Annotated in this window: 59 protein-coding genes (1 of these 59 running past the window's edge); 33 read left to right on the forward strand and 26 right to left on the reverse strand. The window is 75.3% G+C overall.

Annotated elements, in window-relative coordinates; translation table 11 throughout:
- On the reverse strand, window positions 1-526 hold a 526-nt coding region (locus ACFPK1_RS31750), incomplete at its 3' end, for a hypothetical protein (RefSeq protein ID WP_378024928.1).
- Window positions 527-654: 128 nt separating this feature from the next.
- Between ACFPK1_RS31750 and ACFPK1_RS31755 the strand changes: the two genes are divergently transcribed.
- Window positions 655-1,434, forward strand: a complete 780-nt coding sequence (locus ACFPK1_RS31755) for an SIR2 family NAD-dependent protein deacylase (RefSeq protein WP_378024929.1) — start codon at window positions 655-657, stop codon at window positions 1,432-1,434.
- A 6-nt stretch (window positions 1,435-1,440) separates the two neighbouring features.
- Here ACFPK1_RS31755 and ACFPK1_RS31760 read toward each other — a convergent pair whose 3' ends face one another.
- Window positions 1,441-2,634: an FAD binding domain-containing protein gene (locus tag ACFPK1_RS31760; protein ID WP_378024930.1), complete on the reverse strand. Its 1,194-nt coding sequence runs from the start codon at window positions 2,632-2,634 to the stop codon at window positions 1,441-1,443.
- A complete protein-coding gene (locus tag ACFPK1_RS31765; RefSeq protein WP_378024931.1) occupies window positions 2,631-3,158 on the reverse strand; it encodes a pyridoxamine 5'-phosphate oxidase family protein in 528 nt (175 codons plus the stop codon). Before ACFPK1_RS31765 ends, ACFPK1_RS31760 begins: the two co-directional genes overlap by 4 nt.
- 100 nt (window positions 3,159-3,258) lie before the next feature.
- Here ACFPK1_RS31765 and ACFPK1_RS31770 point away from each other — a divergent pair, with 100 nt between their 5' ends.
- Entirely contained in the window at window positions 3,259-4,812 is a 1,554-nt protein-coding gene (locus tag ACFPK1_RS31770) for a thiamine pyrophosphate-binding protein (protein WP_378024932.1), read from the forward strand.
- Window positions 4,813-4,815: 3 nt separating this feature from the next.
- On the opposite strand, the gene ACFPK1_RS31775 is transcribed toward ACFPK1_RS31770, so the two are convergent.
- On the reverse strand, window positions 4,816-5,580 hold the full coding sequence (locus ACFPK1_RS31775) for a bestrophin-like domain (RefSeq protein WP_378024988.1): 765 nt from the start codon (window positions 5,578-5,580) through the stop codon (window positions 4,816-4,818).
- Window positions 5,581-5,684: 104 nt separating this feature from the next.
- Here ACFPK1_RS31775 and ACFPK1_RS31780 point away from each other — a divergent pair, with 104 nt between their 5' ends.
- From ACFPK1_RS31780 to larC, 4 genes are read left to right on the forward strand one after another with little or no spacing between them, the layout of a single operon-like run.
- Window positions 5,685-6,200, forward strand: coding sequence for a hypothetical protein (locus ACFPK1_RS31780; RefSeq protein WP_378024933.1), 516 nt, complete (start codon window positions 5,685-5,687; stop codon window positions 6,198-6,200).
- Between the two features lie 56 nt (window positions 6,201-6,256).
- Window positions 6,257-7,078, forward strand: a complete 822-nt coding sequence (larE, locus tag ACFPK1_RS31785; RefSeq protein ID WP_378024934.1) for an ATP-dependent sacrificial sulfur transferase LarE — start codon at window positions 6,257-6,259, stop codon at window positions 7,076-7,078.
- Window positions 7,075-7,740, forward strand: coding sequence for a nickel pincer cofactor biosynthesis protein LarB (larB, locus tag ACFPK1_RS31790; RefSeq protein WP_378024935.1), 666 nt, complete (start codon window positions 7,075-7,077; stop codon window positions 7,738-7,740). Before larE ends, larB begins: the two co-directional genes overlap by 4 nt.
- The gene (gene larC, locus ACFPK1_RS31795) at window positions 7,733-8,926 is read left to right on the forward strand and encodes a nickel pincer cofactor biosynthesis protein LarC (RefSeq protein WP_378024936.1); all 1,194 of its coding nucleotides are present in this window, start codon (window positions 7,733-7,735) and stop codon (window positions 8,924-8,926) included. The genes larB and larC overlap by 8 nt, the downstream gene beginning before the upstream one ends.
- Here larC and ACFPK1_RS31800 read toward each other — a convergent pair.
- The gene (locus ACFPK1_RS31800) at window positions 8,913-9,305 is read right to left on the reverse strand and encodes an OsmC family protein (RefSeq protein WP_378024937.1); all 393 of its coding nucleotides are present in this window, start codon (window positions 9,303-9,305) and stop codon (window positions 8,913-8,915) included. The genes larC and ACFPK1_RS31800 overlap by 14 nt on opposite strands.
- A gap of 86 nt (window positions 9,306-9,391) precedes the next feature.
- On the opposite strand from ACFPK1_RS31800, the gene ACFPK1_RS31805 reads away from it, so the two are divergent.
- Window positions 9,392-9,730: a hypothetical protein gene (locus ACFPK1_RS31805; RefSeq protein WP_378024938.1), complete on the forward strand. Its 339-nt coding sequence runs from the start codon at window positions 9,392-9,394 to the stop codon at window positions 9,728-9,730.
- Between the two features lie 5 nt (window positions 9,731-9,735).
- Here the strand turns inward: ACFPK1_RS31805 and ACFPK1_RS31810 are convergent, their stop codons facing one another.
- Window positions 9,736-10,713, reverse strand: a complete 978-nt coding sequence (locus ACFPK1_RS31810) for an AIR synthase related protein (RefSeq protein ID WP_378024939.1) — start codon at window positions 10,711-10,713, stop codon at window positions 9,736-9,738.
- Window positions 10,714-10,777: 64 nt separating this feature from the next.
- On the opposite strand from ACFPK1_RS31810, the gene ACFPK1_RS31815 reads away from it, so the two are divergent.
- The 7 genes from ACFPK1_RS31815 to ACFPK1_RS31845 are packed head-to-tail and all read left to right on the forward strand — an operon-like array spanning window position 10,778 to window position 18,463.
- Complete coding sequence (locus ACFPK1_RS31815) at window positions 10,778-11,566, forward strand: phosphosulfolactate synthase (RefSeq protein ID WP_378024940.1); 789 nt, start codon at window positions 10,778-10,780, stop codon at window positions 11,564-11,566.
- Window positions 11,563-12,480, forward strand: a complete 918-nt coding sequence (locus ACFPK1_RS31820; RefSeq protein WP_378024941.1) for a DUF7714 family protein — start codon at window positions 11,563-11,565, stop codon at window positions 12,478-12,480. The genes ACFPK1_RS31815 and ACFPK1_RS31820 overlap by 4 nt, the downstream gene beginning before the upstream one ends.
- Window positions 12,465-13,805, forward strand: a complete 1,341-nt coding sequence (locus tag ACFPK1_RS31825; protein WP_378024942.1) for a class-II fumarase/aspartase family protein — start codon at window positions 12,465-12,467, stop codon at window positions 13,803-13,805. The genes ACFPK1_RS31820 and ACFPK1_RS31825 overlap by 16 nt, the downstream gene beginning before the upstream one ends.
- Window positions 13,802-14,782, forward strand: coding sequence for a 1-aminocyclopropane-1-carboxylate deaminase/D-cysteine desulfhydrase (locus ACFPK1_RS31830; RefSeq protein ID WP_378024943.1), 981 nt, complete (start codon window positions 13,802-13,804; stop codon window positions 14,780-14,782). The genes ACFPK1_RS31825 and ACFPK1_RS31830 overlap by 4 nt, the downstream gene beginning before the upstream one ends.
- On the forward strand, window positions 14,779-16,287 hold the full coding sequence (gene argH, locus ACFPK1_RS31835) for an argininosuccinate lyase (RefSeq protein ID WP_378024944.1): 1,509 nt from the start codon (window positions 14,779-14,781) through the stop codon (window positions 16,285-16,287). Before ACFPK1_RS31830 ends, argH begins: the two co-directional genes overlap by 4 nt.
- Window positions 16,284-17,684: a YlbE family protein gene (locus ACFPK1_RS31840; RefSeq protein ID WP_378024945.1), complete on the forward strand. Its 1,401-nt coding sequence runs from the start codon at window positions 16,284-16,286 to the stop codon at window positions 17,682-17,684. The genes argH and ACFPK1_RS31840 overlap by 4 nt, the downstream gene beginning before the upstream one ends.
- The gene (locus tag ACFPK1_RS31845; protein ID WP_378024946.1) at window positions 17,681-18,463 is read left to right on the forward strand and encodes an oxamate carbamoyltransferase subunit AllH family protein; all 783 of its coding nucleotides are present in this window, start codon (window positions 17,681-17,683) and stop codon (window positions 18,461-18,463) included. Before ACFPK1_RS31840 ends, ACFPK1_RS31845 begins: the two co-directional genes overlap by 4 nt.
- Here ACFPK1_RS31845 and ACFPK1_RS31850 read toward each other — a convergent pair.
- Window positions 18,394-18,996 (reverse strand): helix-turn-helix domain-containing protein, encoded by a 603-nt coding sequence (locus tag ACFPK1_RS31850; protein WP_378024947.1) that lies wholly within the window; start codon window positions 18,994-18,996, stop codon window positions 18,394-18,396. The genes ACFPK1_RS31845 and ACFPK1_RS31850 overlap by 70 nt on opposite strands.
- A 138-nt stretch (window positions 18,997-19,134) precedes the next feature.
- On the opposite strand from ACFPK1_RS31850, the gene ACFPK1_RS31855 reads away from it, so the two are divergent.
- The 6 genes from ACFPK1_RS31855 to ACFPK1_RS31880 all read left to right on the forward strand — a co-directional run bounded on the left by ACFPK1_RS31855 (window position 19,135) and on the right by ACFPK1_RS31880 (window position 23,018).
- The gene (locus ACFPK1_RS31855) at window positions 19,135-20,481 is read left to right on the forward strand and encodes an FAD-dependent oxidoreductase (protein WP_378024948.1); all 1,347 of its coding nucleotides are present in this window, start codon (window positions 19,135-19,137) and stop codon (window positions 20,479-20,481) included.
- 1 nt (window position 20,482) lies between these two features.
- Entirely contained in the window at window positions 20,483-20,752 is a 270-nt protein-coding gene (locus ACFPK1_RS31860) for a hypothetical protein (RefSeq protein WP_378024949.1), read from the forward strand.
- A gap of 80 nt (window positions 20,753-20,832) precedes the next feature.
- Window positions 20,833-21,306 (forward strand): MSMEG_0572/Sll0783 family nitrogen starvation response protein, encoded by a 474-nt coding sequence (locus tag ACFPK1_RS31865; protein WP_274280377.1) that lies wholly within the window; start codon window positions 20,833-20,835, stop codon window positions 21,304-21,306.
- Window positions 21,307-21,388: 82 nt separating this feature from the next.
- Entirely contained in the window at window positions 21,389-22,060 is a 672-nt protein-coding gene (nthB, locus tag ACFPK1_RS31870; RefSeq protein WP_378024950.1) for a nitrile hydratase subunit beta, read from the forward strand.
- Window positions 22,057-22,647 (forward strand): nitrile hydratase subunit alpha, encoded by a 591-nt coding sequence (gene nthA / locus ACFPK1_RS31875; protein ID WP_378024951.1) that lies wholly within the window; start codon window positions 22,057-22,059, stop codon window positions 22,645-22,647. The genes nthB and nthA overlap by 4 nt, the downstream gene beginning before the upstream one ends.
- A complete protein-coding gene (locus ACFPK1_RS31880; RefSeq protein ID WP_378024952.1) occupies window positions 22,644-23,018 on the forward strand; it encodes a nitrile hydratase accessory protein in 375 nt (124 codons plus the stop codon). The genes nthA and ACFPK1_RS31880 overlap by 4 nt, the downstream gene beginning before the upstream one ends.
- A 119-nt stretch (window positions 23,019-23,137) precedes the next feature.
- Here the strand turns inward: ACFPK1_RS31880 and ACFPK1_RS31885 are convergent, their stop codons facing one another.
- From ACFPK1_RS31885 to ACFPK1_RS31895, 3 genes are read right to left on the reverse strand one after another with little or no spacing between them, the layout of a single operon-like run.
- Complete coding sequence (locus ACFPK1_RS31885; protein ID WP_378024953.1) at window positions 23,138-24,304, reverse strand: MSMEG_0565 family glycosyltransferase; 1,167 nt, start codon at window positions 24,302-24,304, stop codon at window positions 23,138-23,140.
- Window positions 24,301-25,848 (reverse strand): protein FdrA, encoded by a 1,548-nt coding sequence (locus ACFPK1_RS31890; RefSeq protein ID WP_378024954.1) that lies wholly within the window; start codon window positions 25,846-25,848, stop codon window positions 24,301-24,303. Before ACFPK1_RS31890 ends, ACFPK1_RS31885 begins: the two co-directional genes overlap by 4 nt.
- A complete protein-coding gene (locus ACFPK1_RS31895; protein ID WP_378024955.1) occupies window positions 25,845-26,807 on the reverse strand; it encodes a carbamate kinase in 963 nt (320 codons plus the stop codon). Before ACFPK1_RS31895 ends, ACFPK1_RS31890 begins: the two co-directional genes overlap by 4 nt.
- Before the next feature lie 57 nt (window positions 26,808-26,864).
- On the opposite strand from ACFPK1_RS31895, the gene ACFPK1_RS31900 reads away from it, so the two are divergent.
- From ACFPK1_RS31900 to ACFPK1_RS31910, 3 genes are read left to right on the forward strand one after another with little or no spacing between them, the layout of a single operon-like run.
- Window positions 26,865-27,488 (forward strand): hypothetical protein, encoded by a 624-nt coding sequence (locus ACFPK1_RS31900; RefSeq protein WP_378024956.1) that lies wholly within the window; start codon window positions 26,865-26,867, stop codon window positions 27,486-27,488.
- Window positions 27,489-27,525: 37 nt separating this feature from the next.
- Window positions 27,526-28,683: an MSMEG_0568 family radical SAM protein gene (locus ACFPK1_RS31905; protein WP_378024957.1), complete on the forward strand. Its 1,158-nt coding sequence runs from the start codon at window positions 27,526-27,528 to the stop codon at window positions 28,681-28,683.
- A complete protein-coding gene (locus tag ACFPK1_RS31910) occupies window positions 28,680-29,186 on the forward strand; it encodes an MSMEG_0567/Sll0786 family nitrogen starvation N-acetyltransferase (RefSeq protein ID WP_378024958.1) in 507 nt (168 codons plus the stop codon). Before ACFPK1_RS31905 ends, ACFPK1_RS31910 begins: the two co-directional genes overlap by 4 nt.
- Here ACFPK1_RS31910 and ACFPK1_RS31915 read toward each other — a convergent pair.
- Together ACFPK1_RS31915 and ACFPK1_RS31920 are read right to left on the reverse strand one after the other, a co-directional pair.
- Entirely contained in the window at window positions 29,127-32,318 is a 3,192-nt protein-coding gene (locus ACFPK1_RS31915) for an ATP-binding protein (RefSeq protein ID WP_378024959.1), read from the reverse strand. The genes ACFPK1_RS31910 and ACFPK1_RS31915 overlap by 60 nt on opposite strands.
- Before the next feature lie 54 nt (window positions 32,319-32,372).
- Window positions 32,373-32,627 (reverse strand): hypothetical protein, encoded by a 255-nt coding sequence (locus ACFPK1_RS31920; protein ID WP_378024960.1) that lies wholly within the window; start codon window positions 32,625-32,627, stop codon window positions 32,373-32,375.
- Window positions 32,628-32,734: 107 nt separating this feature from the next.
- Between ACFPK1_RS31920 and ACFPK1_RS31925 the strand changes: the two genes are divergently transcribed.
- The 3 genes from ACFPK1_RS31925 to ACFPK1_RS31935 all read left to right on the forward strand — a co-directional run bounded on the left by ACFPK1_RS31925 (window position 32,735) and on the right by ACFPK1_RS31935 (window position 35,595).
- Window positions 32,735-33,580: an oxygenase MpaB family protein gene (locus ACFPK1_RS31925; RefSeq protein WP_378024961.1), complete on the forward strand. Its 846-nt coding sequence runs from the start codon at window positions 32,735-32,737 to the stop codon at window positions 33,578-33,580.
- Between the two features lie 91 nt (window positions 33,581-33,671).
- Complete coding sequence (locus ACFPK1_RS31930) at window positions 33,672-34,814, forward strand: acetyl-CoA C-acyltransferase (protein ID WP_378024989.1); 1,143 nt, start codon at window positions 33,672-33,674, stop codon at window positions 34,812-34,814.
- A 4-nt stretch (window positions 34,815-34,818) separates the two neighbouring features.
- Complete coding sequence (locus tag ACFPK1_RS31935) at window positions 34,819-35,595, forward strand: SDR family oxidoreductase (RefSeq protein ID WP_378024962.1); 777 nt, start codon at window positions 34,819-34,821, stop codon at window positions 35,593-35,595.
- Here ACFPK1_RS31935 and ACFPK1_RS31940 read toward each other — a convergent pair.
- The gene (locus ACFPK1_RS31940) at window positions 35,584-36,003 is read right to left on the reverse strand and encodes an SRPBCC family protein (RefSeq protein ID WP_378024963.1); all 420 of its coding nucleotides are present in this window, start codon (window positions 36,001-36,003) and stop codon (window positions 35,584-35,586) included. The two genes, ACFPK1_RS31935 and ACFPK1_RS31940, sit on opposite strands and share 12 nt — an antisense overlap.
- 76 nt (window positions 36,004-36,079) lie before the next feature.
- Between ACFPK1_RS31940 and ACFPK1_RS31945 the strand changes: the two genes are divergently transcribed.
- The 3 genes from ACFPK1_RS31945 to ACFPK1_RS31955 all read left to right on the forward strand — a co-directional run bounded on the left by ACFPK1_RS31945 (window position 36,080) and on the right by ACFPK1_RS31955 (window position 38,321).
- Complete coding sequence (locus ACFPK1_RS31945) at window positions 36,080-36,709, forward strand: maleylpyruvate isomerase family mycothiol-dependent enzyme (RefSeq protein WP_378024964.1); 630 nt, start codon at window positions 36,080-36,082, stop codon at window positions 36,707-36,709.
- Between the two features lie 264 nt (window positions 36,710-36,973).
- Window positions 36,974-37,525: a hypothetical protein gene (locus ACFPK1_RS31950; RefSeq protein WP_378024965.1), complete on the forward strand. Its 552-nt coding sequence runs from the start codon at window positions 36,974-36,976 to the stop codon at window positions 37,523-37,525.
- A 76-nt stretch (window positions 37,526-37,601) separates the two neighbouring features.
- Window positions 37,602-38,321, forward strand: coding sequence for a mycothiol-dependent nitroreductase Rv2466c family protein (locus ACFPK1_RS31955; protein ID WP_378024966.1), 720 nt, complete (start codon window positions 37,602-37,604; stop codon window positions 38,319-38,321).
- A 4-nt stretch (window positions 38,322-38,325) separates the two neighbouring features.
- On the opposite strand, the gene ACFPK1_RS31960 is transcribed toward ACFPK1_RS31955, so the two are convergent.
- The gene (locus tag ACFPK1_RS31960) at window positions 38,326-39,414 is read right to left on the reverse strand and encodes an NYN domain-containing protein (protein WP_378024967.1); all 1,089 of its coding nucleotides are present in this window, start codon (window positions 39,412-39,414) and stop codon (window positions 38,326-38,328) included.
- 110 nt (window positions 39,415-39,524) lie between these two features.
- Between ACFPK1_RS31960 and ACFPK1_RS31965 the strand changes: the two genes are divergently transcribed.
- Together ACFPK1_RS31965 and ACFPK1_RS31970 are read left to right on the forward strand one after the other, a co-directional pair.
- On the forward strand, window positions 39,525-40,556 hold the full coding sequence (locus ACFPK1_RS31965) for a 2,5-dihydroxypyridine 5,6-dioxygenase NicX family protein (protein WP_378024968.1): 1,032 nt from the start codon (window positions 39,525-39,527) through the stop codon (window positions 40,554-40,556).
- Window positions 40,553-41,335, forward strand: coding sequence for a maleate cis-trans isomerase family protein (locus tag ACFPK1_RS31970; protein ID WP_378024969.1), 783 nt, complete (start codon window positions 40,553-40,555; stop codon window positions 41,333-41,335). The genes ACFPK1_RS31965 and ACFPK1_RS31970 overlap by 4 nt, the downstream gene beginning before the upstream one ends.
- Before the next feature lie 66 nt (window positions 41,336-41,401).
- Here ACFPK1_RS31970 and ACFPK1_RS31975 read toward each other — a convergent pair whose 3' ends face one another.
- The 11 genes from ACFPK1_RS31975 to ACFPK1_RS32025 all read right to left on the reverse strand — a co-directional run bounded on the left by ACFPK1_RS31975 (window position 41,402) and on the right by ACFPK1_RS32025 (window position 52,511).
- Entirely contained in the window at window positions 41,402-42,250 is an 849-nt protein-coding gene (locus tag ACFPK1_RS31975) for an alpha/beta fold hydrolase (RefSeq protein WP_378024970.1), read from the reverse strand.
- On the reverse strand, window positions 42,247-42,915 hold the full coding sequence (locus ACFPK1_RS31980; protein ID WP_378024971.1) for an isochorismatase family protein: 669 nt from the start codon (window positions 42,913-42,915) through the stop codon (window positions 42,247-42,249). Before ACFPK1_RS31980 ends, ACFPK1_RS31975 begins: the two co-directional genes overlap by 4 nt.
- On the reverse strand, window positions 42,905-43,600 hold the full coding sequence (locus tag ACFPK1_RS31985) for an SRPBCC family protein (protein ID WP_378024972.1): 696 nt from the start codon (window positions 43,598-43,600) through the stop codon (window positions 42,905-42,907). Before ACFPK1_RS31985 ends, ACFPK1_RS31980 begins: the two co-directional genes overlap by 11 nt.
- Window positions 43,597-44,082 (reverse strand): (2Fe-2S)-binding protein, encoded by a 486-nt coding sequence (locus tag ACFPK1_RS31990; RefSeq protein WP_378024973.1) that lies wholly within the window; start codon window positions 44,080-44,082, stop codon window positions 43,597-43,599. Before ACFPK1_RS31990 ends, ACFPK1_RS31985 begins: the two co-directional genes overlap by 4 nt.
- Window positions 44,079-46,481 (reverse strand): xanthine dehydrogenase family protein molybdopterin-binding subunit, encoded by a 2,403-nt coding sequence (locus ACFPK1_RS31995; protein ID WP_378024974.1) that lies wholly within the window; start codon window positions 46,479-46,481, stop codon window positions 44,079-44,081. The genes ACFPK1_RS31990 and ACFPK1_RS31995 overlap by 4 nt, the downstream gene beginning before the upstream one ends.
- Window positions 46,478-47,347 (reverse strand): FAD binding domain-containing protein, encoded by an 870-nt coding sequence (locus tag ACFPK1_RS32000; protein ID WP_378024975.1) that lies wholly within the window; start codon window positions 47,345-47,347, stop codon window positions 46,478-46,480. Before ACFPK1_RS32000 ends, ACFPK1_RS31995 begins: the two co-directional genes overlap by 4 nt.
- A gap of 96 nt (window positions 47,348-47,443) precedes the next feature.
- Complete coding sequence (locus tag ACFPK1_RS32005; RefSeq protein WP_378024976.1) at window positions 47,444-48,859, reverse strand: MFS transporter; 1,416 nt, start codon at window positions 48,857-48,859, stop codon at window positions 47,444-47,446.
- A gap of 47 nt (window positions 48,860-48,906) precedes the next feature.
- Window positions 48,907-50,175 (reverse strand): FAD-dependent monooxygenase, encoded by a 1,269-nt coding sequence (locus ACFPK1_RS32010; protein WP_378024977.1) that lies wholly within the window; start codon window positions 50,173-50,175, stop codon window positions 48,907-48,909.
- Window positions 50,176-50,393: 218 nt separating this feature from the next.
- Window positions 50,394-50,894: a MarR family winged helix-turn-helix transcriptional regulator gene (locus ACFPK1_RS32015; protein ID WP_378024978.1), complete on the reverse strand. Its 501-nt coding sequence runs from the start codon at window positions 50,892-50,894 to the stop codon at window positions 50,394-50,396.
- 117 nt (window positions 50,895-51,011) lie between these two features.
- On the reverse strand, window positions 51,012-51,605 hold the full coding sequence (locus tag ACFPK1_RS32020; RefSeq protein ID WP_378024979.1) for a TIGR03086 family metal-binding protein: 594 nt from the start codon (window positions 51,603-51,605) through the stop codon (window positions 51,012-51,014).
- A 27-nt stretch (window positions 51,606-51,632) separates the two neighbouring features.
- Window positions 51,633-52,511: a DNA-3-methyladenine glycosylase family protein gene (locus ACFPK1_RS32025; protein WP_378024980.1), complete on the reverse strand. Its 879-nt coding sequence runs from the start codon at window positions 52,509-52,511 to the stop codon at window positions 51,633-51,635.
- A gap of 62 nt (window positions 52,512-52,573) precedes the next feature.
- Here ACFPK1_RS32025 and ACFPK1_RS32030 point away from each other — a divergent pair, with 62 nt between their 5' ends.
- Together ACFPK1_RS32030 and ACFPK1_RS32035 are read left to right on the forward strand one after the other, a co-directional pair.
- The gene (locus tag ACFPK1_RS32030) at window positions 52,574-53,557 is read left to right on the forward strand and encodes a helix-turn-helix transcriptional regulator (protein WP_378024981.1); all 984 of its coding nucleotides are present in this window, start codon (window positions 52,574-52,576) and stop codon (window positions 53,555-53,557) included.
- An 11-nt stretch (window positions 53,558-53,568) separates the two neighbouring features.
- Complete coding sequence (locus tag ACFPK1_RS32035) at window positions 53,569-54,141, forward strand: hypothetical protein (RefSeq protein ID WP_378024982.1); 573 nt, start codon at window positions 53,569-53,571, stop codon at window positions 54,139-54,141.
- A 380-nt stretch (window positions 54,142-54,521) separates the two neighbouring features.
- On the opposite strand, the gene ACFPK1_RS32040 is transcribed toward ACFPK1_RS32035, so the two are convergent.
- Window positions 54,522-55,013: the 3' end of a L,D-transpeptidase gene (locus ACFPK1_RS32040; protein WP_378024983.1), read on the reverse strand. 657 nt of this gene lie beyond the right edge of the window; the window shows 492 of its 1,149 coding nt (coding positions 658-1,149); the start codon falls outside the window, past its right edge; it ends in the stop codon at window positions 54,522-54,524.

The raw sequence follows: 55,013 nt of genomic DNA on the forward strand, positions 1-55,013 counted from the left end.
AGAACTCGGGCGAGCGGGTCTCGAGCTCGGCGTCCGCCGGGAAGCGGGAGGACGGCACGTCGACGCGACGCGAGTCCTCGGAGGCCTCGAGCAGCGCCCGGTGGAACCGGTCGATCTCGGGGCCGCCGTCGGTCTCGATGACCCGCGAGCCGCGCTCGGTGGCGCCGACCGGCGTGCCGACCAGCTCGAGGCCGGGCTCCGGGCCGTCGATGCGCGCGACGTCGAGCTGGTGGAGGCGGTGGAACGTGACCTGCGCGTCGGCGTCGGACCCGTCGGGGTCGCGGTCGGTCACGACGAGCACGTCGCCGGTGAGCAGCAGCTCGGTGGCCCGGCGGCGCTGGCGCCCGCGGCCGAACCAGCCGGTGGTGCCGGTGACCAGCTCGGTGCGCACGGCGTGCGTCACCTCGGGCAGCGGGTCGCGGTACAGCCCGCGCACCGCGGCCTGCTCCTTGATGAGCGAGATGACGGCGGTCGGCAGGCTGTGCACGCCGATGACCCGCGACGACGACTGACGGTGGGTCCCCACGACACCCTCCCCCTGCGCGCCGGAGCCGGGGGTCCATCACCCGGAGGCACTCGCGACGTCGCACAGGTGTGTTCGGGGTGAATCAAGTGCGCGTTACAGGCGCCCTCCGGTCGGGGGACAGTGGGGACATGGACGGGGACATGGACGCCGACGGGGGTCCGGGCGTGGCCGGGGCCGCCGACCTCCTCGCCCGTGCGGAGCGCGTGACCGTGCTGACCGGAGCAGGGGTCTCGACCGACTCGGGCATTCCGGACTTCCGTGGTCCGCAGGGCGTGTGGACCCGCAACCCGGCCGCCGAGCGCCTGTCCACGCTGCAGGCCTACGTCGAGGACCCGGAGGTCCGCCGCGAGGCGTGGCGCCAGCGGGCGGTGCACCCCATCTGGGGCGCCCGGCCCGGCGCGGCGCACGCGGCGCTCGTCGACCTCGAGCGCTCCGGGCGGCTGGTCGCCCTGCTCACCCAGAACATCGACGAGCTGCACCAGGCGGCGGGGTCGTCCCCCGAGCTCGTCGTCGAGCTGCACGGCACCATGCACCACACGCAGTGCCTGAGTTGCGGCGCCCGCGCGCCGATGGGCGAGGCCCTCGAGCGTGTCGCCGCGGGCGAGGACGACCCGCCGTGCCCGCACTGCGGCGGCATCCTCAAGTCGGCGACGATCTCGTTCGGCCAGGAGCTCGACGCCGGCGTGCTGATGCGCGCGCGGCAGGCGGCGGTCGACACCGACGTGCTCCTCGCCGTCGGGACCTCGCTCGGCGTGCACCCGGCCGCCGGCGTCGTCGACCTCGCCGCGGCGGCCGGGGCGGCGGTGGTCATCGTCAACGGCGAGCCGACCCCGTACGACGACGTCGCGACGGTCGTGCTGCGCGGCGGCGTCGGGGAGATCCTCCCGCGGCTGGTGGCCGGTCTCTGAGGGCCCTCAGCGGCCGGGCCCGTGCAGCCCGAAGATCAGCGTGGGGTCGGCGGGGTCCCACGCGTTGTCGACCTGCGAGCGCCGCCCGATGTCGCGGCAGCGCTCGAGCAGGCGGCGGCCGACCGCCAGCCGTCCCTGCTCCCACGCCTCGAGGGCCGCGGTGACGTCGCCGCCGTCGACGACACCGTGGTCGCGCAGCGCGTCCGCCAGCGCCCACGCGTCGTCGGCCGCCTTGGCCGTGCCGGCGGCGGCGTGCGGGCGGACCGCGAACGCGGCGTCGCCGAGCACCAGCACCCGCCCGGAGGTCATCGCGGGGACCTCGATGTCGTAGACGGCCTGCACGAAGGGCTGCTCGGCGCCGGCGACGACCTCGGCGATCGGCGGCGCGAGCTCGCGGCGGGCCGTGGCGCGGAACTCGTCGACGGCCGCGTCGGCGAGCATCCCCGGCGGCACCGACACCCGTCGCTCCTGCCCGTCACGCCCGGCCAGGAGCCGGTCCAGCGCCGCGCCCTCGGCCACGTTGCGGTACCAGACGAAGTTGGCCAGCCGCTCGCCCGGCACGGTCGTGCCGCCGGGCCCGGGGATGGGGTAGACGAGGATGTGGCTGTCGGTGATCACCTGGTAGGTGATCGCGTCGCGGAGCGCGGCGAACGTCGCGGCGGTCAGCTCGCCCTCGGGCAGCGTGCCGCGGTAGGCGACGTAGCCGGCGTAGCGGGACGTCGCGCCGGGGAAGAGCGCGTCACGGGTGATCGAGTTGATGCCGTCGGCGGCGACGAGCAGGTCGACGTCCTCGGTCGCGCCGTCGGCGAACGCCACGCGCGCGCCCGCGTCGCCGGCGGTGAACCCGGTCATCTCGCGGCCGAGGTGGTAGCGGTCGGCGTCGAGGAGCGCCAGGAGCTCGCGGTAGATCGCGTTCCACGACGAGAAGCGGTAGCCGTGGTCGATCCGGTGGCGGCACGACCCGTCCGGCCACAGGTAGCGGATCGCGGAGGTGCGCGAGCAGAACCCGTCCGGATCGACGCCGCCGCGCTCGGCGAAGTAGCGCACGGTGGCGTCGAGCACCGCGATCCCGGCGCCGCGGGCGTCGAGCTCGGAGCGGGAGCGTTCGTAGACCTGCACGTCGCAGCCGAGGTCGCGCAGCAGCAGGGCGCTGGTGATCCCGCCGATCGAGCCGCCGACGACGGCGACGCGAAGCGTCACGAGGGCGGGACCCCGAACGTCGCGATCTTGTCGACGGTGAGCTCGAAGAGGATGCGGCTCTCGTTCACCGAGGCGTCCCGCAGGCCGTACTCGCCGTCGTCGCCGGTGTACTTGCGCCAGATCTTGTTGAGCTGGTCGGTGACCCGCCCGCCCTCGGCGGGGTCGTCCTCGGCGATCTCGCGGTGCACGGTCGTCTTGATCGAGAGCCAGTGGTACGGGTCGTCGGGGTTCATCAGCAGGAACGTCGCGTGGGGGTTGGCGCGCAGCCAGCCGACCTTCTTGCGGTGGTGGGCGAGGTTGAGCAGCACGAGCTCGCCCTCGTAGTCGAACCACACCGGCGTCAGGTTGGGCAGCCCGTCGCTCCCGAGCACGGCCACGGTCGCGGTGACGGGCCGGTCGAGCAGCTGGCGGTAGGTGTGGTCGAGCTCGCCGAGGTGCCCGACGTCGTGCCGGTCGCCGACGGTGAACTGCCCGGGCTGCGTGCCCTGCGAGACGTCCTTGATGTTGGCGACCCTGATGCTCACTCCAGGTCCTCCCGCGACGATGGGGGCGTGATCCGGACGCCGAGCGTAGGTTCCTGTGATCGGGTACACAACGATCCTTCCGACCCTGCTCAGGAGTCCCGTGACGGCACGATCACTGGCGGTCCACCTCGCGCGGGCCTGGCGGGCGGCGGGCACCCCGGTGCTGTTCGGCGTGCCCGGCGGCGGGGCGAACCTCGACGTCGTCGGCGCGGCCGAGGACGAGGGCCTGCGCTTCGTGCTCGCCCACGACGAGACCGCCGCCGCGATCATGGCCGGCGCGCACGGCCTGCTCACCGGCACGGTCGGCGCCGCCGTCGTCACCCGCGGCCCCGGCGTCACCGCCGCCGCGACGGGGCTCGCGCAGGCCACCCTCGACCGGTCCCCGTTGGTGCTGGTCAGCGACACCGTCCCGCGGCAGGCGGCGGCCCGGGTGGCCCACCAGCGCCTCGACCAGGAGGCGACGACCCGGCCGCTGGCGAAGTGGTCGGGCACGCTCGGGACGCGGGACCCCGGGGCGGTGGCCGCGGCCGCGGTCGCCCTCGCCCGGGGCGGGACGCCCGGCGGCGTGCACCTCCAGCTCGACGCGACCGCGGACGGCGGCCCACCGCCGGCGCCCGACCCGGGCCCGGATCCGGACGAGGAGGCGCTGCGCCGGGCCCTGGCCCTCGTCCGCCGGGCGCGCCACCCGGTGGTGCTCGTCGGGCCGGCCGGCGTCGGCGCGCCCGGGCTCGAGCAGCTGGACGGCGTGCCCGTCCTGTGCACCTACCAGGCCACGGGCGCGGTCCCCGACGAGGCCAGCGCCGGGCTGTTCACCGGCGGCGCCCTCGAGCGGCCGCTGCTCGAGGTCGCCGACCTCGTGCTCGCCGTGGGTGTCGACCCCGTCGAACCGATCCCGTCCGCCTGGAGCCACGCCGCCCCGGTGGTGATGCTGCACCCGGAGCCCGTGGACGGCCGGTGGTTCGGCGAGCCGGAGATCGTCGTCGGGCCGCTCGCGCGGACGCTGCCCGCGGTGCTCGAGGTCCTCGACCACCGCTGGGCACCGGGGACCGGCGCCGAGCACCGCCGCCGCACCCTGGCCGCCCTGGAGCCCGCCGGCGCGGGCTTCTCGCCCCACGACGTCGTCCGCGCGGTGGCCGGGCGGGCGGGGCCCGCCACGACGCTGACCGTCGACGCCGGCGCGCACATGCTCGTCGCGATGCCGCTGTGGCCGGCCCGGGCCCCGCGCCGCGTCCTGATCTCCAACGGGCTGGCGACCATGGGGTTCGCCCTGCCCGCCGCGGTCGCGGCGGCGCTGGCCCGGCCGGGGGAGCCGGTGGTGTGCTTCGTCGGCGACGGCGGGCTCGGGATGACCCTCGCCGAGCTCGAGACCGTCGTGCGGCTGGACCTCGACGTCACCGTCGTGGTGTTCGACGACGCCGCGCTGAGCCTGATCGAGATCAAGCAGACCGCCGGCCAGGGCGCGGCCGGGGCGGTGCGCTACGGCGCGATCGACTTCGCGGCCGTGGCGCGGGCCATGGGGATGCCGGCCGACGTCGTCACCTCGCGACCGGAGCTGGACGCGGTGCTGGCCCGGGCGGGTCGCGGTCCGCGCCTGGTCGACGCCCGCATCGACCCCGGCTGCTACCCCGCCGTCCTCGCCGCGACCCGGGGCTGACGCTCAGCGGGCGAAGTCGTCGAGGACGCGCTGGATCGGCGCCGGGGCCACCGCGACGTCGCCGAGGAAGGGCTGGTCGATCGCGACGGCGACGAAGAGCAGCACGCCGATCGTCGCCGCGAGGCTGCCCGTCATGAACAGGTGCAGGACGGTGCTCCGGAGCCCGAAGATCATGCCGAAGGCGATCGTGACGACCCCGCCGAGCACCAGCGCCACCCACATCACCCCCGGCAGACCCTGGCCGACGAAGTCGAGGCGCTGGGAGCGGTAGGACACCACCTCGGCGAACCGGTCGGCCTCGACGGCCACGAACTGCTGCTGGACCGGCGTGTCGGTGGGCAGGGTCGCGAGGTCCGCGGCGGTGCGGTCGAGCACGGCCGCGACCGCCGGGTGGCCGGGCTCGCCGCGGGCCATCGCCGGCCACTCCTGCGTGATCACCGCGGCCGCGTAGTCGCGGACGTCGGCCTCGATCCGCTCGCGGACCTGCGGCGGGAACGCGGCACTCTCGCGGTAGAGCCCGCGCAGGGCGCTCGCCTCCTGCCCGACCACCTCGCCCGCGTGGCTGAACTGCTGCCACGTCACGACCACGACGAACGCCAGCAGCACGGCGTAGATGACGCCGACGATGGCGATGAGGTAGCCGGCGACGTCGTTGTGCTCGCCCTCGGCGAGGTGGGGCCAGCGGCGGCGCACCAGCACCTGCAGCCCGGCGACCAGGAGCGGTCCCACCACCACGAGCAGGGCGAACAGCAGCCAGACGGGCAGCATGGTCACCGCTGGTCCAGGTGCTCGCGGGGCACGGGCGGAGCGTAGCGGCCCCGGAGGGCCGACCCGCTGCTGCGCGCTCGCCGGCACGGGCGCACGATCGGCGCATGACCACTGTCGACCTCGCCCAGGTGCCGCAGCGTCTCGCGACGGGCGCCTTCATCCTCAACTCCGGCCTGCAGAAGTGGTCCGGCGACGAGGAGACCGCCGCCGGGCTGCACGGGTTCGCCTCGGGCACCTATCCGTTCCTCAAGGACATGGACCCGCCCACGTTCCTCAAGGCCCTCGCCGTCGGGGAGATGGCCGTGGGCGGCACGCTGCTCGCGCCGTTCGTCCCCGGCCGCCTCGCCGGGCTCGTGCTCAGCGGGTTCTCCGCGGGGATGCTCGGGCTCTACCTGCGCACGCCGGGCATGCACGACGGCAACTTCCGGCCCACCCAGCAGGGCACGCCCATCGCCAAGGACATCTGGATGCTCGGCATCGGTGTGGCCCTCGTGCTGGGCAACGGTGCGCGGCGCGCGGAGAGGAAGGCCGAGCGGCGCGTGGCGAAGGCCGAGAAGCGGGCCGCGATCGCCGAGCTGAAGGCGGGCAAGAAGGCCGAGAAGCTGGCCGCCCGGAACTGACGCACGACGGCGTCGCGCGCGCGAGACTGGCGGCGACGCCGGCGTGGGGAGGTCCCGTGATCGAGGAGCGGCTCGCGGATCTGCGGGAGCGGGTCCGCGCGCTGGGGGCGGTCGTCGTCGCGTTCTCGGGCGGCGTCGACTCGTCGGTGGTGGCCGCCGTCGCGGTGGAGCAGCTGGGACGGCGGGCCACCGCGGTCACGGCCGTCTCGCCGGCGCTGGCGTCCGGCGAGCTCGAGGGGGCGCGGGACGTCGCGCGCGCCCTGGGGATCGCGCACGAGGTCGTCGACACCGCCGAGCTCGAGCGCCCCGGGTACCGGCGCAACGACCGCGACCGCTGCTACCACTGCAAGAGCGAGCTCTACGACCGGATCGACGCGCTCGGCCTCGACGCGCTCGGCGGCGGGACGACCGTCGTGTCCGGGGCCAACGCCGACGACCTCGGCGACTGGCGCCCGGGCCTGCGCGCCGCCGCCGAGCACGGCGTGCGCCACCCGCTGCTCGAGGCCGGGCTCGGCAAGGACGGGGTGCGTGCGATCGCCCGGCTCCTGGGCGTCCCGAGCGCCGAGAAGCCCGCCTCGCCCTGCCTCGCGTCGCGGCTGCCCTACGGCACGGCGGTCGACGTCGACGTGCTCGCGCGGGTCGACCGGGCCGAGGCGGCGCTCAAGGCGCTGGGCCTGCGCATCCTGCGGGTGCGCCACTTCGGGAGCTTGGCGCGCGTCGAGCTCGGGGCCGAGGAGCTGCTCACCCTCGACGACCGGCTCCGGGCCGACGTGCACGAGGCCGTCCGCGCCGCGGGGTACGACGAGGTGATCGTGGAGGACCGGCCGTTCCGCTCGGGGGCGCTCAACCTGGTGCTCACGCCGGTGGAGCGCGGGTGACGGGGGACGCCGAGCTCGACCACGACCGGCGGCGGCGCACCGGGGTCCCCGAGGTCGTCCTCGGCCAGGGCAAGACCCCCGGGCAGACCCTCGCGCTGCTGGCGGCGCTGCGCCGGGGCGACCCGTCCGGCCCCGCGCTGGCCACGCGCTGCCCCGAGGCCGTGCTCGCCGCGGCGCCCGGGGCGTTCCCGGGCGAGACGGTGACCGTCGACGTGCTCGGTCGCACCGTCGTCGTCGGCGCGCTCCCGGCGCCGCGCGGCGACACCGTCGTGCTCACCGCCGGCACCGCCGACGTCCCCGTCGCCCGCGAGTGCGCCACGACGCTGGCGGTGCTCGGCGTCGCGGCCGAGGTGATCCCCGACGTCGGGGTCGCCGGCCTGCACCGGCTGCTCGGGCGCCTGGAGCGGCTGCGGGAGGCGCACGCCGTGGTGGTGGTCGCGGGGATGGACGGGGCGCTGCCGAGCGTCGTCGCCGGGCTGGTCGCCGCGCCCGTGATCGGGGTGCCGACGAGCGTGGGCTACGGGGTCGCCGCCGGGGGACTGGCGGCGGCCGCGAGCATGCTGGCCACCTGCGCGCCCGGCCTGGTGGTGGTCAACGTCGACAACGGGTTCGGCGCCGCCGTGCACGCCGCGAAGATCGAGGGGCTGGCCGCCGATGGGTGAGGCCGGCTGGGTCGACGCCACGGCGGGGGTCGCCGGGGACATGCTGCTCGCCGCCCTCGTCGACGCGGGCGCCGCCGAGGAGCGGGTGCACGCGGCGGTCGCGTCGCTCGGGGTGCCCGGGCTCGCCGTGCGGACGGCCACCGACCGGCGCGGCGGCCTGCGCTGCCGGCGCGCGCACGTCACGGTGCCCGGCGACGACCCCGCGCACCGCCACCTCCCCGAGCTGCTCGCCCTGGTCGAGCACGCCGACCTCACCGCGAGCGCCCGCGACGCCGCCCGCCGCACGTTCACCCTGCTCGCGGCGGCCGAGGCCGCGGTGCACGGCACGGCGGTGGAGACGGTGACCCTGCACGAGGTCGGCGCCCACGACGCGCTCGCCGACGTCGTGGGGGTGGCCGCCGCGGCCGACGACCTCGGGCTGCTCGCCGACGGTGCCGCGGTCGTGTGCTCGCCCCTCGCCGCCGGGAGCGGGACGGTGCGCGCCGCGCACGGGCGGCTCCCGGTGCCGGTGCCCGCGGTGGTCGAGCTCGCCGCCCGCCACGGGCTCACCCTCGGCGGCGACGACCTCGCCGGCGAGCGGACCACGCCCACCGGTGCGGCGCTGCTCGCCGCGCTCGCCCGCCCCGGGCCGTTCCCCGCGATGACGGTGCGCGCCGTCGGCGTCGGCGGGGGAGCGCGCGACACCCCGGACCGGCCGAACGTCACCCGCGTCGTCGTCGGGACCGCTCGGGTCGCCGACGCCGTCCGCACCGGCGAGGTGATCGTCCTCGAGGCCACCGTCGACGACCTCGACCCCCAGCTCTGGCCCGCGGTGCTCGAGGCCGTGCGGGCGGCGGGCGCGTGGGACTGCTGGACGAGCCCGATCGTCGCCCGCCACGGGCGGCCCGGGCACGTGCTGTCGGCGGTGTGCGACGAGGCGGTGCGCCCGGCCGTCGCCGACGCGGTGTTCCGGCACACCACGACGATCGGCCTGCGCTGGTCGCGCCGGCACCGCGAGACGCTGCCGCGGCGGGCGGTGACGGTGCGGGTCGGCGGGCAGGAGATCACCGTCAAGATCGCCCGGCTCGGCGACGGGACCGAGCGGGCCAAGCCGGAGATCGCCGACGTGGAGGCCGTCGCGCGCGCCCTGGGGCTGCCGGCGGCGGAGGTCGCCGGCCGGGCGCTGGACGCCCTCAGGACGTCGTGATCGCGATCGGCGGGCTGCCGCGCAGGGTGTTGGTGACGTAGCAGACCCGCTCGGCGACGGTCGCCAGGCGCGCGAGCTCCTCGCCCTGCGGGGCCTGCGCGCGCACGGCGATCTCCAGCGACGTGAAGCGCGGGCCGTCGTAGGTGCCGGTCGCGTCCACCGACAGCCCGCGCAGCTCGATCCCGCGCTTGGCGGCGCTGTGCGCCAGCGCCAGGGTGAAGCAGGACGCGATCGCGCCGAGGAGCAGCTCGGTGGGCTGCGGTCCCCGCCCCGTGCCACCGGCCTCCGGGGGCTCGTCGACGACGAGCGGGAAGCCGCCGGCGTCGACCGTGCAGCGCATGCCGCCCTCCCAGACGGCGCCGACCGAGCGCTGTTTCACCGCGTCTCACCGGCGTGCAACACCGGTGCAACAGCCCGGAGCACAGTGGCTCCGGTCACAGCCACCCCGTCCTGGAGGAGGTCTCCATGACCCGTTCCGTCGTCCCGCTGTCGCACCACGGGGGCCTGACGGATCGCGGCGCCGGTCGCTGTGGCTGCGCCCCGTCGCTGCGCCGCAGCGCCCACCACGACCGGCTGCTCGCGGTGGAGTCGGACCCGGACGCCGTGCTGGACCTGTTCGAGATCGCCGTGACCTGGGGCGAGCTGGACTACACGGGCGCGGAGGTGGTGCCGCCGGAGGCGTGGCTCGACTTCGCGTCCGACCACGTGTGGCGCTGTCCGGACCGCGTGCTCCGGCTGTTCGCCCTGGCCGCGGACGTCGCCCTGCGCGGTGCGCCGGTGACCGTCGCCCGGTGCGCCCTCTGATCCCGTCACCGGTCGGCCCGGGTCAGCCGCGTGACGCCCTCGCGGGTGAGGTCGAAGGCCTCGGCGACCTCGTCGCCGCGGCGCAGGCGCACCCGGCCGGTGTCGTCGAGGCGTCCGACCGCGGCCGCCTCCAGCCCGCGCGCCCGGAACGGCGCGACGGCGTCGGCCTCGCGGCCCGAGGGCACGCAGAGCAGGAAGCAGAAGCTCGGGAAGCAGGTCAGCCAGTCGCCGAGCTCGACGCCCGCCGGGGCCGGGACGGCGTCGAGGTCGACCTCCACCCCGAACGTGCCCCACTCCAGCAGCATCGCGAGCGAGCCGACCAGGCCCGCCATGCTGACGTCCTTGGCCGCCACCGCGGCGCCGCTGCGCGCGAGGGCGGCGAGCACGCGGACGTCGCCGGCGCACCGCTCGCCGCGCTGCTCGAAGGCGGGGAAGAACGGGAAGTCGGCGCGCATCGTGCCGTCGAGGGCGGCCGCGACGACGAGGCTCTGGCCCGGCGCCGCGCGCGTCACGGAGAGCGGCTCGTCCACCGAGCCCAGCGCGAACGCCGACACCGAGGACTCGCCGTCGTGGCGCGTGAGGTGCCCGCCGAGGATCGGCACGTCGAACAGGGTGCAGGCGTGCTTCATGCCCTCGAGGGCGGCGCGGGCGTGGCCCTCCGACGCGCTGACCGTGTTGACGATGCCGAGCGGCTCGGCGCCCATCGCGGCGACGTCGTTGACGTTGGTGAGCACCGCGGCGAACCCGGCCCCCCACGGGTCGCGGGCGACGAACGGCGGCCACAACGCCTCGCCGCACGCCACCACGCGCCCGCCGCCGGTCTCCACGACCGCGCCGTCGTCCCCGGGGCCGCCCAGCCAGTCCGCGCCGCCGAAGACCTCGCTGACCAGCCCGATCGCCGCCTTCCCGCGCGTGCCGGGGTGGGTGGCGACGCGGTGGGCGAGCGCGTGCAGACCGCGGGCGGGGGCCTCAGCAGATGCCACCAGGGTCACGTCCCGTCGTCATCGATAGTGGGTGCGCGTTCATTATGTGATCTAACATCGGCCCATGGCGACCCCGAGCTTCCTGACGCTGCCGCCGCGGTCGTCCGCGCCGCGGACCGTCGGGCTCACCCACGTCCTCGACCCCGGGGTGGGGCCCGCCGCGGCGGCCGACCTGCTCGCCGGCGCCGGGGCCTTCGTCGACATCTGGAAGACCGGCTGGGGCACCGCGTACGTCGACCCGCGGATCGCCGAGAAGATCGCCGTGCTCGATGAGCACGGGGTCGGGTCCTGCCTCGGCGGCACGCTGCTGGAGATCGCGTGGGCGCAGGGCGTCGCCGAGCAGTGCCTCGCGTGGGCGCACGGGGTCGGGTTCCGGCACGTCGAGGTCTCCCGCGGCACGGTGCCGATGACCGTCGCCGACAAGCGCGCCCTCGTGCGGCGGGCCGCCGACCGGTTCGCCGTGGTCACCGAGGTCGGCGCCAAGGACCCCGACCAGCAGCACACCCTCGCGCAGTGGCGCGACGAGGCCGCCGCCGACCGCGAGGCCGGCGCGCACCTCGTCGTCGCCGAGGGCCGCCAGAGCGGCACCGTCGGGATCTTCGACGCCGACGGGGGCGTGCGCGAGGACGTCGTCGACGCCCTGGCCGACGCGGTCGGGCCCGCGCACCTCGTGTTCGAGGCGCCGCGCGCCCACCAGCAGGCGTGGTTCGTGCGCCGGTTCGGCCCCGACGTCAACCTGGGCAACATCGCGCTCGACGACGTCCTCGGCCTGGAGACCCTGCGCCTCGGGCTGCGCTCGGACACCGCCGAGGCGACCGTCGGCGCGGCCATCTCCGCGGAGCTCAGCCGATGACCAATCTCGTCCCGGGGCGCTACCGCGGCGTGGCCGTGGCCCGCGCGCCGCTGCCCTACGACGAGGCGACCCTGCGCGAGCGCTACCTCGGCCGCGAGGCGTACTGGAAGACGCGCTTCCTCGTCGTGCGCCCGCCCGAGGGCGACGACGGCCCGGTGGCGCTGCTCGCCGTCACCCGCGCCGACGCGGACGAGCTGTTCAGCCCGATCGTCGACGTCGCGCTGCTCGCGGGCCCCGACGAGACCGTCCTGCTGCACCGCCCCGAGCTCGACACCGGGGTGCCCACGCTGCTCGCGCGGGCGGCCGCCGAGGTCCCCGGGGCGCGCGCCGTCGTCGTGCAGGGCCGCTACGAGCACGTCAACTTCATCCTCGACGCCCGCCCGCTGGAGATCACCGTGCGGGAGGTGGTGCCGCCGCGCCCGGCGAAGCTCGCCGACCAGGCCCGCCGGGTGCTCGAGCTGAGCGAGGACCTCCCGCCGATGGTGCTGACCCCGCACACCGTCGACCTCGCCGACCTCGCCGCGACCCACCCGGCGCCGCACTACCTGCTGCCCTGCCGCGGTGGCGGGGGCGAGGTGCCCGACGCGGCCGTGTCCTACCTCGACGAGCGGCCCCCCGAGGCCGACTGGCTGCTCCTGGGCTGCGAGCGCTCCCGGCAGATCCACCGCTGGTTCTACGGCCGCAACGCCCCCGGGGTGGACACGTGCCCGCTGGCCGCGGTCGCCGCCGACGGGCCCGGCGCCGTGCTCACCAAGTGCTGCCTGCAGCAGGAGGAGCTCGCCGAGGGGACCGTCAAGGGCCCGGACGGCGCGACGCGGTGGGTGTCGGTGCCGTGGGGGTCGTCGCTCGAGCACGTCCGCGAGGCGCTGGCCCGCCTCGCGGCGCGGGAGGAGCCCCGGTGGTCGCCCGCCTGACCGACTCGCCCGTCTACGCCCACCTCTGGAGCACCCCCGAGCTGACCGCGCTGCTCGGCGAGGAGGCCCGCTGGCAGGCCTGGCTCGACATCCTCGTCGCGCTCGCCCGCGTGCAGGCGCGCGTGGGGATCGTGCCGCCCGAGGCCGCCGAGCAGATCGCTGTCGGTGCGCGGGTCGAGCAGCTGGACTGGGACGCGGTCGCCGGTTGGACCCGCGCGACGTCGCACTCCACGCTCGGGCTGATCCGGGGCCTGCAGGCGGTGCTGCCGGAGTCCGCGCGCGAGCACGTCTACGTCGGCGCCACCGTGCAGGACGTCACCGACACCTGGTTCGGCACGGTGATGCGCGACGTCGGCGCGATCGTGCGCCGGGACCTGCGGGCGATCGAGGACCGCGTGCTCGAGCTCGCCGAGACCCACCGGGCGACGCCGATCGCGGGGCGCACCCACGGCCAGCCCGGGGCGCCGGTGACCTTCGGGCTCAAGGCCGCGTCGTGGGCCGACGAGCTGCGCCGCCACGTCCACCGGCTCGACGAGGGCCGCCCGCGCTGGGCGGTCGGCCAGCTCGCCGGCGCCGTGGGCGCGCTGGCGTTCCACGACGACGCCGGCGTCGACCCCCTCGCGGTGCGCGCCGCGTTCTGCGCGGAGCTCGGGCTCGGCGACCCCGGGATCTCGTGGACGACGAGCCGCGACCGCGTCGCCGAGTTCGGCGGCGTGCTGGCGATGATCGGCGGGACCCTCGCGCGCATCGGCGGCGAGGTCTACGAGCTGGCGCGCCCGGAGATCGGCGAGCTCGCGGAGCCGACGACCCCGACCGCCGTCGGCAGCATCACCATGCCGCACAAGCGCAACCCGGAAGCCAGCGAGCACCTCGACACCCTCGCGCGCCTGGCCCGCTCCTCGGCCGGCGTGCTGCTCGAGGGCGTGGTCGCCGCGCACGAGCGCGACGGCCGGGCGTGGAAGGCGGAGTGGGCGGCGCTGCCCGAGGTGTGCCTGCTGGTCGGCACGGCGGTCTCGCTCGCGCGGACCCTGCTCGACGGCCTCGAGGTGCACGCCGACGCGATGGCGGCGAACCTCGCGCGCCACGGCGACCGGCTGGGCTCCGAGCGCGTGCTCGCGGCGCTCTCCCCGCGGCTGGGCAAGCACGCCGCGCAGGACCTGCTGCAGTCGGTCCTCGCGGGCGGGGGTGACCTCGCCGGGGAGCTGTCGGCGCGGGGGGTCGCGACGTCCGACGAGGTCCGGGGCTGGCTGGAGCGTCCCGCGGACCGGGTGGCGGTGGCGATGGTGGACGCCGTCGTGGCGCGCGGGCGGGCGGCCGGGCCGTGACCCGGTTCCCGCTCGGCGTCCTGCCGACCCCGCTCGTGCGGGCCGACCGCCTCCGTGACGCCCGGGGCGGTGGCCCGCTCTGGTTCAAGCGCGACGACCTCACCGGCTTCGGGGTGGCGGGCAACAAGGTGCGCGCGCTCGAGCACCTGCTCGGCGACGCGCGGGCCCGCGGCGTCGACGTGCTCGTCACCGGCGGCGGCCCCGACTCGAACTTCGTCGCCGCCGCGGCCCAGGCGGCGCGGGTCGCGGAGCTGGACTGCGAGCTGGTGGTGTGGGGCGACGTCGGCGAGACCACGAACCTCGCGCTGGCCCGCAACGCCGGCGCCCGCATCCACCCGCTCGGCTCCGACGACCGGGCTCGGGTCGACGCCGAGGTCGAGCGCCTCGGCGCGGAGCTCGCGCGGCGGGGCCGGCGCCCGCTGGCGGTGCCGCGCGGGGGGTCGACGCCCGTGGGCGCGACGGGGTTCGCGGCGGCCGCTCACGAGGTGGTCGAGCAGTGGAGCGACGCGCCGCCCACCGTCGTCATCCCCGTCGGCTCCGGCGGGAGCGTCGCCGGGCTGCTGGCGGGCCTGGCGGGCACCGGCTGGCCGGTGCTCGGCGCCTCGGTGAGCCGCCCGCCCGAGGAGATCACCGCGAAGGTCCTGGCGCTGGCGGGGGAGACGGCCGCGCTCGCCGGTACGGCACCGCCGTCCGGGGAGCAGCTGACGATGCTCGACGCGCGCGGCCCCGGGTTCGGCGTGGCCTCGCCCGCCGACCGGGCCGCCGCCGACCTGGTGCTGCGCACCGAGGGCGTGCTGCTCGACGACACCTACGGGGCGAAGGCCGCGGCGGTGGCGATGGAGCACGTCGGCGCCGACCCCACCCGGCCCACCCTGCTCTGGCTCACCGGCGGCCTCGTCTCCGCCCTGTCCCATGTGAGCGAAGTTCGGGGCTATAGCCCCGAATTTCGCTCACGTACCCCGGAAGGAGCACCGTGAGCGCACACCGCGACGAGGGGCCACCGGTCGGCGGCCCGGCCCCCGAGCTCGTGGCGTCGGGGTTCGCGCTGGAGAACGCCGACGCCCCGTTCCTGCACCGCGGGCTGAACCTCGCCGACATGGCGCACGTGCTCGACCTCTCGCGCCGCGGCCTCGTGCCCCCCGCCGCGCGGCGGGCGCTGCTCGAGCTGCTGCTCGTCGCCCAGGCCACGCCGGCCGAGGAGTTCCCGTACGACCCGGAGCTCGGCGAGCCCTACAACTCCCGCGAGGCCTGGTTCGTCGCGCAGCTCGGCGACGTCGCGGGCTGGCTGCACGCCGGGCGACCGCGCCGCGAGGCCGTGCGGATCGCGCTGCGCCTGCACGTGCGCCACCAGATCGCGGAGCTGGTCGGTGAGGCCGTGCGCTTCGGGCGCGACGCCGTGGCCCGCGCGCAGGAGCACGCCGAGACGGTGATGCCCGACCAGACCTACCTGCAGCACGCCCAGCCCTCGACGTTCGCGCACTACCTGCTCTCGTTCGTCTACTCGACGGTCCGCGACGGGCAGCGCCTGCTCGCCGAGCTCGACTGGGTGGACACGAGCCCGGGCGGCGCCGGCTGCGTCAACGGCACGCGCCTGCTGGAGGACCGCGCGTTCGTCGCCGAGGCGCTCGGGTTCGACGGGGTCATCGAGCACACGCGGGACGCGATGTGGCAGGTCGACGGGCTGATCTCCGTGCTCGCGGTCGCGTCCAGCCTGGTCTCGAACCTCTCCAAGCTCGCCGAGGACCTGGAGATCTGGTCGTCCAGCGAGTTCGACTACGTCGACCTCGACCACGGCTTCACGCGCGCCAGCGTGCTCATGCCGCAGAAGCGCAACCCGTACTCGCTCTCGATCATCCGCGGCGCGTCCGGGGTGCTCATCGGCCGGCTCTCGGGCTTCCTCGCGGTGAGCAAGAGCCCCTCGGCGCGCAGCGACAACCTGATCTACGCCTACGGCGAGGTCCCGCGCGCGCTCGACCTCACCCTGCGCATCACCCGGCTCGCCGCGGGCGTCGTGCGCACCCTGCGCGTCAACGCCGACCGCCTCGCCGAGGAGGTCCGCGGCGGCTACAGCCAGGCCACCGACCTCGCCGAGCACCTCGTGCAGACCTGCGACGTCGACTACCGCACCGCCTACCTCGTCGTCGGGCGCGCGGTGCGGAACGCGAGCAGGGCCGGCGTCCCGGGCGTCGAGATCACCGGCGAGATGCTCGACCGCGCCGCCGTCGAGCACACCGGCCACCCGCTGGGGCTCGCCGGGACCGACCTCACCGAGGCCCTCGACCCCTGGCGGATCGTGCTCTCCCGCGACGCGCAGGGCGGCGCCGCGCCCGCCGCCGTCGCGCGCATGACCACCGACCTCACCGCCCGCCTCGACGACCTCGGCGCGCGGGCCCGCGAACGCCTCGCCGCGTTCGACGGCGCCGAAGCGGCCCTCCTGGAGACCGTCCGGCACGCCACCCGTCAGATGGAGGAGACCCGATGAGAGTCCTGCCCGACGAGATCGCGGTGGTCAACGTCGGCCTGCCGATGTTCGCCGAGGCCGTCCGCGCGCAGGGCGGCACCGTCACCCACGTCGACTGGCGCCCGCCCGCCGGCGGCGACCCGGACGCCGTGCGCGCGCTGACGCGCCTCTACAGCAGCCCGACGGTGGACACCGCGAACGCCGAGGTCCTGCGCCGCCTCGACACCGGCGTGCCGTTCCTGACCGGCGTGCGCCGCGCCGACGAGGTCGTGCCCGGGGTCGAGGGCCGGATGCTGCTCCACTGCGGCCCGGCGATCACGTGGGAGCACGTCGCCGACCCGCTGCGCCGCTCGATGCGCGCCGCGACCGTCGCCGAGGGCTGGGCCGCCGACGTCGGCGAGGCCGACCGGCTGCTCGCGGACGGCGCGGTCCGGCTCGAGCCCGCCAACCACCACGACATGGTGGTGCCGATGGCCAGCGCGATCGGGCCGTCGGCGCCGGTGCTCGTCGTGGACCTGACCCCCGACGACGGATCGGAGCCCGTGCGCGCGTTCGCGCCGATCAACCAGGGCCCCGGCGAGGTGCCCTGGTTCGGGCGGGACACCGACGCGGCGATCGCGCGCCTGCGCCTGCTGCGCGACGTCGTCGGCCCGGCGCTCTCCGCGGTGCTGGAACGCTCCGGCCCGCTCGACATCCTCGCCGTCGCCGCGCAGGGCATCGCCATGGGCGACGACCTGCACATGCGCACCCAGGCCGCCACCAACCTGCTCGTGCGCAGCTGGGTCGGGCACGTCGCGGCCCTGCCCGACGACGTCCGCGGCCCCTTCGCCGACTTCCTCGCGGGCAACCACCTCTTCTTCCTCACCCCCGCCATGGGCGCGGCGAAGGCGCTGACGCTGTGGGCGTCGCGGGTGCCGGGCTCGTCGATCGTCACCTCGATGGCGCGCAACGGCACGACCTTCGGCATCCGCCTGCCGGGCTCCGACCGCTGGTACACGACGGCCGCGCCCCCGGTCGGCGAGGCGCTGTACTACTCCGGCCTCGGCCCCGACGACGCCGCGCCCGACATCGGCGACAGCGCCGTCCTCGAGCTCGTCGGCCTGGGCGGGCCGGCCGCGGCGAACTCCCCGGCCGTCGCGGCGTTCCTCGGCGGCTCGATGGCCGACGCCGCCGCGGCCACCGACGCGTTCCGCCGCATCTGCGTGGGCTCGAGCAGCCGGTTCACGCTGCCCGCCGCGGGGTTCGCCGGGACACCGGTCGGCGTGGACCTGCGCAAGGTGGTGGCGACCGGCGTCACCCCGAAGGTCAACACCGGCATCCTCGCGGCCTCGTCGGGGCAGGGCCAGGTCGGCGCGGGGGTGGCGACGGCGCCGCTGGAGTGCTTCGTCGAGGCCCTGCACGCGCTCGCCGGCACATGATCGTCGACGCCGGCCTCGGCGTGGCGGGACTCCTGCGCCGCCCCGTCGCCGGGCGCGTGGTGTCGGTGCACCGGAAGGCCGCGTACCTGCGCCTGGACACGGAGCTCGTCGCGCTCGTGGGGCCGGACGTCGACCCGGGGCCGGTGCACGTCCGGTGCACGGCGCTGCCGCCGTGCCGGGTCGGCGAGGCGGTCAGCGGCGACGGCGGCCGGCTCGCCGCGGCGCACTGGGCGCTGCGCGGGCCCGGCGCGGTGTGGTGGGGGACGACGCCGGGCCCGCTCGCCCTCGCGGCGCGCGACGAGGCGCTGGTCCGGGAGGCCCTGGTGGCGGGCGAGGTGATCGCGACAGCGGCCCGGGCGCTCGGGCGCGGGACGGAGGCCCTGGTGGCGGCCGTCGGCGGGCGCGGCCCGGGCCTGACGCCCGCGGGCGACGACGTGCTGGCCGGCGTGGTGCTCGTCGACCGCGCCGCGGGTGGGCCGGGCGTCGAGGACCGCCTGCAGGCACTGTGCGCGGGCGTGCGGACCACCGAGGTGGCGTCGGCGTTCCTCGCCTGGGCGGCGCGCGGCCAGTCGGTCGCGCCCGCGCACGACTGGCTGCACGCCGTGGCCGCCGGCGACCGGACCGCCGCGTCGCGCGCGCTGGTGCGCCTGCACGCCCTCGGCGCCGACTCGGGACGGCACCTCGCGGCGGGGATGGCGCTGGGCCTGGGTCAGCTGCCCCGGGTCGTCAGCCAGACCGCGCGCGCCGGCGCCGGCCCCGGGTTGCGCCACCGGGTGTGACGGTCGGCGGGGAACTGGATGGTGTCGCCCGCGCCCAGCACGTGGCGCTCCCCGGCCACCTCGACCTCGAGCTCGCCCTCGAGCAGGTGCACCAGCTCCTCGCCGGCCTGCGGGCCCCCCGACGAGCCCTCCGCGCCGGCGTCCACCACCACCGCCGCGCCGGCGACCCGGAAGCGCTCCGGCGCGGCGGTGATCGCGGTCCGCGTGATGCCGTCGTCGCCCACCTCCGCCCCCGCCCCGGCCGCCACGACGCTCGCCACCGCGGTGGGCGCCTCGTCGCCGACGAAGTGGGCGATGGGGCGCTCGAGGGCGTCGGCGAGCTTCAGCAGCGTGGTGATCGTCGGGACCATGTCCCCGCGCTCGACCTTGTGGATGGCGGCGGCCGACACGTCGGCGCGGCGCGCGAGCTGCTGCAGCGACAGGCCGGCCTGTTGGCGCAGGTCACGCACCTTGGGGCCGATGGCGTCGACCACCGTCTCCCAGACCGGCGGTGTCTCGACCGGGCCGGCGGGCTCGGCTGCTGATCGGGCCACGGCGCTACTCCTTGACACCCACGACGCGGTCAGTATGGTCAACACGCATCAACTTTGGTGGACATCTTGTCGGATCCGGCGCGAGACGTCGACCGGCTCGCCGCCACGCATCGTAGGGCTTACGAGGAAAGGGTCCGCGTGCCGCACAAGACCGTGATCATCGGCGGCGGTGCCGCCGGCCTGGGCGCCGCGGGCGGGGTGAAGGCCGCGAACCCGGACGCCGAGGTCGTCGTCTACACCGAGTTCGAGGACGTCGCCTACAGCCCGTGCGGCATCCCCTACGTGCACGGGCAGGAGATCCCGGACTTCGAGCGGCTGTTCCTGGCCACGAAGGAGCAGTACGTCTCGGTCGGCATCGACGTCCACTACGAGACGTCGGTGACCGGCATCGACACCGGGGCGCGCACCGTGCAGGTCACCGGCGAGGGCACGGTCGGCTACGACACGCTGATCGTCGCCACCGGGTTCGAGTACGCCGACCCGGGCGTGCCCGGCGGCGAGCTCGAGGGCCTGTACTACGTCAAGAACATCCGCGCGGCGATGGAGTGGGACAAGGTCCTCGACTCCGTGAAGCGGGCCGTGGTCGTCCACGCGACACCGCTCGGGGTCGAGATGACCACCTCGCTGGCCCACCGCGGCATCGAGACCCACCTGATCGACCCGAACCCCTGGCCGCTCGCCGACATGGCCGACGCCGACATCATGGCGCCGGTCGAGGAGTCCTGGCGCGAGCTCGGGGTCGTCGCGCACTTCAACACGACGCTCGAGGGCTTCGTGGGGCAGGGCCACGTCAGCGCCGTCGCGACCTCCGACGGCGAGCTGCCCTGCGACCTGGTGGTCGTCGCGACCCACAAGACGCCCAACGCGCGCCTCGCCGCCGCGGCGGGGCTGAAGATCGGCTCCACCGGCGGCATCATCGTCGACGAGCGGATGGCCACCTCGGTGCCCGGCGTGTACGCCGCCGGCGACGCCGTCGAGGTCCCGCACGGGCTCACGCGGGTGCCGCTGCAGGGGCTCACCGGCAGCCACGCCTACGCGCAGGGCAAGACCGCGGGCACCAACGCGGGCGGCGGCACGCGGGCCTACAAGGCGGTCTACGTCCCCTGGGGCACGCCGGCGGGCAAATGGGTCATCGGCGGCGCCTCGTTCGGCGAGACCACCGCCACCGCGCTCGGCATCCCCTACGTGCTCGGCCAGGCCCAGGGCATCTCCCGGGCGCGCTACTACCCGGGGGTGAAGCCGGTGAAGGTCAAGCTGCTCGCCGAGCCCGGCAGCCTGCGCCTCATCGGCGCGCAGATGGTCGGCCAGGAGGGCATCAAGGAGCGCGCCGACTTCCTGGCGATGGCCGTCAAGCACGGCTTCACGTTCCACGACCTGTCGACGATGGAGAACGTCTACTCGCCGGCGATCGGGGCGCTGAACGAGCCGATCGTCGTGGCCGCCACCAACGGGCTCGAGGAGCTGCGCAAGGCGGGGAAGCTCTGACATGGCGCGCGCCTCCTTCTCCCGCTGGCTGCGCGAGAACTCCCAGCACTACCTGATGGTCGGCGCCCACGAGCAGCTCGCGCGGCGCTACCCGGGGACCCGCGGGCCGCGCCCCCCGCACGGGCCCCTCGAGCTCGCGTGGCTGCGCGTCTTCGCGCCGGTCTACCGGGCCCTGCCGTGGCCGCTGCGGCACCGGATCCTCCGCGCGATGCCGGGCAGCCACCGCCAGACCTGGGCGCCGCCCCCGGAGCGGCGCGACCCGGCCGTCTGACGGCCCACCGGACAGCGGCGGGACCCACCCGCCGGGAGCACCACACCAGACAGAGACGAGGGGTACCAGTGGTCCAGATCGTGGGTGAGCGTGTCAGCCCCGGCGACGCGATCGTCGACTACGAGGACAAGGTCTTCGACGACATCCAGGCCGAGGCGGGCGAGAAGGCCTACATCTTCATGCACACGGTGCCCTTCGAGGGCTCCGTCGGGCTGGTCAACATGCTGACCGCGACGCGGGTCAACCGGAAGGGCTTCGACACCAGCATCGTGCTCTTCGGCCCGGGGTCGCTGATGGCCTCGGCGTCGCGCGGCTTCCCGAAGGTCGGCGACGAGGCGTTCCCCGGGGCGCTGGGCTACAACAAGCAGCTGACGACCTTCATGAACGAGGGCGGCAAGGTCTACGCGTGCCGGTTCTCGGCGGCGATGCTCTACGGCATGCGCGAGGTCGACATGATGGAGGGCGTGAAGCCGATCAACCCGCTCGACGTCCTCGACGCCCAGCTCACCGCGCGGCGCGAGGGTGCGCTCGTGATGCAGACCTGGACCGTCTGACCCGGGTGGTGGCGACGGGGCGGCGCACGCGGTGCGCCGCCCCGCTTCCGGCGCCGGGGACGGCAGGGAGTGAGGAGACTTCGTGGATCCGTTGGCCGACATGGGCGGGTCGCCGGGCTGGGGTCCGGTCCAGCGCCCCGACCCCGACGAGCCGCCCTTCGGTGAGCCGTGGGAGGGCCGCAGCTTCGCGATGACGGTCCTGACCATGGGCCGCATCTCGGGGCGCAACCTCGACGCGTTCCGCTATGCGCTCGAGCGGCTCGACCCGGTGTCCTACCTCGCCGACGGCTACTACGGCCGCTGGCTCAACGCCGCGGAGCTCATGCTGCAGGACAGCAACATCCTCGCGCCGGGCGCGGTCGACGCCCGCGCACGGCGGCTGGCCGGCGACGACGTCGAGGAGCCGGAGTTCCCCGAGCCGCAGAAGCCCGACTACGCCCCGACCGGGCCGGGCTCGCTGCGCGAGGTCGAGGGCCCGCCGGCGTTCGCGCCCGGCGACGCGGTCCGCACCACGAGCACCCCCCGCCCGCAGGGCCCCTCGAAGCTGCCGGGCTACGTGCGCGGCCGGCGCGGCACGATCACCGCGGTGCGCCCGGGCCACCTGCTGCCCGATACCCACGCGGTGTTCCAGGGGGAGAACCCTCAGCACGTCTACACGGTGGGCTTCGCGTCCACCGAGCTCTGGGGTGACGACGCGGAGCCGTTCACCCTGCACGTCGATCTGTTCGAGTCCTATCTGGAGGCTGACCGGTGAGCGGCGCCCCGACCCGTCGTCCCGAGCCCGCGCAGCGCACCGAGGCGCTGGAGTCGCTGCTCGTGGAGCGCGGGCTGATCGACCCCGCGGTGATGGACAAGTTCATCAAGACCTACGAGCAGGACGTCGGCCCGCTCAACGGCGCGAAGGTCGTCGCGAAGGCCTGGACCGAGCCGGAGTACCGCGAGCGCCTGCTGGCCGAGGGCACGTCCGCGATCAAGGAGCTCGGTTTCGCCGGGCCGCAGGGCGAGCACATCGTCGTGCTGGAGCAGACCGACGAGGTGCACCACGTCGTCGTGTGCACCCTGTGCTCCTGCTACCCGTGGCCGGTGCTGGGCCTTCCGCCGAGCTGGTACAAGGACCCGGCGTACCGCGCCCGGGTCGTGCGCGAGCCGCGCGCGGTGCTCCGCGAGATGGGCCTCGACGTCCCCGCGGACAAGAAGATCGAGGTCTGGGACTCGTCGGCCGAGGTGCGCTACCTGGTGCTCCCGCAGCGCCCGGCCGGCACGGACGGCTGGGACGCCGAGGCCCTCGCCGGGATCGTCACCCGCGACGCGATGGTGGGCGTGGCCGTGGTGGCGCCGTGACCGCGGCCCTCGATGTCTCCGGGCCCGCCGCCCCGCCACGGGCCAACGGCGAGCTGGTGTTCGCCGAGCCGTGGGAGAGCCGCGCGTTCGGGATGGCGGTGTCGCTGGCCGACGCGGGCGCGTTCACCTGGGACGCGTTCCGTGACCGGCTCGTCGCCCGCATCGCGGCGTGGGAGGCCGAGCGCGGGGTCGACGCTCCCGACTTCCGCTACTACGCCTGCTGGCTCGACGCCCTCGAGGACGTGCTGGTCGATGCCGGCTCCCTGGGTGGTGACGACGTGACCGCGCGCTCGACCGAGCTGGCCGCGCGCCCGGCCGGCCACGACCACCGCGACGACGAGCACGGTCACGGGCACGGCCACGGGCACTGACCGAGGACCTCGTCAGCGGGCGCCGACGGGCTCGCGGGTCCGCATGATCGCTCCGACCGCTCGGTGCGGGCGATGACATCGCCCTCGCGGAGCACCACGGGCGATCATGGTGCGCGTCTCTACGCCGTGGGATGCCGGGTGTCCGCGCGCACGTCGTCGTAGACGGCGATGTGCCGGCGGGCGCTCGCGGCCCAGGTGTAGCGGGCCAGCGTCTCGCGCCCTCCGGTGCGCAGGCGGCGGCGCAGGGCGCGATCGGCGTACATCTCCTGCATCGCCCGCGCGAGCGCCGCGCTGTCGCCCGTGGGCGGCATGAGGGCGTTGTGCCGGTGCAGGAGGTACTCGCGGAAGACCGGCAGGTCGCCCGCGACCACGGGCAGGTCGGCGGCCATGGCCTCGAGGACGGCCAGGCCCCACCCCTCCTTGAGCGAGGGGAAGCAGAGCGCGTCGGCGCTGCGGTACCAGCCGCCGAGGTCGGCCTCGGACACCGTGCCGAGCAGGACGACGTCGCGGCCCAGCTCCAGACCCAGCTCGGGGAGCCGCGCCAGGTGCTCGTCGCGGTAGGCCGCGTAGTCGCGGAACGAGTGCCCGCCCACGATCGCGAGCATCGGCGGGTGCGGCATGGTCGCCGTCAGCCGGGCGAGGGCCTCGAACGCGACGTGGGTGCCCTTGCGCGGCTCGACACCGCCGACGCCGAGGAACAGGAACCGGTCCTGCGCCCCGATCGAGGCGCGCAGCTCCGCGACGCGCGCGGGGGTGACGGGCGGGAAGCGGTCGGGGTCGACGCCGTTGGGCACGACGGTGGCCTCGCGCCCGTACTCGTCGCGCAGGATGCGCCGCCACTGCTCGCTGACGACGAGCACCCGGTCGGGCTCGCGGATCGCCGCGCGCTGGCACTCGACGAGCGCGGGCGTGGTGAAGTCGTCGACGTGGTGCACCGTGCGCACCACCGCCACGTCGGCGCCGCCGTCCCGCACGCGCGCGGCGGCCCGCGCGGCGATGCAGTCCTGGGTGTGCAGCACGTCGAAGCGGTGGGCGAGGTCGCCCAGGGCGCCGGCGAGCTGGTCGATCGAGGCGAACACCTTGTCCGAGAGCGAGCCGCCGCCCGGCGGGGCGGGCAGCACCGTGAACGGCACCGACGTCGGCCGGAAGAGCCCCGCCGCGGGGTCGCCCTGGCTGACGACGTGCACCGGCTGCCCGGCGGCCTGCAGGGCCTCGGCGAGCGCCAGGGTGTGCACCATGCCGCCGCGCGGCGAGGTGGAGTGGGTGACGAGGGCCAGTTCCCTCACGGGACCAGCTCGGCGATCGAGGGGTCCCTCCGCGCGATCGCCGCGGCCGCCAGTGCCGCGCGCGCCGCGGTCTCGGTGACCACACACCCGGCGTCGAGGAACGCGCGGCGCTGCTCCTCGAGCCCCTGCGGGTCGCGCTCGGTGCCCAGGACGTAGACGACGACCCGGCCGCCGCCGGCGACGATGCGGGCGCACTCGCCGGCGAGCTCGCCCGCCGGGTCGGGGTGGGCGCCGTGGCCGAGCACGACGTCGAGCACGATCGCGGCGACCTCGGGGTCGGCGCCCTGCGCGCGCAGGTGCTCGAGGCGCGCCTCGGGGTCGATCATCGGGTGCGGCCGGCCCTGGGTGTACTCCTCCTCGCCGAGGTCGAGGCAGACGTGGCTCGACGGGGGCGCGGGGACCGCGAGGGTCTTGTCGAGCGGGGTGTTCGACCACACCGGCCCGAGCACGCGCGAGAGCACGACCAGCGACTCGTAGCAGAGCGTGCCGCCGGAGTAGAGCCCGCGGACCAGCGTGCGGCGCGGGTCGAGGTCGGCGATCGCCGCGTCGACCTGCGCGCGCAGCCCGGCCGCCGGGTCGGGTGCCGCGCGCCCGAGCACGCGCAGCGTCGCCAGCGCGCCCGCCTCCAGTGTCGGGGCCTGGACCACCGACGCGCCGTCGAGCGGCTCGTCCATCCCGATGAGCGCGGCGACCAGCGGGGTGTCGCCGGCCTCCGCGACCACCGTGCGCGCGACGTCGGGGTCCGGGGGCTTGGAGACGAGCAGGATCGCGTCGGTCGCCGGGTCCGCGGCCATCGTGCGCACGGCGAGCCGGCCCATCGGCCCGCCGACGGCGGCGCCGAGGTCGTGCCCGCCGAGCCCGACGACGTGGGTGACGCCGACGCCCCAGCGGTCGAGCAGGGCGGCGACCTCCTGGGCGCCGGTGCCCGCCGCGGCGACGACGCCCACCGCGCCGACGCGGTCGGCCAGGGGCGCGACGACGTTGGCGAAGCCCAGGCACGTCCGGCCCAGCATCGCGGTGCCCGCCCCGGGCCCCATGACCAGCCGGCCCAGCTCGCTCGCCCGCGTCTTGAGCTCGATCTCGTCGTCGAGGGAGACGTTGTCGCTGAACAGCAGCACGTCGAGCCCCGCCCCGAGGGCCTGGTGGGTCTCGAGGGCCGCGTAGTCGCCGGGCACCGAGATCACCGCGACGTTGCTGCCCGCCTGCCGGGCGACGGCCTCGGCGAGCGAGCGCGGGTCCGGCTCGGCGACACCGGTCGCGGCGGCCTCCCGGGGGCTGAACGCGGCGTCGCGCCCGGCCTCCTGCGCGGCCGCGCGCACCTCGTCGGAGGAGGCCCGGACCGCGAGGAAGAGGTCGCCCGGCCCGGCGCCGGCCCACTCGGCGGGGTCGAACCCCTCCTTCTCCAGCGTCGCGAGGTTCGCCTCGGTGGCCATCGCGACCGCCGCCCACTCGACCCCGGGCACCTCGCGCATCGCGCGCGTGCCCGAGAGCTGCACGACGGAGTCGAGGTAGGTGTCCCGGTAGAGCACGAAGCCCGCGCTCATCGCCCGGTTCCCACGATGCGGGTGCCGACCAGCTCGGCGCCGTAGGCGTCGCCGGCGTCGAGGGACGGCCCGGCGCGGTCGGCGGTGGTGATCACCGCGGTGCGCCCGCCCTCGCGCAGGAAGCGCACGGCGGCGCGCACCTTCGGGCCCATGCTGCCGTCGGGGAACTGCCCGTCCTCGAGGTGCTTCGCGGCCTCGTCGACCGACATCTCGTCGATCGCGCGCCGGTCCGGGGTGTCGAAGTCGACGTAGACCTTGGGGGTGTCGGTGACGAGCACCAGCGCGTCGGCGTTCACCGACGCCGCGAGCCGCTGGGCGGTGAAGTCCTTGTCGATGACGGCGTCGATGCCCTCGAGCCCGTGGTCGCCCGCGATCACCGGGATGCCGCCGCCCCCGCCGGCGACGACGATCATGTGCTGCTCGATGAGGGCGCGGACGGCGTCGACCTCGACGATCCCGACCGGCTTCGGCGACGGGACGACGCGGCGGTGTCCACGGTCGCCGTCGCGGACCATGTCCCAGCCGCGCTCGCGGACGAGGTCGGCCGCCTGGTCGCGGGTGAAGTAGGGCCCGACCGGCTTGGTCGGTCGCTGGAAGGCCGGGTCGGCGGGGTCGACCATGACGTGGGTGACCACCGAGACGACGCCGGGCAGCCGCCCGCGGCCCTCGGCGAGCAGGGCGAGGCCGAGCAGGCTGCCGAGCTGGCCCTGGGTCATCGAGTTGACGCAGAACAGGGGGAGCGCGGGGACGATCGAGGCGGCCTCGTCCTGCTGGATCGCGAGGTTGCCGACCTGCGGTCCGTTGCCGTGGACGAGCACGACGTTCCACCCGGCGTCGCGCAGCGCGCACACCGCGCGGGCCATCGCGTGGGCGTTCTCGGCCTGCTCGGCGTAGGTCCCGGACTGGCCGCCGCGGGTGATGGCGTTCCCGCCGAGCGCGACCACTGCGGTTCTGGGCATCGGTGTCCGTCACTCCTGATCCATGATGAGCAGCGCCCGTCTACTATAGTGGACATCATGAACGCTGCGGTGCACTCCGGGGAAGAGGGGGCCCTCGAGGCCGCACGCGCCCGGTGGCGGGCGGCGGGCGACCGCGTGTGGTCGATCGCGGTGGTCGACGGCGAGGAGTACCGGCGGCTGGCCGAGCGCGTCGGCGCCGTCCTCGACGAGGTGCGCGCGGCGACGCCGGACCTGGAGGCCCTGCTCGCGCTCGACGCGGAACCCGGCCCGCTGCTCGCGCGGGCCGGCACGCGCGCGGTGCTCGACGCCGCGCTCGCGATGCGCGCCGACGAGCTCGTCGCCGCCCGTGCGCGGGACGAGCGCCGGGCGGCGATCGCCGCCGCGCGCGCGGCGGGCGAGCGCTGGGTCGTCCTCGACGCCTCGGCGGGGTCGACGCACCGGACCGTCGAGATGCACCTGGCGACGGGGCTGGCCCTGATCGCGACGGCCGACCCGTACGCCGGCGGCGAGCCCTACGTGCTCGGCGAGGCCGTGCTGGACGCCGTGACGGGGGTGACGATCACCGACGGGACGGAGACGTCGTTCGCCGACGCCGCCGCGTGGCGCGACGCGCGCGCCCGTCGCCGCGAGGAGATCGACTCACGCCTTGACGGCGGCGACACGATGCTTTCCGATAAGTGATGACCGTAGCCGAAAGTGGATGCGAGGCGGGTGGCGCATGACGGGCCTGATGGGCGAGGAGACGGTCACGGCAGCAGTGCCCGACCCGGCGGCGATCGCCTCGGTGATCGTCGCCGTCCAGAGCGCCGGGATCCGCCTCGAGACGCCCGTGGAGACCCGCCGCGGCGGGGCCGGGCCGACCGACGCGGGCATGCTCTGGATCGAGGGCTTCCCGGTCACCGTGCCCACCACCGACGCGTCGCCCTACGTGCTGCGCTCCGAGGACAACGGCGCCCAGGGTCTCTACCGCGACGGCGTGCGGCTCGCCTCGGTCACCGGCGCGCGCCGGCCGCGGTTCTACGACCGCACCACCGCCGACGGCACGCCCTACTGGAAGATCGCGCTGCTGCACCTCGACTCGCTCGCCAGCACCGTCGTCCAGGCGTGCAACTACTGGAACACCGCCGACCAGTGCGCCTTCTGCGGCATCGGGGTCTCGCTCGACTCCGGCAGCACCGTGGCCCGCAAGACCCCCGAGCAGCTCGCCGAGGTCGCGGTGGCCGCGAAGGAGCTCGACGGGGCCGTCGACGCCACGCTGACCACGGGCAGCTCGGTCGCCCCGGACCGCGGCGCCCGCTACGTCGCCCGCTGCGGGCGCGCGGTCAAGGACGCCGCCGGGCTCCCCGTCGAGATCCAGTTCGAGCCGCCGCGCGACCTCGCGATCCTCGACGAGGTGCACGGCACGGGCGGCGCGGACGCGGTCGGCATCCACGTGGAGACCTTCGACCCGGACGTGCTCGCCCGCGTCGCCCCCGGCAAGGCGCGCACGGGCCTCGACACCTACTACCGCACCTGGGAGCGCGCGGTCGCACTGTGGGGCCGCGGCCGGGTGTCCACCTACGTCATCCTCGGCATGGGCGAGGACCCCGACCTCACCGTCGAGGGCTGCCGGCGCGCCGTCGACATCGGCGTCTACCCCTTCGTCGTGCCGCTGCGCCCGGTCGCGGGCAGCCTGCTCGCCGACGCCACGCCGCCCGACGCGGTCTACACCGATCGCGTCTACCAGAAGGTCGCGGCCTACATGAGCGAGCGGAACATGTCGTCCGCCGACGCCGTCGCCGGCTGTGCGCGCTGCCAGGCGTGCTCGGCGCTCAATGCGGTCCAGCCGCTGCTGCAGATCGGGCGGCGCCCGGGGGCTGCGGGGCCGGCGTCGTGACGCGCTCGCTCGCGCGGCCGGTCGTCTGCGCCGTCGCGACCGACGCGGCCGAGCGCGCCGCGCACCACCGGGTGCGCCGGGCGGTGTTCGTCGACGAGCAGGGCATCTTCGCCGGCGACGACCTCGACCCCCACGACGCCCGCGACGACGTGCTGCACGTGGTCGCCCGCGTCGGCGACGAGGTGGTCGGCACCGTGCGGCTCTTCCCGCTCGACGCGCAGACGTGGCAGGGCGACCGCCTCGCGGTCCTCGGCAGCGCGCGCACCGCCGGCGCCGGGGCGCCCCTGGTCCGCTTCGCCGTGGCGACGGCGGCGGCCCGCGGCGGCCGGCGCATGGTGGCCCACGTGCAGCCCGCCAACCAGCGCTTCTTCGAGCGGCTGGGCTGGACCGCGCACGGCACCGAGGACTACGCGGGCCGCCCGCACGTGTTCATGACGATCGCGCTAGCGGGGGATCACCAGGCGCCCGTGCTCGACGAACCGGGGACGCAGCTCGGCGGGTAGCGCCGCGGCGATGCGGTCGCGCGCCGGACCCCGCGCCGACGGGGCGCCGACCTGCGCGACGACGAGGTCCGAGCGCGTGCGCAGCGCGGCCGACGCCGCCTCCTGCGGCCGGCCGAGGTGGGTCAGGGCGAGCGCCTCGTACTTCGCCGACCGGTAGGTCCGCGCCGCGGCGAGCAGCTCCTCGGCGCGCCCGGGCTCCCAGCGCGCCTGCATCTCCAGCAGGCGCATCGCGGCCCGCGGGCGGAAGGGCAGCGGGCGATCGAGCAGCGGCGCCGCCTCCTCCACCGTGGCGCCCGCGTCGTCGTCCTTGCCGGCGAGCAGCAGGCAGTCGGCGCGCGCCAGCAGCGCGTGCAGCTCCTGCTCGAGCTCGAGGGCGCCGCCGCCGCGGTGGGCCAGGTCGACCGCGGTCTCGGCGTGCTCGCGGGCGCGCTCGAGGTCGCCGAGCTCCTGCCACAGCCACGACGTCGTGGTCTCGATGCCCGCGCGGTAGTAGCCGACGCCGGCGTCGTCGATGAGGCGCCGGGCGCGGTCGAGCGCGCGCAGGGCCCCGGCGAAGTCGCCGGCGTCGCCGCGGGCGAGCCCGCAGAAGAACAGGCTCTGCAGCAGGGTGCGGAACTCCCCGGTCTGGCGGCACAGCTCGACCGCGCGCTCCAGGACCGCGCGGGCCTCGGCGAAGCGGTCCATGTGCTGGAGCAGCGCGCCGCGGTAGGCCATCGCGACCGCGCCCAGCGCGTCCTCGGCGCCCACGGCCAGCACCTGCTGGTAGGCGTGGGTCGCCCCGGAGTAGTCGCCGTCCCAGTGGCGCACCCGGCCGAGCAGCAGCAGCGAGCTGCGTCGCGCGCCCGGGGCGGCCGCGGCGGACTCGGCGAGGTGCCCGGCCTGCTCGGCGAGCTCGACGGCCGCGAACGCGTCGCGCGCCCAGAGCGCCGTCCAGCCCAGGGCCTCCAGCGCGCGGGCCTCGAGCTCCTCGTCGCCCAGCTCGCGGGCCAGCGCGAGCGCGGCGTCGTGGTCGGCGTGCGCCCCGTCGGCACCGTCGAAGTGCGCGAGGTCGCAGCGCGCCTGCCCGCGGCGCAGCAGCACCGTGGTGCGCAGGACCGCGTCGCCGGTGCGCTCGGCGCTCTCGAGGGCGGAGGTCAGCAGCCGCTCGGCGTCGCGGTGGGCGAACACCAGGTGGGCGGCGTCCGCGGCGGCGAGCCACGCCTGCGCGGCGGCCGCGTGGTCACCGGCGGCGGAGTGGTGCCCGGCGGCGGCCTCGGGCCGGCCGGCGAGGAGCTCGGCGGCGCGGCGGTGGCGGCTGATCCGCACCGGGGGCTCGGCGCGGGAGTACGCGACGGTCCGGACGATGTCGTTGGCGAAGCGGTAGCGCTCGCCGTCGGACACCAGCAGGCCCGCGCGCACGGCCCGCTCGGCACGGCGGGCGCACTCCTCGGGGCCGACCCCCGCGAGCACGGCGGCGTCGTCGAGCGAGAACGACGACCCGAGCACGGCGGCCTGGCCCAGCAGCAGCGCGACGTCCTCGGCGGTCGCGTCCAGCCGGCGGCGCAGGAGGGCGTAGAGGTCCTCGGGGATCACCGGTCCCCGACCGTCGCCGGGGCCGTCGGCCGCGGCCGGCGCGGGGTGGCGCAGCAGCTCGCCGACCAGCAGGGGCGAGCCGCCGGTCCAGGCGAAGAACGTGTCGGGGTCGTAGCCGGCCCCGGACGCGGCGAGCAGGGCGGTCACGGTGGCGCGGGACAGCGGGCGGACCCGCAGGTGTGTCGCCACGTCGAGGAGGCTCTCGGTACCGCTGCGCTCCTCGGCGGAGCGTTCGGTCGCCAGCACGAGGACCCGCCGGGCCGCGAGGCGCGTCGCGAGCACGTGCAGGGCGTCGACGGTGGTCTGGCCCGCGTGGTGCAGGTCCTCGACGATCAGCAGGATCGGGTGCACCTCGGCGGTGCGCCCCACCAGCTCGGCGAGGGCGAGCAGCGTGCGGCGGTGCCCGAGCTCGTCGGTGGCGGGGCGCGGGGCCGTGGCGTCGGCGGTGTCGGGGGCGAGCTCGGGGGCGAGGTCGGCGAGCGCCTCCCGCTCGACGCGGTGCAGCAGCGGGGCGTCCGTGGTGTGCCGTCCCACCAGGGTGCGCACCGCCTCCGCGAGGGGCTGGAGGTAGAGCGAGCGCTCGGCCTCCTGGCAGCGGACCTCCAGCACCGTGGCGCCCGCGTCGCGCGCCTCGCCGGCCAGTACGCGGGCGAGCGCGCTCTTGCCGATGCCGGCCTCGCCGGTGACGAGCACGAGGCCGCCGTGCCCGCGGGTCGCGGCCGACCAGGCGCGGCGCAGCTGGGCGAGCTCGCGGTCGCGTCCCCGGACGGTCACCGGCGCGGTGTGCGGCGTCCGCTCGTCGGGCAGCAGGAGCGAGCGGTAGATCTCCTGCGTGGCCGGCGAGGGGTCGGCGCCCAGCTCCTCGGACAGGGCCCGGCGCAGCTGCTCGTACGCGGCGAGCGCGGCCCCGTCGGCGCCCTGACGGATGTAGGCGCGCATGAGGGCGCGGGCGGCGGGCTCGTCGAGGGCGTCGGCGGCCAGTGCCCGCGAGGCGAGGTCGATCGCGGTGCGGTCCTCGCCCAGCGCGAGCGCCGCGGTCCAGTGGCAGGAGCGTGCGCGGGACAGGGTCGTCGCGACCAGGCGGCGCACCTCCTCGGCCCACGGGGCATCGGGCTCGCCGGCCAGGGCCGTGCCCCGCCCGAGCAGGTCCTCCGCGCTCTGGGCGCCGGAGAGGGCGCGCAGCATGAGGCCGCGGTCGAGGTCGCGCTCCGCCTCCTCGACCAGCGTGAGCCCCTCGTGGACGTCGACGGTGGTGGCGGCGTCGCGGACCAGGCGGTAGCCGGTGGGGTCGCCCTCGATGCGGTCCCGGCCGATGGCGCGGCGCAGCCGGCTCACCAGCGCGGCGAGGTTGCGGCCGGCGCGTCCCGACGCCTGGGCCGGGCCGTCGGGCCACAGCGCGGCGACGATCGTGTCGGTGGGGACGAAGCGGCCCTGGTGGGCGGCGAGCACCGCCAGCAGCCGCTGGGCACGGCCGTGCGGGACGGTCACGGGAGGGTGACCGTCGAAGCCCTCGAGGGCGAACCGGCCGACGAGCCGGATCCGCAGACCGCTCGCTGTCATCGGGGCCATCGTACGACCGGGCGGGTGGTCGCGGTCACACGCCAGGAGCCGTCGTCATCCCTCGACCGGTGGATCGAGCGCGGCCAGCCAGCGCACCCGGTCCTCCAACCAGCAGCGGGCGGCGTCCTCCGAGCCGGTGCGCTCCAGCACGAGCAGGTGGGCGAGCCGGGTCAGGCCGCCGACGAACCCGACGAGGACCTGCGGGTCCTGCAGCGCGCGGGCGAAGGTGTCGTCCATCGCGCCCCGGTCCTCCCGGGCGGTGGCCAGGACGTAGGCCGTGGCGAGACGGTAGGCCTCCCAGTCGTCCACCGAGCCTCCGAGCGACCGCTATCGTCGACGGACGCCCACGATAGTGGACGAGGCGTGCCCGTGTCAGCCGGTGGGTTGACCGCGGACGGATCGGAGACCCCCTGCTGGTGGCGACGGAGCGCGGGGACGTGATCGGGGAGGGCGCCGACGACGGCCTGTTCGGGCCGACGTCGGTGACGTGGCGGGTGCAGCTGGAGCCCGTGCTGTGGGTGGCGGGGATGCGCGCGCTGCTGCTGCAGTCGCTGCACCCGCAGGTCATGCGCGCGACCTACCAGAACTCGGCGCTGTTCGACCCGAAGAAGGCCTGGCCCCGCTTCCAGCGCACGGTCGGCTTCGTCGGCACCCGCACCTTCGGCTCCCGCGCCGACGTCGAGACGGCCGCCGGCCGCGTGCGCCGGTTGCACGCGACGCTGCGCGGCACCGACGTCGACGGCACCCGGATCGCCCTCGACGACCCGGAGAACCTGCTCTGGGTGCACAACGCCGAGATCGACTCCTACGTGTCGGTGGCGCGGCGGGCCGGGGTCGTCGACGACGCCGAGGCCGACGCCTACGTCGCCGAGAGCGTGCGCGCCGCCGAGGTGGTGGGCCTCGACCCCGCGATCGTGCCGGCCTCGCGCGCCGAGCTCGCCGACTACTTCGCGCGCATCCGCCCGCGGCTGCGCCTCACCGACGAGGCCCGCCGCGGCGTCGGCGGCCTGCTCACCCCGCAGCCCAGCGCGCCCACCGGGATCGCGCTGACCCTCTCCTCGATCGCCGCGATCTCCTTCTCGACCCTGCCCCGCTGGGCGCGGCGGATGTACGGGCTGCCGGGCCTGCCCACCACCGACCTCGGCGTCACCGTGGCCCTGCGGGCGCTGTACACGGCGTCGACGGTGCTGCCCGACATCCCCGCCCCGCCCGAGATCGCCCGCGCCCGCCGCCTCGTCCGGGAGGCCCGCGCCGCGGGGTGAGGATCACGCTGGTGTCAGCGGTGGGCCATCGCAGACACTGGGTGTCCGTGATGCCACACGCTCGATCGCTGCGGAGGAGAACCACGTGCCGGTGACCGAGGCCTACATCGTCGACGCCGTCCGCACGCCGGTCGGCACGCGCAAGGGCGTGCTGGCCGACGTGCACCCCGCCGACCTCGGTGCTCACGCGCTCACCGCGCTCGTCGAGCGCACCGGCATCGACGCGGGTGCGGTCGAGGACGTGCTCATGGGCTGCGTGAGCCAGCTCGGGCCGCAGGCCGGGGTCATCGGGCGGACGGCGTGGCTCTCGGCCGGCTACCCCGAGCACGTCCCCGGGACGACGATCAACCGCGCGTGCGGGTCGTCGCAGCAGGCCCTGCACTTCGCCGCGCAGGCCGTGCTCTCGGGCACGCAGGACATGGTCATCGCCGCGGGCGTCGAGAACATGGCGATCGTCCCCATCGACGCCAACGCCGCCGTCCTCGAGCGCATGGGCACCCGCCGCGAGGGCCCGGGCTGGATCGAGCGCTACGGCGAGCAGGAGATCAGCCAGTTCCGCGGCGCGCAGCTCATCGCCGAGAAGTGGGACCTGCGCCGCGCCCAGCTCGAGGAGTTCGCCGTCGAGAGCCACCGCCGCGCCGCGCGGGCCACCGTCGAGGGCCGCTTCACCGGCCAGATCGCCCCGCTCAACGGCCTCGACCGCGACGAGGGCATCCGGCCCGACGCGAACGTCGAGAGGATGTCGACCCTGCCCCCGCTGCGCGAGGGCTACGAGATCACCGCGGCCGTGTCGAGCCAGGTCTCGGTCGGCGCGGCCGCGCTGCTCGTCGTCTCCGAGGACGCGCTGCGCACCCACGGGCTGACGCCGATCGCGAAGGTCACGACGCTGTCGGTGGTGGGGGAGGACCCGGTGCTCATGCTCACCGGCCCGATCCCCGCCACCCGCGACGTGCTGCGCCGCGCGAAGCTCTCGATCGACGACATCGACCTCTTCGAGTGCAACGAGGCCTTCGCCCCCGTCGTGCTCGCCTGGGCCCACGAGACGGGCGCGCCGCTGGAGCGCACCAACGTCAACGGCGGCGCGATCGCCATGGGCCACCCGCTCGGCGCCACCGGCGCGATCCTCGCGACCAAGCTGGTCCACGAGCTGGTGCGCACCGGCGGCACCCGCGGCCTGCAGACCATGTGCGAGGGCGGCGGCCAGTCCAACGCGACGATCATCGAGCGGGTCTGACCCCGTGGAGCTCCCTGACCGCGTCGCCGTCGTCACCGGCGCCGGCGGCGGCATCGGGCGCGCCCTCGTCGCGGCGCTCGCCGACGCCGGCGCCCGCGTGGTGGCCACCGACCGCGACGAGCCCGACGTCGACGGCGCCGTCCTGCGCCGCGCCCTCGACGTCACCGACACCGACGCGACCGCGGCGGTGCTCGCCGAGGTCGCCGAGTCGGTCGGCCCCGTCGACCTCTACCTCGCCAACGCCGGCGTCGCGCTGGGTACCGACCCGATGGGCACCCCCGACGACATCTGGGACACCGTCCTCGACGTCAACCTGCGCGCGCACATCACCGCCGCGAAGCTCCTGCTGCCCGGCTGGCTGGAGCGCGGCGAGGGCTACTTCGTCGCGACGGCGTCGGCGGCCGGCCTGCTCACCCAGATCGGGTCGGCGCCGTACGCGGTGAGCAAGCACGCGGCGGTCGCCTTCGCCGAGTGGCTCTCGGTGACCTACGGCGCGCGCGGCATCCGGGTCAGCGCACTGTGCCCGATGGGGGTCGCGACCGCCATGCTCGAGGGCGCGGGCGCCGACGACACGTTCAGCTCGCTGGCGGCGAACACCGTGCGGGCCGCCGGCGAGGTGCTCAGCCCCGGGGCGGTGGCGGCCGCGGTCGTCGAGGGGATCGGGCGCGAGGAGTTCCTCATCCTGCCGCACCCCGAGGTGCTGACGTTCTTCCGCCGCAAGGGCGGGGACTACGAGCGCTGGCTCGCCGGGATGCGCCGGCTGCAGGACTCAGCCGGCTGAGCAGTACCGGCGCAGCGACTCGGCCTCGGTGCGCAGGTAGCTCTTCGTCAACCCGGTGGTCAGCGCGCCGAACACCGCCGAGAGACCGCGCTGGTCGAGCCCGAGCGCGAGGCGTGTGCCGCCGCTGGGCAGCGCGGTCAGCTCGTGCGTGGCCCTTGTGCGACCGGCCGACGGCCCGCTGACCCAGGAGAACGCCGCGCCGGGACGCACCTCGTCGACGGTCCACACGAGCACGGGCAGGCGGGGCTGGGCGATCCGCACTCGGGTGCCCGGGACGAGCTCCGCCCCGTCCAGGATCTCGACACGGCGCATTGTCGGCGTCCACTCGGGCCAGCGCTCGACGTCGATCAGCACCGCCCAGACGTCGTCGACGGGCGCGGGGATGTCGGCGGTGCTGTCGTGGCGCACGGTGACGACGCTAGCGGGCCCGCGACGCCGTGTCGGTGGTTCCGCGGGGGGCGGTCCCGGGCGAGGATGCCGGGGCATGACCGACACCCTGGCGCTGGCCCAGGAGGAGCGCGCCGAGCTCGCCGACTTCCTCGCCACCCTCACGCCGGAGCAGTGGGACGCCCCGACGCTGTGCACCGGGTGGAACGTCCGCGACCTCGTCGCCCACGTCATCAGCTACGACGTGCAGGGCATGTCCGGGTTCGTCCGCACCCTGCTGCTGTCGGGCATGTCGCCGGACCGGGCGAACCAGAAGGCGGTCGACGCCCTGCACGAGCTCGAGCCGTGGGGGCTCGTCGACCTCGTGCGTCGCTACCGGACACCCGAGGGCTTCACGGCGCGCTTCGGGTACCGGATCGCGCTGACCGACGGCACGATCCACCACCAGGACATCCGCCGCCCGCTGGGCCTGCCGCGCACAATCCCGCCCGAGCGGCTGCGGACGGCCCTCGCGTTCGCCGTCGTCGCCCCGCCGATCCACGCGGCCCCCCGCATCCGCGGGCTGCGGCTCGTGGCCACCGACGTCGACTGGACCTGGGGCCGGGGTCCGGAGGTGACCGGGCCGGGCGAGGCCGTGCTCATGGCGGTGGCGGGGCGCGCCGACGCGCTGGACGAGCTCGACGGGCCGGGCCAGGCCACGCTGGCCGCACGCGTCGTGAAGAGCTGAGCTCTCGCTCGTCATCACTCCGTCACACACTGTGAGATCGGGGGGCCCGAGCAGAGTTGGTTCCTTGACCTGGGACGATGCGTTCGGCGGCCCGGCGCCGCGTGGTTCGCACTCCGTCGTCGCCGGGCCGCCCTCGACAGGTCGTCACTCGTCGGAGTGAATACCGACGTTCGCTCTAACACGTTCTGTGATCGACTCGATCCGTCAGTTGCGAACCACGCAAGCTCGGTTGCCTCCGCGGCAACCCCGACTGACGGAGCCGAAGTGACCTCACGTCTCGACCAGTCCCTGCCGCCCGCCCAGCCCGGCCCCGAGCCGAAGAAGCCGCGGAGGGCCGGACGCGTCCTCGCAATCGTCGCCGGGCTCTTCGTCGCCTACTTCATCGGCCTCGCCATGGGCACGTCCAACTCGACGGTGCAGGCCCAGCCGGTGGCGCAGCCCGCGCCGGTCGTCACCACCCGCACGGTCACCGTGCCCGGCCCGGCCGTCACCGTCCCGGGTCCGACCGTCACGGTTCCCGGCCCGACGGTGACGGTGCAGGCCTCGCCGTCCGCGTCCTCCTCGTCCTCCGGCTCGACGCCCTCCGCCGGGACGAGCTTCTCGTCCGGGACGTACGAGGTCGGCACGGAGATCCAGCCCGGCAACTACCGCACGAGCGGGTCCAGCTGGTGCTACTGGGAGCGCCTGACCTCGAACGACGGCGAGTTCGACTCGATCATCGCCAACGGGAACGAGGACGGCCCGAGCTCCGTGAGCATCAAGTCGAGCGATGCGTACGTGAAGTTCAGCGGGACGTGCACCTGGACGAAGCGCTGACCCGCCGTCCGTCGTGCGTGATCTTCTGAGCCACGTCCCAGAAGATCACGCACGAGCGCGGCCTAGGCTCATCGGCGTGGACGTGCGCCTCTGGTTCGACCCGATCTGCCCGTTCTGCTGGATGACGAGCAAGTGGTTGCGGGTGGTCGCGCGGCAGCGGGACCTCGCGATCGAGTGGCGGTTCATCTCGCTGCGGCTGGTCAACGCCGGCGTCGACTACGACGCGCAGTTCCCGCCGGAGTACGAGGCCGGCCACACTGCGGGCCTGCGCGGGCTGCGGGTCGCGGCGCGCACGCGCAAGGAGCACGGGACCGAGGCGCTCGACCGCCTGCAGGAGGCGTTCGGGCAGCACGTGTTCGAGCGGGAGCCGGTGCCCGACACCGCCTCCGCGCGCGAGACCCAGGGCTCCGAGGCGTTCCTGGCCGCCGTGCTGACCGCCGCGGACCTGCCGACGTCGCTGGTCGAGGCGGCCGACGACACCGCCTGGGACGAGGTCGTGCAGGCCGAGACCGACGAGGCCCTCGCGCTGACCGGGCGGGACGTCGGCACCCCGATCATCCAGGTCGACCCGCCCGACGGGCTCGCGTTCTTCGGCCCGGTGATCAGCCGTATGCCCACCGAGGAGCAGGCCGGCGAGCTGTGGGACCACGCCGTGGGGCTGGCGCGGTTCCCGGGCTTCGCCGAGCTCAAGCGCAGCCTGCGCGAGCAGCCCCAGCTGCCGTCGTTCGGCGTGTCGACCGACCAGGTCGGCGTCACCGAGGACTGGCACGGCGGGAGCCGCCGCCAGCACCGCTGACCGGTCAGAACACCGAGAGCTGGTAGTCGCCGCGGCCCTCGTCCCAGTCCATGGTGACCAGGTCGCGGGCCCGGGCGGCGCGGGCGAAGGACAGGAAGCCGTTGAAGCCGTAGCGCTTCTCGGAGAAGCCGGGATCGCGCTTGCGCATCTGGTCCTTGAGGCCGGAGAGCTGCGGCGGGGCGCCGGCGGCCTCCTCCAGGTCGCGCACGGTGGTGGCGAACAGGGCGAACGCCTCGTCCTCGGCCGACGTGTCCTCGGGGAACGCCACCTCCGGGTCGCCGGCCGCGGTGCCCGGGGCGAGGGCGAGCACGCCGCGGTTCTCGAGGTGGCGCAGCAGCTCGCCGAAGCCGCGGAACCCCTGGTCGCCCTCGTCGAACGTGGGGTCCTTGCGCAGGATCGCGCGCTTGAGGGTCGACGCGCGGACGGGGCCGTCGGTGGCCCGCGCGAGGCCGGCGAGCGTGCTGGTCACGACGGTGGCGAGGTCGGGGTCGGGTCCGCGGGCCGGAGCGGTGTCGTCGGGTGCGGGGTCGGGCTCGGCGGGCGCGACCGGTGCTGCGGGAGCGGCCGGCGTCGTCGGCCGCCGGCGCGACGAGCGGGCGGGGACGGGGCGCCCCTCGACGCCGGGCAGGCGGTCGTAGAACAGGAACTCGTCGCAGGCCGCGGGCAGCAGCGCCGAGGTCGAGGACTGGACGCCGATGCCGATGACGCGCTTGTCCATCTCGCGCAGCTTGTGCATCAGCGGGGTGAAGTCGGAGTCGCCGGTCCCGATCGCGAACGTCGTGACGAAGCCGCGCTCGTAGGCCAGCTCGATCGCGTCGACGGCCATCTTGATGTCGGCGGCGTTCTTGCGGGACCCGCCGATCCGCTGCGGGATCTCGATCAGCTCGACCTGCGCGCGGGCGAGCAGCCGGCGGTCCTCGTCGAACGCCGACCAGTCGCCGTAGGCCCGCCGCGTCACCACCCGGCCCCGCTCGGCCAGCGCGTCGGCGACCGGCCCGAAGTCGAAGGGGGAGACGCCGAGGCCGTCCCGTGCTCCGATCGCGAGGTTCTCGTAGTCGAGGAACAGGGCGATGCGTTCGTCCTCCGGAGCCATCGGGGCACTGTAGGCCCTGCTCCGCGCGGCCGAACGCGGTGACGATTGCGTTGCGGACCTTGCGTGCTCGGATAGTACGTGCTCGGATTTAGCGTGGAGGTGGTCGACCGATGGACCAGAACCTGTTCAACGACATCTGCTTGCAGCAGCTGAAGCTCTCCGGTGTGCACGAGGGCGAGACCGTCGCGGTGCTGACCCGGGGCTCCGAGCGCGGGGAGTACGCCGACGCGTTCCTCTGGGCCGCCCAGCAGCTCGGTGCGGCGACCTTCCACCTGCGTCTCCCGTCGCCGGCGTCCGCGTCGGGCGCGTGGGCGGTGGGCGACTCGGGGCTGGGGAACATCCCGCTCGCGGTGGAGGCGCTCAAGTCGGTCGACATGCTCGTCGACTGCACGTTCCTGCTGTTCTCGCCCGAGCAGTTCGCGATCCAGGACGCCGGCACGCGCATCCTGACCGCGGTCGAGCCGCCGGAGCTGCTGGCCCGGCTGATGCCGACCACCGAGCTGCGCGAGCGCGTCGAGTACGGCGCCGACCTGCTGGCCAAGGCGCAGTCGATGCGCATCACCAGCCCCGCGGGCACCGACGTCACCTACCGGCTCGGGGTCTACCCCACGATGAGCGAGTACGGCTACACCGACACCCCCGGGCGCTGGGACCACTGGCCGGCCGCGTTCGTGTTCACCGGCGGCGCCGACGACGGCGTCGACGGGCAGATCGTGCTCTCCCCGGGCGACGTGCTGCTGCCGTTCAACACCTACGTGCAGACGCCGGTCACCCTGACGATCGAGCAGGGCTTCATCCGGGACATCCGCGGCGGGCTGGACGCCGAGCTGTTGAGCTCGTACATCAAGAGCTTCGACGACCCCCGCGGCTACGGCATGAGCCACGTCGGCTGGGGTCTCGACGAGCGCGCCCACTGGCACGGCCTGACCCAGTTCCCCGGCGGGATGGGCATGGAGCTGCGCAGCTTCTACGGCAACGTCATGTTCTCGATCGGCCCGAACAACGAGCTCGGCGGCCCGAACGACACGCCGTGCCACTTCGACATCCCGATGCGCGGCAACTCGCTCTACCTGGACGACGAGCTCGTCGTCGACCAGGGTGAGCTGACCATCCCCGAGATGAAGCCTGCCGAGAAGCGATGACCGACCACCACATCGGGATGATCGTCCCGAGCTCCAACCTCACGATGGAGACCGAGCTGCCGCGGATGTTCGCCGCGCGCGAGCGGGTCGTCCCCTCCGACCGTTTCGTGTTCCACGCCGCCCGGGCGCGCATGCAGCACGTGACCCCCGAGCAGCTCAAGGCGATGAACGAGCAGGCCACCCGCGCGGCCACCGAGCTCGCCGACGCCCGCCCCGACGTCGTCGCCACCGCGTGCCTGGTGGCGATCATGGCCCAGGGGCCGGGCTTCCACTGCACCGCCGAGGACGACATCACCGGCGCCCTGCGGGCCGAGGGCTCGCAGGCGCCGGTGGTGTCGAGCGCCGGCGCCCTGATCTCGGGGATCGCGGCGCTCGGGGCGAAGCGGGTGGCGATCGTGACCCCGTACATGAAGCCGCTGACCCAGGCCGTCGTGGACTACCTCACCGACGCCGGCATCGAGGTCGTCGACTCCCTGTCGCTCGAGGTCCCGGACAACCTCGCGGTCGCCCGGCTCGACCCCGCCGACCTGCGCGAGCACCACCGCAAGCTCGACGTGTCGGGGGCCGACGCCCTCGTGCTGTCGGCGTGCGTGCAGATGCCCTCGCTGCCCTCGATCGAGGCGGTGCAGGACGAGGTCGGCATCCCGGTGCTGTCGGCGGCGACGGCGACGACGTTCCGCATCCTGTCGTCGCTGGGGCTGGAGACGCGCGTGCCGGACGCCGGCGCGCTGCTCGACGGCACCCGCGCCGACCCGGGCGCGATCACCCGCGCGGCCTGAGTCGGCGCGCCCGTACTGACCGAAGGGCACCTTCGCTCGGATAGATCGAGCGAAGGTGCCCTTCGCTCAGATCACGGCGCGCAGGGCCTCGCGGGTCGCCGTAAGCGCGGCAGCCGGCTCGTCCCAGAACACCATGTGCCCGGCGCCGGGGACCTCGACGACGGACGCCTCGGGGTTGGCCTTCGCCGCCTCCTCGGCGCCGGCGGCGGTGACGACGGGGCTGTCGCCGCCGTGGATCAGCACGGTCGGGGCGGGGACCGAGGGCCAGGTGGCGAAGAAGTCCTCGGACTCGAAGCCCGCGTGGGTCGCGATGATCGCGTCACGGGAGATCGAGCCCATCCAGTGGGCGCGCAGCGCCTGCTCGCGGCGGGGCCAGCGGGGCCACGACCGCGCGACCTCGTCGGCGTCGGTGCCGCGGCGGGCCTGGTCGAGCTGGCCGAGGAAGGCCTCGAGCGTCGTCGGGTACGGCCCGCGTCCGGGGCCGCTCATGGGGGGGTCGACGAGCACGGTGCCGCGCAGGTCGAGGCGGGTGGCGGCGACGGCGGTGATCCGGGCGCCCATGGAGTGCCCGAGCACCAACGGGCGCTCCAGGCCCAGCTGCTCGACCACCGCGGCGACGTCGGCGGCGTAGGTGTCGAGGTCGTAGGCGTCCCCGCTGTCGGAGAACCCGCGCCCGCGGACGTCGAGGACCAGCGGGCGCACGAGGTCGGTGAGCTCGCGGGCGACGAAGTCCATGCTGATCGCCGGGCTGGTGATGCCCGGGATGATCAGCAGCGGCACCCCGTCGACGGGGCCGTGGTCGAGGAGGTGCAGGCGGACGTCCCCCGAGCGCACCCAGCGGCTCACCGCCGCGGTCTCGGCGAGGTCGGCCAGCGCGGGCTGGGTGAGGACGCGCTTCGCTGCGGGTTCGGTCACCGGTCGGCCTTCCGGAAGGGGTCGTCGAGGTAGGACGCGGCGTCGTCGAGGGCCACGACGTCGGCGTACTTGGTCTGCAGGTCGTAGAGCGCGGCGTCGTGGGGCCCGCGGGCGCGGTCGCCGCAGGCGTCGGCGACGACGAGGGTGTCGAAACCGGACTGCACGGCGTCGACGGCGGTGGCGCGCACGCAGCCCGAGGTCGTGGCGCCGCAGATCACCGCGGTGTCGACGTGCAGGCCGGCGAGCAGCGCGGCGAGCGACGACCCGTGGAACGCCGAGGCGCCCTTCTTCACGATCACGGGGTCCTCGGGGCGGCGGTCGAGGCGCGGGTCGAGGGCGACCGCGGCGCTGCCCTCGCGCAGCGCGCGCATGCCCGGGGCCTTGCGCAGCCACGCCACGGCGTCGCCGTCGGCCTCGGCAGGGGTGTAGCTGATGACGGTCCAGACGACCGGCACCCCGCCGGCGCGGGCGGCCGCGACCAGCCGGGCGGTGGCGTCGACCTCGGTGGTCAGGTCCGACCCCGACGGGAACGCGGCCTCGGTGAAGCCGCGGGTCAGGTCGACGACGACCAGCGCCGGGCGCGGCCCGCGGGGCACGGCGGCGCCGAACCCGGCGCGGGCGAGGGCGGCGTCGGTGTCGGCGCCGTGCAGGGACTCAGCGGCCACGGTGTCGCAGCTCCTCGATCAGCATCTTCTGGCCCTTCAGGCGCCCGAGCAGGTAGCCCTGCACGACGCCGGCGATCGCGACGCCCGCGAGCGCGGCCCACCGGCCGGCGTTCGGGGGCAGGAGCATGGCGAGGCCGTCGAGGGAGTCCCCTCCGTCCGAGCTGGCGGATTTCCTGACGTCTGACGCCAGCGTGGCCCCCACGCTGGCACCCCCGGTGCCGGTCCCCGGCGCATCGCTCGTATCGGAGGACAGCTCGCCGGCGAGGTTGCGGGCGAACTGGTCGAGCAGGCGGCTCGAGACCGTCGTGATCGCGCCCTTGCCGAACTGTGCGATCTTGCCGCGGATGAGCAGGTCGGTGTGCAGGTCGAGGGTCGAGCCGCCGTCGGCCTCGGCCACCGACAGCACGACGTCGGCCTCCGCGTCGCCCGCGCCGTGGGCGTCGGTGGCGCGCGCGGAGAGGCGCAGCGTGCGCTGGTCGGGCACGACCTCGGTGAAGCGCAGGGTGCCCGCGTAGGCGGCGCTGATCGGGCCGACCTTGACCTTCACGCGGCCGCGGTAGGCCTCGCCGTCGCGGCCCTCGAGCGTCGCGCCCGGCAGGCACCCGGCGACGCGCTCGACGTCGTTGAGCAGCGCGAACACCGCGTCGGGGGCGGCCGGGACCGCGAGGTGGTTGTCCAGGATCATGAAACGCGCTCCCGCCTCGAGCACGCCGTCGCGTGCACCGCGTCGACGATGGTCTGGTAGCCGGTGCAGCGGCACAGGTTCGCCGAGAGCGCCTCGCGGATCTCCTCGCGACCGGCGTCGGGCGACTCGGCGAGGACGCCCTCGGCGAGCATGAGGAAGCCGGGGGTGCAGAACCCGCACTGCAGGCCGTGGTGGTCGGTGAACGCCTGCTGCAGGTCCGACAGCCGGCCCTCGGAGTCCAGCGACTCGACCGTGCGCACGTCGGCGCCCTCGGCCTGCACGGCGAACACCAGGCACGCCCGCACCGGGGCCCCGTCGAGGAGCACGGTGCACGCGCCGCACACCCCGTGCTCGCAGCCGACGTGCGTGCCGGTGAGGCGCAGGTCGTGGCGCAGGACGTCGGCGAGCGTGCGGCGCGGCTCGACGACGACCTCCTCCTCGGCACCGTTGACCGTCAGGGACAGCAGATGCGGATCGTTCACAGCCCGCCCTCCAGCGCTTCGAGGACCGTCCGGGGATGGATCGGGGTGGTGTCGAGCTCGACGCCGGTGTGGCGCAGCGCGTCGTTCACGGCGTTGAGCACGGCGGCGGGGGCACCGATCGTCCCGCCCTCGCCGGCGCCCTTCGCGCCGTTCTCGGTGAACGCGCACGGCGTCTCGAGGTGCGCGATCGACACGTCGGGGATCTCGGTCGCCGTCGGCACGAGGTAGTCGATGAACGACGCCGCCGACGGCTCGCCGTGGCTGTCGTAGGTGACCTCCTCGAACAGCGCGCCCGCGATGCCCTGCGCGATGCCGCCGCGGCACTGCCCGTCGACGACCTTCGGGTGGATCACCACGCCGCAGTCCTCGACGCAGGCGTATCGCAGGATGCGGATCGCGCCGGTGCCCGGGTCGGCCTCGACGACCACGGCGTGCGTCGCGTTCGAGAAGGTCCCGTCGCCGGGGACGTCGAAGCTCGCGGTGGCGGTCAGGGCCGGCTCGACGTCCTTGGGCAGCAGGTGGCTGCGCAGGTAGGCGACGTCGGCGATCTCCTCGTACGACAGGCGCCGCGAGGGGTCGTCGAGCGCCACAACACCGCCGTCGCCGTCGAGCGCGACGTTGTCCGGGCGCGTCTCGAGCAGGTGCGCGGCGATCCGGCACAGCAGCTCGCCGAGCCGCTCGGAGGCCAGGGCGACCGCCGAGCCGCCGATCGTCACCGACCGGGACGCGAACGTGCCCCACCCGTAGGCGATGCGCTCGGTGTCGCCCTGGCGCAGCTTGACGCGGGCGACGTCGATGCCGAGCCGGTCGGCGACGATCTGCGCGAACGTCGTCTCGTGCGACTGGCCGTGGTTCATCGTGCCGCTGGTGACGACGACCGCCCCGGTGGTGTCCATCCGGATCTCGGAGAGGTCGAACCCCGGGACCACGGTCATCTTGCGCTTGGCGAACGCCTCGGAGCCGTAGCCGGTGCGCTCGGAGAAGCAGCAGAAGCCGATGCCGATGTGCCGCTCGCCCGAGGAGCGCAGCTCGTACCAGCCCTCGTCGCGGATCGTCTTCTCGGCGAGGTCGAGCGACTCGCGGTAGGTGCCCGGGTCGTAGGTGACGGCGTTGACGCCGGTGTAGGGGAACTCGGTGATGACGTTGCGCCGGCGCACCTCGACCGGGTCGAGCCCCAGCTCGCGGGCGGCCCGCTCCATCACGCGCTCGATCGCCATCACGTACTGCGGGCGGCTGACCCCGCGGTACGGGGCGGTCGGGGCCTTGTTGCTGGTCAGGGCCCGGCCACGCACGCGGTAGGCGGGCACGCGGTAGACGCTCGGCATCTCCGCGGACGCCATCAGCGGCTCGATGCCCGCGGTGAAGGGGTAGCAGGAGTAGGCGCCCATGTCGCAGACCACGTCGACGTCGAGGGCGGTGATGTGCCCGTCGGCGTCGAAGGCCGCGCGGGTGCGGTAGGTCTGCTCGCGGGCCAGGAACCCGGCAGTGAGGGCCTCGCGGCGGTCCTCGATCCACTTCACGGGGCGGTGCAGCCGCTGCGCGACGGCCGCCACGGCGACCTCCTCGCGCCCGACCACGCACTTCTGCCCGAAGCCGCCGCCCATGTCCGGCACGGTGACGCGGACCGTGCGCTCCGGGACGTCCAGGCAGCGGGCCACGAGGGTGCGGACCTGGTGCGGGACCTGGGTGCAGGTCTGCACGAGCAGCTGGTCGTCGCGGGCGTCCCAGGAGGCGACGACGCCGCGGGTCTCGAGCGGGAGCGCGTTCTGCCGCCCGCTGTGCGTCGTCACCTCGACGGTGACGTCGGCGTCGGAGAACGCCTCGTCCACGCCCGGCGTGTCGAACATCGACACGTCGAGCAGCACGTTGTCCGGGGCCTCGTCGTGGACCGTCGCCGCCGCCCGGAAGGCCGTCTCCTCGTCGACGATCGCGTCGAGCGCGGTGTGCTCGACGACCGCGGCCTCGATGCCGTCCTCGACGGCGTAGGGGTCACGCGCGACGACGATCGCCAGCGGCTCGCCGACGAACCGGATCTTGTCCTTGGCGAGGATCGGCATCGCCGTCGGCGTGAACTCCTCGGCGGGCCGGTCGAGCATCGCCACGATGTCGCCGAGCGCCAGGTCGCGGGCGTCGTACGCGGCGACGACGCCCTCGACCTCGCGGGTGGCGCTCAGGTCGACCGCGGTGACGTGGGCGTGCGCGACGGTGGCCCGCACGAAGCCCGCGTGCAGCATCCCGGGCAGGGCGATGTCGTCGACGAAGCGGCCGCGGCCGGTGAGCAGGCGGGGGTCCTCGTGGCGGGGGATCGAGGCGCCGACCCAGCGGCCGCGGTGCCCGTCGAACCTGGGGCCCTCGAACCTCGGCTCGGCGATCCCGGGGGGCTGGTCCGTGGCGGTCATCGGGTCCCTCCCGCGGCCTCGCGGCAGGCGTCCGCGACGAGCGTGCGGGTCAGGCGCCGGCGGTAGGCGGCCGTGGTGACGGCGTCGTCGGGGGGATCGACCGCCGCGGCGCCCGCGTCGGCGACCGCGGTCCACAGCGCCTCGCCGGCCTCGCCGTGCAGCGCCGCCTCGGCCTCGGGCACCCGCACCGGGGCCGGCGCGACGCCGCCGAGGACGACGCGCCCGCCCGTCACGGCGGTCCCGTCGAGGTCGAGCGCGACGGCGGCGTCGACGATCGCGAAGTCGCCGTGGCGGCGCGCGAACTCGCAGAGCGCGGCGTGCGGTGCGGGCCGGGTGAAGCGGACCTCGACGACGACCTCGTCGGGGTCGACGGCGGTGGCGTAGAAGCCGTGGAACAGCTCGCCGGCGGGGATCTCGCGGCGCCCGGACGGGCCCTCGGCGACGACGACGGCGTCGAGCAGCAGCGCGAGCAGGCACCACTCGGCGGTCGCGTCGCCGTGCACGAGGCTGCCGGCCACGGTGCCGCGGCTGCGGATCGGCAGGTGCCCCACCCAGCGCATGGCGCGGGCGAGCACGGCGAACTCGGGGGAGAGCGCCGCCGTCTCGACCGCGTGGTGGGTGACCAGCGCGCCGAGCGTCAGGGTGCCGTCCTGCTCGGTGATCGCCGTCATCGACGGCATCCGGCGCAGGGGCCCCAGGTCGACGAGCGCCGACGGGCGGGCGAGCCGGAAGTTCATCATCGGCATCAGGCTCTGGCCGCCCGCGATGACCTTGGGGTCCTCGCCCGCCGCGGCCAGGTCGGTGAGCAGCGCGACGGCGTCGGCCACGTCGTGCGCGCGGTGGTAGGTGAACGCGGCGGGCTTCATGTCGCGGGCCTCCTGTCCCGTGGAGCGTTCCGGCGAAGGGCACCCCCGGCCCATCTAGACGACCGAGGGTGCCCTTCGCTCAGAACCAGGGTGCGGTCAGGCGCGGGTGCGCTCGGTGTCGGTCGCGGCGGTGTCGGTCGCGGCGGGCTCGTCCGGGACGTCGGTGGTGATCCGGTCGAGCTCGCGGCCCGCGGTCTCCGGCGCGCCGACCCACATGAAGATCACCGCCGCGACGACCAGCACCCCGAGCAGGGTGAAGGTCAGCGGCAGGCCGAGCACCGGCCAGAGCACGCTGCCGAACAGCAGCGGGGCGAAGCCGGTGATCGCGCGGCTCGACGACGACGCCCAGCCGAAGCCCGAGGCGCGCAGCTCGGTCGGGTAGAGCTCCGAGACGTAGGCGTACATGACCGGGATGACGACCAGCGCGAACAGGCCGAAGGCCCCGATGGCGACGATCGCGAGGGTCGGCGTGCCGAGCAGCAGCGAGAACGCGACGAGGGTCGCGGCGGCGACCGGGCCGGCGATCGCGATGACGCGCTTGCGGCCGTAGCGGTCGACGACGAGCACGGACAGGGCGACACCGACGATGCCCAGCGCGTTCATCAGCGTGGTCGAGGCGAACGCGGCGATCTCACCGAAGCCCTGGGCCCGCAGGATCGAGGGCATCCAGCTCAGGGCGGCGTAGTAGACGAGCATGACGGCGATGAACAGCGACCAGGCGACGGCGGTGATCGTCGGGTTGAACGCCCAGACGCGGCGCAGCTGGTCGACGGCCGCGGCCCAGGCACCGCCGCGCTTGTCCTCGTCGACCGCGGCGGGGATGACGTAGGGCTCGGGGGTCGCGCCGGTGCGGGTCACCATGTCGTCGATGACGGCGCGGGCCTCGGTCTCGCGGCCCATGCGGGAGAGGTAGAGCGGCGACTCGGGCACCCCGCGCCGGACCCAGAACAGCAGCAGCGCCGGCAGGATCATCAGCACGAGCATCCAGCGCCAGTTGCCCTCGACGGGCACGAGCAGCGTCGCCGAGACGCCGGCGAGCGTGGCGCCGATCGGCCACCAGCCGTCCATCGCGGCGAGCACGCGGCCGCGCTGCTTCTTCGGCGAGAACTCGCTGACGATCGCGTAGTCGACCGGGATACAGCCACCGAGGCCGACGCCGGCGAGGAAGCGCAGCAGCAGGAAGATCTCGATGTTCGGCGAGAGGGCGCCGAGCACCGAGAAGATCGCGAAGATCAGCAGGGTGATGCTGAAGGCCTTCTTGCGCCCGATGCGGTCGGCCACCGTGCCCCAGGCGACGGCGCCGACGGCCATGCCGATGAGGTTCGCGGTGGCGACCAGGCCGCGCTGGGCCGGCGAGAGCCCGAACTCGGTGCCGATCAGCGGGGTGAGGAAGCCGTTGAGGGCGACGTCCCAGGCGTCGAACATGTAGCCGAGGCCGCCGATGAGGAAGATCTTCCCCTGGACGCCCCAGCGCCAGGGAAGATCCTGGACGATCTGGTCTCCGGTGCGCATGCGCTCGCTCCCGTCGCGGGTGGTGTGGGGTGGTGTCGGTCCGCGCGTCAGCGGGCGAACTGGTAGTGGATGGACTCGGTGTCGTGGTCGTGCAACGGGCTGCCGTTCCACAGCCAGTCGTAGGAGACGTCGGACTCGCCGTCGAACCGGCGCAGCTTGTCGTCGCGCTCGCGCTGCTCGGGGCCGTCGGGCAGGTGGTAGAAGGCCATGTTCTGCAGCGAGGCGTCCTGGACCATGCCGGCGTGCTTGGCGCGGCGGTCGACGTAGCGCACGAGGGCGCCGTCGATGTCGTCGCGCGTGACCCGGCCGAGCTCCTCGGCGAGCACCGCGGCGTCCTCCATCGACTGCGAGGCGCCCTGGGCCTGGTAGGGGAGCATCGCGTGGCAGGCGTCGCCGAGCAGGGCGACCCGGCCGTCGATCCACACCGGGTCGCGCCGGCGGCGGTACATCGCCCACAGCGACACGTCCTCGGGCTTGGCCTTCGACAGCACGGTCGGCACCCGGTCGTCCCAGTCGGCGAAGTCCGCGGCGAGCTGCTCCGGGGTGGCGGGGCCGCTCCAGTCGCGCTCGATGGTGTCCGAGCAGGGCACGATCGCGACGACGTTGAGGTACTGGCCGCCCCGGATCACGTAGTGCACGAGGTGCTTGTCGGGGCCGTACCAGATGGTCGAGTGGTAGCGGTCCATGAGGAAGCGCGTCGCCGGGTCGGCGGCGACGAGCTCGCCGGGGATCAGCGCGCGGTAGGCCATCTCGCCGGAGAAGACGAGCGAGTCGTCGAAGCCCGCGAGGTCGCGGACCGCCGAGCGGATGCCGTCGGCGCCGACGAGCACGTCGCCGGCGAAGCGGCGGCCGTCCTCGGCGACCGCGACGGGGCGCCGCGGGTCGGTGCGGTCGAGCTCGGCGACCTTCGCGCCGGTGTGCAGGGCGACGACCGGGCCGGGGCCCTCGGGGTCGGCGCAGGCGTCGAGCAGGACGCGGTGCAGGTCGGCGCGGTGGTAGTGCCAGTACGGGGCGCCGTACTGGTCGATCACCCGCTGCCCCAGGGGGAGCTGGGCGATGATGCTGCCGTCGGCCCAGCGGCGGCGGACCTGGTCCTCGGGCTGGGTGCGGATGGCCTCGAGCTGCGCGCGCAGCCCGAGCCCGATGAGGATCCGGCTGGCGTTGGGCGCGGTCTGGATGCCGGCGCCGATCTCCCCGAGCTCGGGCGCGGCCTCGACGACGGTGACGCGCAGGCCGCGCTGGCGCAGCGACAGCGCGGCGCAGAGACCACCCAGTCCGCCCCCGACGATGGTGACCTCGAACGACTGGCTCGCCATCTGACCGCCCTCCCGGTGTGGTGTTCGCGTTCGGCCGGGTTCAATCCGAGCACGTACTATCCGAGGACGCAATACCCGAACGTGTCCCGAGACACGGACGTAACAGATCGCGGGCGTGACACTGCTCCGGACGGGCTACGAAAGAGGGCTCCTCGCCCCAGGACGGTGACGCCCGGGTGCGGCCAGGGGGTGTCGCGGAGGGTGTCTCTGAGGGTGTCTCAGAGCTCGGGGCGCTCGGCGACCCGCTCCCACTCCGCACCGAGGTCGTTGAACAGCGACGCGAGGTGCGGGCGGTGCTCGGCCGGGCAGCCGGCGAGGAGAGCCTCGTCGAGCGCGCGGGCCCGGCGGTTGGTCTCGGCGAGCGCCTCGGCGCCCTCGGCGGTCAGCGTCAGGACCTTCGCGCGCGCGTCGTGCGGCGCCTCGTGACGGGCGATGAGCCCGCGGCGCTCCATGCGCCGGCAGACGTCGGCCATCGTCGAGGTGTCCAGGGCGACCGCGCTGGCCAGCGACGTCTGGTCGGCGTCCGGGTAGGCCCGCACGGCCGAGAGCACCGCGAACTGCGGGCCGGTGAGCACCGAGTCGACGTGGCGGGTCCACGCGGCGAGGTAGGCCTGGTAGAGCCGCCGGGCGCCGTAGCCGGGCGCGGCCACGAGGTCGGCGGGGGGATCGAGGCGGACACGGCGCCGGGTGGTGTCCTTGCCGGTCGCCGCTCTCGTCACCGCGCTCACCCCGTCCGTCGCGCCCCGGGTGACCCTCGGGTCACTCCCCGTTCCTCGGATAATACGTGCTCGGAACGAATCCGGGGCCCGACGTGACGCGTCCGATCGGTCGACCCGTCAGCGGACGAGGAGTCCCTGCGGGTCACGACCGAGCCAGCCGACCAGCCGCTCGTAGGGCGCGGCGTCCGCGGCGACGGCGACCGGCGGGCCGAACGGGATGTCCCCGCCGCGGGGCTCGGCCGGCAGCACGCGCCGGGCGGTGTCCTCGACGGCCAGGGCGAGCTCGTCGTCGAGGCCCGCGGTGCGCCCGGTGGCGGCGCCGAGGTCCCAGGCGTGCACGGTGAGCTCCTGGACGTAGCCGAAGCCGACGAAGCGTCCCGGCATGGTGCCCCACGGGACGGTGAGCACCCGGTCGAGGACGGCCTCGTCGTGCACCCAGACACGCTCGATGTCCGCGCGGGCGGCGGCGAGCTCGGCGACGTGGGTGCCCGGCGCGACCGCCGGGGCGGACGGGACGTCGCCGAAGTGGCCGCCGGCGCCGACGTGGGCGATGCGGCGGTGCACGCCGACGAGGTGGTCGAGCAGGGTGCGGACATCCCAGCCGGCGCACGGCGTCGGGCGCTCGAGGGCGGCGGGCGGGGTGGTCGCGACGAGCTCGCCGATCTGGTCGAGCGCGCGGGTGAGCAGGGGGCGGGGGTCGGGCGCGGTCACGGTGATCTCCTTCTCGTGGTGGTGTCGTCAGCCGGCGACGCGCAGCAGCAGCGCGGCCCAGGTGCGGTAGGGGCGGAGCTCGTCGACCAGGTCGTCGAGCGGGTCGTCGGGGCGGCGGCCGTGGACGCGCGCGAGGGCGGCGCGGCACCGGGGCTCGCTCTCGGGCCACTCGTCGACGACGCCGCAGGCGCGCAGCCAGACGAGCGAGGCGGAGAACGCGCCGATGCCCCGCAGGCGCTGCAGGGCGGCGCGGGCGCCGTCGGGCCCGAGGGCGCGCAGGCGCTCGACCTCGAGCTCCCCGGCCAGCGTGGCCTCGGCGACGCCGTGCAGCCGGCGCACCTTCTCGGTGGAGAGCCCGGGGAGCTCGCGCAGCTCGAGCAGGGCCTCGGGGCGCGGGAACGCGTCGACCTCGGCGCCCGCGACGGTGAGCGTCTCGCCGTGGGCGACCGCGAGGCGGCGGAAGACCTGTCCGGCCTGGCGCTCGCTGGTCCGCGCCGCGACGACGCCCCAGCACGCGGCCTCGTAGGGCGTGCCGAAGAGCGTCGGGCGCAGGCCGGGCTGCTCGGCCATGAGGCGTCCGATCGCCGGGAGCCGGCGGCCCACCTCGGGGTAGTCGCGGGCGTCGTGGTCGAGCGAGAGCACGCGGGCGATCTGGGCCAGGGCGATGTCCTCGGCGCCGTCCGCCCCGGCGATCTCGACCTCCACCGCACCGTCGGGCACGGCCTGGCGCAGCGCGAAGGCGATCGGGCGCTGGTCGCCGTCGAGCGGGGCGGTCATCCGGAGCGGCTCGTCGGGCGCGGGGGTGTGGCGGGTGATCGGACCCCAGCGCCCCACGAAGGCCCGGGTGCGCTCGAGGTCGAACGGGCCGAGGGGCTCGAGGACGTGCGTGGCGGGAGCGGCGGTCATGGGGAGAGGATGCGACCCCATACACGACATCTGCTGTCGTGATTCTGCGGCATTCTCGACGGGTGCGCTCGGACCGCCTGCTCGCGACGCTGCTGCTCCTGCAGACCCACGGCCGCCTGCCCGCGCCCGAGATCGCCCGGCGGCTCGAGGTGTCGGTCCGCACCGTGCAGCGCGACGTCGAGGCGCTGTCCACGGCCGGGGTGCCGGTCTACTGCGAGCGCGGGCGGCGCGGCGGCGTCGCGTTGCTCGAGGGCTACCGCACCGACGTCACGGGGATGACCGACGACGAGCTGCGCGCGCTCGTGGCACTCGGCGCGTCCGCGGACGGGGGCGCCCTCGGGACGGCGCTCGCCTCCGCGTCGCGCAAGCTGCTGGCCGCCGTGCCCGACGCCCGGCGCGAGGGCGTCGACCGGGCCCGGCGGCGCCTGCTCGTCGAGCACCAGGGCTGGCGGCGCGCGCCCGAGGACCTGCCCGCCCTGCCCGCGCTCGACGCCGCGCTGGTCGCCGACGAGCGCGTCCGGATCCACTACGCCACCGGGGACGCGGCGATCGCGTCGTGGCGCACGGTCGATCCGTACGGCCTGGTCAGCAAGGCCGGGACCTGGTACCTCGTCGCGGCGCACCGCGGGCAGCCGAAGATGTACCGGGTCAGCCGGGTGCGCGACGTCGCCGCCACCGGCACTCCCGCCCGCCGTCCCGACGAGCGCGACCTCGGCGAGGTGTGGGCCGAGCTGCGCGACCGGCTGCAGGCGCCGAGCGACGAGGTGGACGTGCGGGTGCGCGTCGACCCGGCGTGGGCCCCGACGCTGCGCCGCGTCGCGATGGCCGTGATGGCCGGGCCCTGGCGCCACGAGGGCACCGACGCCGACGGCCGCGAGGTCCTCACCGCGCCGTTCCGCTCGCTGCTCGCCGCGCGGGCGGGGCTGCTGGGCTACGGCGACGCGGTCGAGGTGCTGGCGCCCGCGGAGCTGCGCGCCGAGATGGCCGACGCGGCCGCCCGCGTGGTGGCGCTCTACACGATGCCGGACCCGCCCTCGCCCGATTAGGGTCACGCGCCATGACGAGCGTGCTGGTGACCGGCGGCGGCGAACGACTGACCGAGGTGGCGGAGGCCATCAGGGCCACCGGGGCGGAGACGACGGTGGTCGACTCGCTCGACCGTCTGGGCGAGGCGGTGTCCGGGCAGTCGTTCGACGCCTACGTGCAGCTGCCGGTGGCCATGACCCCGCGCAGCGGCAGCCTGGTGGGACGGGTCGAGCAGTTCCTCTCCGAGGGCCTGCTCAGCCGCTTCCGGGCCGCCGAGACCGTGCTGCCCGTGCTGCACGACGCCTCGACGGTGGTGCTGGTCGGCGGGCAGACCAACATCGACACCGAGGCGCCCGACGACCAGCAGGCGCGCACCGCCCTCATGCGGGTGCTCGCCCACGCCCTGCGCGCCGAGCGGGCGCCCGGCCACCTGCGCGTCCGCACCGCCGGCCCCGAGTGGAGCGGTGCGGACATCGCCGCGAGCATCCAGGGCGAGGCGCCGTCGGAGACCCGGACCGCCCAGACCGGCGACCGCGAGGCCATCGGCAAGGCCTACGCCGACTGGCGCGCCGAGGTGCTGGGGCTCGTGCGCGTGGAGTTCTGACCGCTGTCGGGGCCGGCCCCTGGCGTCCGGCTCCGTGGCGGACGGCAACCCGATCATCACGGACGTCTACACGTCCGACCCGGCCGTGCTCGTCCACGACGGCACGGCCTGGCTCTACACCGGCCACGACGAGGCGGAGCCGGACGCGGCGCGCTACCTGATGCGCGACTGGCTCTGCTTCTCGTCCCGCGACCTGCGGACGTGGACCCCGCACGGGCCGCTGCATCGTCGAGGTCGACGGCGAGTGGATCTTCTTCTACCACAACGGCGTGCTGCCGGGCGGCGGGAGCCGTCGGCGGTCGGTGTGCGCCGACCGCCTGACCCACGCCCCCGACGGCCGCCTCGAGCGGGTCCGGATGACGACCGAGGGCCTGCTCGGGTCAGGTTGACGCGAGCGCCGAGCCCTGGCGGTACTCCTCCCACGGGATGGTCCAGTCGGCGATGTCGCCGTCGCGGGTCGTCAGCGGACGCTCCGAGCCGACGATCTCCACCGGGTCGCCCATCTGCACCCAGTTGAAGAAGAACTGGCCGTTGGCCGGCGAGAGGTTCACGCAGCCGTGCGAGACGTTGCTGCGTCCCTGCTGGCGCGTGGTGGCCGCGTTGACGTGCACGAACTCCCCGTTGTTGGAGATGCGCACGGCCAGCGGCAGCTCCTCGTCGTAGAAGCCGGGGGTGCCCTCGGCCGGCCCGCCCCACGTGTCCGAGCGCATCCGCTTGATCTCGTGCTTCTCGAACGCGACGTGCACGCCGTACTGCGTCGGGTACTGCGCCCGGCCGTAGGACGCGGGCATGGTCCTGAGCTCCTGGCCGTCCTGGTAAAGCACGAGCGTGTGGGCGTTGACGTCGCCGCGGGCCCGCTGGTCGCGGCCGAC

Origin of the sequence: Actinomycetospora rhizophila (assembly GCF_042657905.1) — a bacterium.
In the GTDB taxonomy this organism is placed as follows: domain Bacteria; phylum Actinomycetota; class Actinomycetes; order Mycobacteriales; family Pseudonocardiaceae; genus Actinomycetospora; species Actinomycetospora rhizophila.

Coding starts and splice junctions, on each gene's coding strand:
- ACFPK1_RS32035 (WP_378024982.1), top strand. CDS start 53,569: ATGACGAGCGTGCTGGTGACCGGCGGCGGCGAACGACTGACCGAGGTG.
- ACFPK1_RS31905 (WP_378024957.1), top strand. CDS start 27,526: ATGACGGGCCTGATGGGCGAGGAGACGGTCACGGCAGCAGTGCCCGAC.
- ACFPK1_RS32000 (WP_378024975.1), bottom strand. CDS start 47,347: ATGAAGCCCGCCGCGTTCACCTACCACCGCGCGCACGACGTGGCCGAC.
- ACFPK1_RS31945 (WP_378024964.1), top strand. CDS start 36,080: ATGACCGACACCCTGGCGCTGGCCCAGGAGGAGCGCGCCGAGCTCGCC.
- ACFPK1_RS31755 (WP_378024929.1), top strand. CDS start 655: ATGGACGGGGACATGGACGCCGACGGGGGTCCGGGCGTGGCCGGGGCC.
- ACFPK1_RS31960 (WP_378024967.1), bottom strand. CDS start 39,414: ATGGCTCCGGAGGACGAACGCATCGCCCTGTTCCTCGACTACGAGAAC.
- ACFPK1_RS31775 (WP_378024988.1), bottom strand. CDS start 5,580: ATGCTGCCCGTCTGGCTGCTGTTCGCCCTGCTCGTGGTGGTGGGACCG.
- ACFPK1_RS32010 (WP_378024977.1), bottom strand. CDS start 50,175: ATGGCGAGCCAGTCGTTCGAGGTCACCATCGTCGGGGGCGGACTGGGT.
- ACFPK1_RS31965 (WP_378024968.1), top strand. CDS start 39,525: ATGGACCAGAACCTGTTCAACGACATCTGCTTGCAGCAGCTGAAGCTC.
- ACFPK1_RS31815 (WP_378024940.1), top strand. CDS start 10,778: ATGGCGACCCCGAGCTTCCTGACGCTGCCGCCGCGGTCGTCCGCGCCG.
- ACFPK1_RS31985 (WP_378024972.1), bottom strand. CDS start 43,600: ATGATCCTGGACAACCACCTCGCGGTCCCGGCCGCCCCCGACGCGGTG.
- ACFPK1_RS31840 (WP_378024945.1), top strand. CDS start 16,284: ATGAGAGTCCTGCCCGACGAGATCGCGGTGGTCAACGTCGGCCTGCCG.
- ACFPK1_RS31890 (WP_378024954.1), bottom strand. CDS start 25,848: ATGAGCGCGGGCTTCGTGCTCTACCGGGACACCTACCTCGACTCCGTC.
- ACFPK1_RS31860 (WP_378024949.1), top strand. CDS start 20,483: ATGGCGCGCGCCTCCTTCTCCCGCTGGCTGCGCGAGAACTCCCAGCAC.
- ACFPK1_RS32025 (WP_378024980.1), bottom strand. CDS start 52,511: ATGACCGCCGCTCCCGCCACGCACGTCCTCGAGCCCCTCGGCCCGTTC.
- larC (WP_378024936.1), top strand. CDS start 7,733: ATGGGTGAGGCCGGCTGGGTCGACGCCACGGCGGGGGTCGCCGGGGAC.
- ACFPK1_RS31780 (WP_378024933.1), top strand. CDS start 5,685: ATGACCACTGTCGACCTCGCCCAGGTGCCGCAGCGTCTCGCGACGGGC.
- ACFPK1_RS31970 (WP_378024969.1), top strand. CDS start 40,553: ATGACCGACCACCACATCGGGATGATCGTCCCGAGCTCCAACCTCACG.
- ACFPK1_RS31915 (WP_378024959.1), bottom strand. CDS start 32,318: ATGACAGCGAGCGGTCTGCGGATCCGGCTCGTCGGCCGGTTCGCCCTC.
- ACFPK1_RS32005 (WP_378024976.1), bottom strand. CDS start 48,859: ATGCGCACCGGAGACCAGATCGTCCAGGATCTTCCCTGGCGCTGGGGC.
- ACFPK1_RS31995 (WP_378024974.1), bottom strand. CDS start 46,481: ATGACCGCCACGGACCAGCCCCCCGGGATCGCCGAGCCGAGGTTCGAG.
- ACFPK1_RS31900 (WP_378024956.1), top strand. CDS start 26,865: ATGAACGCTGCGGTGCACTCCGGGGAAGAGGGGGCCCTCGAGGCCGCA.
- ACFPK1_RS31895 (WP_378024955.1), bottom strand. CDS start 26,807: ATGCCCAGAACCGCAGTGGTCGCGCTCGGCGGGAACGCCATCACCCGC.
- ACFPK1_RS31820 (WP_378024941.1), top strand. CDS start 11,563: ATGACCAATCTCGTCCCGGGGCGCTACCGCGGCGTGGCCGTGGCCCGC.
- ACFPK1_RS31845 (WP_378024946.1), top strand. CDS start 17,681: ATGATCGTCGACGCCGGCCTCGGCGTGGCGGGACTCCTGCGCCGCCCC.
- ACFPK1_RS31805 (WP_378024938.1), top strand. CDS start 9,392: ATGACCCGTTCCGTCGTCCCGCTGTCGCACCACGGGGGCCTGACGGAT.